Here is a 55,716-nt window from a genome sequence, read left to right on the forward strand (position 1 = left end):
AGCCGTTTCGAGTTTCGGGGCAAGAGATGGCTGTCGACGATCATCATCAGCGTGCAGGCGGTGCCGCCGATCACGCTGCTGATTCCCTACTTCGGGCTCGTGGTCTCACTCGGCCTCTACAACACCTACCCAGGGCTCATCTTGACCTACATGGTGTTCACCTTGCCGTACGCGATCATCATGATGACGGGCTACTTCAACACTCTTCCGCGAGAACTCGACGAGGCTGTTCGTGTCGACGGCGCGGGATCTATGACTGCGCTCTGGCGAGTGCTCGTCCCTGTCTCAGTACCCGGCATCGTCTCCGTCGGTGTGTACACCTTCATGATCGCGTGGAACGAGTACCTCTTCGCGCTCACCCTCACGCGCACAGAAGATATGCGCACCGTTCCGATCGGCATCCAGCTGCTCATGGGTCAGCACTCGTATCAGTGGAACGAAATGATGGCCATGAGCATTCTCGGGTCGATCCCCGTCCTCCTCCTCTTCCTCTTCTTCCAGCGCTACTTCATCGGGGGCCTCGCCTCCGGGGCTGTGAAGAGCTGAAGATCGTCCACCACCACGCACAACACCAGCTAGGAGAAATTCAGTGCTCATCACCGGCAAGCAGATCCTCGAGGTCGCCCATGCTCATGACTTCGCGGTTCCCGCGTTCAACATCAGCGACTACGCGATGTTCAAAGGCGTCGTCGAGATCTGTGAGAAGAAGCGTGCTCCACTCATCGTGGCGATCCACCCCGACGAACTCGCCCACATCGGCACCGAATTGGTCGCCGGCATCATCGCCCGAGCTCACAGCAGTTCTGTGCCCGTCACTGTTCACCTCGACCACGGTGCCACCCGCGACCAGGCGCTCATCGCGATTCAAGCGGGGTTCACCTCGCTCATGATCGATGGCTCGATGCTGCCCTTCGACGAGAACGTGGCGATCACTCGTGAGGTTGCAGAGATCGCGCATGCGGTCGGACTGTCGGTCGAGGGCGAACTCGGCACGATCGGGAAGGCAGACAACTTCGGCGAGACCGGAGCCGAGCACATCATCTACACCGACCCGCAAGACGCGGTTCGGTTCGTGGCCGAGACCGGTGTCGACAGCCTCGCGGTCGCGATCGGAACCTCACACGGCCTCTACCCGGCCGGAATGAAGCCCGAGCTCAGGCTCGATCTGCTCGCCGAGATCAAGGCTGCCGTCGCCATGCCCCTGGTCTTGCACGGTGGCTCGGGAAACCCCGACGACGAGATCGGGCAGGCGGCGCGCACGGGAATCAACAAGATCAACATCTCGAGTGACATCAAGGTGGCCTACCACGACGCCATGCGCGACGTGTTGAAAAATGCAGATCTTCGTGAGCCGCTCATCATTCAGCCTCCTGCGATCGCGGGAATGAACGTCGTGGCGGCGCACAAGATCGATCTCTTCGGTGCCGCAGGCAAGGCAGACTTGTACTAAGGCGGTGACAGCAGTGACACCACGGTCGGTGCTCGGGCTCGGCGGCACGGTTGACTTCGAACTCACGCTCGACGAACACGTGCTGGGCGAACTCGTGCGCGAGTACGACATTGTTGCCGGAGAGCTCAGCCGCTCGCGTGCAGTCGAGTCTGCGCGCGACGCGATCGTGGTGTTGCTTGCTCACATCGACGAGGCAGTGGGCAGCGAACGGTTTCTCGCCGACCCGGCCGTTGCTCACGAGCTTGCCGCGAAGTTTGAGCACCGTGTCACTCTCGGCGGAACCTGCACGCGTGCGGCGCTCGCGATGCACGTGCTCGGTGTGCCCAGCACTCTGCACCTTGTGAGCATCGACGACACCGTGCGCAGGCTCTTGCCGCCGGGCATTGAGTGGGTGTGCAGCGCGCAGAGTGATTCGCTTGACCCGCACCTGATCATTCAGTTTGCGAAGGGCTTCACTGTCGAGGTGGGTGATCGCACCATCACAGCACGACGCGCTGACCGGGTGATCTTCGCCAATGACCCACCGCATCGCGAACTGCGCATCGCCGACGAGCTCGGCGAGCTTTCGGCAGAGGCCGACGTCATCGTGCTCTCCAGCTTCAACGTCATTCAAGATGAGCACGTCTTGCGCGACCGACTTGCGACGGTATTGCGTCACGTGCAGAGGAGGCCAGCTGACTCGATTCTGTTCTTTGAAGACGCTGCATATCATCGCGCCGGGTTCTCGAGAGTTGTGCGTGATGCGCTCGTCGAGCGAGTGGATGTCTGGAGCATGAACGAGAGCGAGGCCGCGGAGTATCTTGGCTACCCCTTGCCGGTCGACGAGCCGTCGGAGGTGGCCGACGCGTTACGTTCCCTGCACGCCGCCGTGCCAGCTCGCACGCTCGTTCTTCACACGGCAGGCTGGGCAGCGGCGATCGGTCGTGAGCCCAGCAGATGGCGTGATGCTTTGGTGCTGGGCACGAGCGTGGCGGGGTGCCGTTTTGGTCGAGGAGACTCGATGACAGCGGCCGATGTTGTCGAGGTGCTTGACGGCCCCCGGCAGAAGGTTGGGCTCGATGTGGCTGCAGCTCTCAACACTCAGCACGACGTTGTGTGCGTCGCGGCACCGGCCATCACGACGCCGAGCCCGACCACGATCGGTCTCGGCGATGCCTTCGTCGGCGGCATGGTGGCAGCGCTCTCGGTGGGGCTGCCCGCTGTGCGCAGCCAGATCGAAACACGGTGAGGATAGGCGGCACGGCCGTGCGGGGGGCTTCGCACGAGACCGAACTCGTGCGGCTCTCATCGAACCGCGTGCCCGATCGGTTCTATCGAGGGGGCCCCGCACTCGGAGACTTTCGCGGCGAACGAGTGGAAGCCTCGCACGAGCCCGAAGACTGGGTCGCGTCGACGACGTGTGTTCACGGCGGCACACGTGCGGGGCTCACGACACTTCCCCATGGCCAATTGCTGCGTGACGCGATCGCGGCTGAACCCGAACAGTGGCTCGGCCCAGTTCACGTCGAACATTGTGGCGCTGACCCTCTGCTGCTCGTGAAGCTGCTACACGCCGGGCAACGGCTTCCGGTGCACGCCCACCCTTGCGCGGCAGATGCTGCACGGCTCTGTGGCGAGACGCACGGCAAGGCTGAAGCCTGGTACATCATTCGGGGTGGCGAGGTGCACCTCGGGCTGAGAGAAGAGCACGATCATGAGGGTCTTGCACGCTTGATGCGCAGCCGAGAAAGCGACCTGCTCGCGGCGCTGCACCGCGTTGCCGTGGCGCCAGGCGATGTCGTCTACGTGACGCCCGGCACCCTGCACTCGATCGGGGCGGGGGTTGTGCTGCTCGAAGTTCAAGAGCCGAGCGACCTGTCGATCATGCTTGAGCACGAGCCGTACGGTCTCGACCCCACGCGCGACGGGCATCTCGGAGTGGGGTACCCCGCCGTATTGTCAGCGGTGACCACCAGTCGCCTGCCGATGTCGAGACTCAAGTCACTGGTGTATCCCGCTGTGGCCTCGAAACAAGTGCTACCTGTCGAGGCAGATCGCTACTTCCGCCTCGAACGAGTCATCGTCGACCGTCCCCGCCGCCTCGAACGAGGCTATGCGGTTCTCGTGGTCACCGCTGGAACGGTCTCACTTCGTGCGGGAGGGCGAGTGCTCGAGGCAGTGAAGGGTTCTACTTTCGTGGCCCCTTTCAGTCTTGGCCCAATGGTCGCGACGGGTCGGGGAGAGATCATCGTCTGTCGACCTCCGCAACGAGGGCCCGTCGCGTAGCATCGGCGGCGTGAGTGCGCAGCAGTTCACGGCCGTGCAGGTCAACTTGTTCTGCGACGACGTCGAGCTCGTCGCGGGGTTCTTTCGTGCGCTCGGCTTCGCCGAGGTGTTCCGAACACCCGCGGAAGGGCATCCGGAACACCTCGAAGTCGACGCGGCTGGTACGCGCATCGGCCTCACCTCAGCCGGCGCCGCCAACCGCATCGCGCGCCTGGGCGTCGGCGCGCAACGCCACGCGAGCACCGAGGTCGTTTTCTGGTGCGCCGACGTCGACGCTGCGTTCACCGCTGCGATCGACGCAGGAGGCTCTGCTGTCTCGCCGCCGCAAGATTCACCCGATGGGCGTCTTCGCTATGGCTGGGTGCGCGACCCGGAAGGCCACCAGGTCAAGTTCGTGTCGTCTCGCTGACGGACGCGAGCGCGCGTGAGGGCACGCCGCGAAAGAGCAACGACAGCAGAATCGCGAACTCGCCCACGGTGGCCGGAATGGTCAAGATGCTCGCCAGGTCTGTGGCGTCGGGTGCGAGCGTGCCGACCACGATGCTCGCGATGTAGCCGATGCCACCGCCGATGAGCACCCAACCGATCCAGCGCCATGCGTAGGCAGACTGCAGCACGAGCATTCCCATGGGAATCAGCCAGGCGCCGAAGAAGACGACTCCGGCCGCCCAGAAACCGTTGGCGAGCAGCACGAGAAGGCTTACCTGCACGGCCGCGTCAGCGCTACCGCTGTCGGCGATCTGGATGGCGGTGCCCAGTGCGGCGGCACTGCCCAAGATCGCAGTCGCGTTCATGAGGCCGAGCGTGGCGAGGGTGCCGGCGGCGAAGGAGTTCACGCCGCGAAAGAGCTTGAAGAACCAGAGTGCGGTGAGCACCTGCGTGACCACGATGCCGAGCTCGAGCAGCAGCCCGAGGCGAGCGAGGGGCAGGTTGCTCGCGAGCGCGTCGAGCACGGCGCCGCTCTCGCCGGCGACGAAGACCTGCGGTCTGATGAGCAGAAAGCCGAGCATGCCGGTCACGGCAAGACCGAGGTAGAAGGTGCCCGTCAGGCGGGCGGTTCGGGTGAGGGGGTGCATGGATGCTCCGATCGAGTTGCGGTGCCCGTGACTCGTGCACCTTATGGCGTAAGGTTGCCATACGCTGTAAGGTAACGCAAGATGGAGAGCGTCGAAGGGATGCCGTGGCCACTGCTGAACGACCACCGGTCACGCGAGAGCGCATTCTCGACACCGCCCTCTCGCTCGCCGACGCCGAAGGGTTGTCGGCCGTGAGCATGCGGCGCGTGGCGACCGAGCTGGGGGTCGAAGCGATGTCGCTCTACCACCACGTGGCGAACAAGGATGCGCTGCTCGATGGTCTGGTCGAGCGAGTCGCCAGCGAGGCACTCGACGAGTCGATGGCGGCCGCGGCGCGACAGGGTGCGGCCTCTGACGACTGGCGAGCTGCCGTGCGCACCCGCAGCCTTGCCGCCAGACGTGTGATGCTGCGGCACCCGTGGGCGCCGGCCCTCATCACCTCGCGAAGCGTGATTCCGTTGCAGGTGCAGTCGATGTTCGAGGCAGTGCTCGGGGCGATGATCGAGGGCGGCGTGTCGTATCGCACGGCGCACCGCGGTCTGCACGCCCTCAGCAGCATGGTGCTCGGCTTCGTGCAAGAGCCCTTCAGCTCGCCCGAAGGCGGCCCTCAGATGGAAGGCGTCGAGATGAGTGACGACCTCGTCGCGCAGTTCGCCGAGCACTTTCCGTACACGGCCGCGATGGTCGGGGCAGAGCTGCACTCTGACGACGAGGCGACGCTCGGCTGGTGCGATTCGCAGACCGAGTTCGAATTCACGCTCGGGCTGCTGCTCGACGGGCTCGAGCGCGCCGCCAAGGCGGGGGAGTGACCGATGCCGATGCCGCGATGGTGGGCGCGCATGAACAAGTGGAGCTTCAACCCGAGCGAGTTGAAGAAGGGCAAGCGCCCTGTCATCATCCACAGAGGGCGCACCTCCGGCCGCGAGTATCAGACACCTCTCGACGCGCATGCCGTCGCGGGCGGCTACCTCTTTCTGCCGCTCTACGGGGCGAACTCTGACTGGGTTCGGAACACTCTTGCGGCGGGCGCTGCCCGACTGCGAATCGACGGCGCCGAGCTGCTGCTCACGGCGCCGCGGTTGATCGATGAGGATGAGGCGTTCGCACTGCTACCGGATGGCACGCCGAGGCCACCGGCATGGTTGAGGCTCGAGCAGTACTTGCTCACTGATTGCGACGCTCGTACGTGAGCTGCACCATGCCGTTCTCGAACCGCTTCTCGCGAGTGAGGTTGAGGTCGAGGCGAACGCCGTCGGGAAAGACGCGCAGACCGCCGCCGATGATGACGGGGCACACGAGCACCTCGACGACGTCGATGAGCCCGAGGCGGAAGGCCTCGGCCGCGAGCGTCGGCCCCTCGATCGTGAGGTCGCCCGTCGCCTCTGCGCGAGCGCGCTCGAGCGCCTCGACCGTGAACTCGGGCTCAAGCCGCGTGCGCTGCGTCGACACCTCTGTGAGCGTGCGCGAGAAGACGACCTTGTCGGCGCGCTGCCAGAGCTCGGCGAAGTTGGCCGATTCGGGCGACCCTTCGGCCCACGTCGGGTCGGTCTCCCACCCCGCCATCGTCTCGTACATGCGTCGGCCGTAGAGGTAGGTGCTCACCGACTGTGCGTCGGCGATGAGCGAAGCGACCACGGGCTCGGGCGGAAACGCCCACGAGAAATCGCCCTCGGCGTCAGTGTTGTAGCCGTCGAGCGACGACATCACCGAGTACACGATGCGCGACACGTCAGCGCTCCCCGGCGAGCAGTGCGCCGAGCGCCTCGAGCAGCGCGATGGTGCCGGCTTCGCGCTGCTCGCCCGTGTCGAAACCATCGAGATGGATGCCGTGCTCAGCGTGGGTGAGGCGCGTGCCGCCCGGCACGACCTCGAACTCGTACGACGCCACCGAGGTCGAGATGTGCGTGCCGTCTATCCACATGTTGTAGGTCGTGACGATGCGCTCGTGCTCGACGATCGACGTGTACTCGGCCTCGTAACGCGAGTGCGGGCCGTCGTGAAACGTGCCTTCGGCGACGTCGCGCCCGCCGACGCGGAAGTCGAAGCGCCACTCGCCGATCGCCCACGAGTCGTCTTCGCCGAACCACTTCTTCTTGAGCGACTCGATGGCGAAGGCCCGCCAGACGTCGGCGATGGGCGAGGGGTAGTCGCGGGTGAGCGTGAACCCGGCGTGGGCGAGACTGCGCTCGCGGTGAGCTGTCGTCATGAGCGTGCCTGGTCTCTCGTAAAGGTGACGTGGGTGACTCCACTCGGTGCTGTGACAGAGCTGACCTGGTAGTCGCGATCGAAGTGGCGGAGGGCATCCCACAATCGAATGCCGCGCCCGAGCACGATCGGTGTGATCGCGACGTGAAGTTCGTCCACGAGACCCGCCGTGAGAAACGGCACCAGGCTCGTCGGTCCACCGCCGATGCGCACGTCGGCGCCTCCGGCGGCTTCGGTGGCGATCGCGAGCGCTTCGGTGGGCGAGGCGCTGATGAAGGTGAACGTCGTGCCGCCCAGCATCTCGATCGACGGCAGTTCGCGATGGGTGAGCACGAAGACGGGGTAGCGGAATGGGGGAGTGTCGCCCCACCAACCGCGCCAGTCGGGGTCGTCGGGGTAGGCGTGCAGCCCGAACTTTCCGGCGCCCATGATCTCGGCACCGACCCCCTCGAAGTAGCGCTGATGGAAGTCGTCGTCGAGACCCGTCGTCCCCTCGCCGGAGGTGTCGCCGAAGACACGCTCGCGGAACGATCGCGTCGCCACGTAGTGCTCGGTGAGGCGGGCCCAGTCCTCCCCGAACGGCGACTCGGGAGTCGCGTCATCGGTCGCGGCAATGCCGTCGAGCGAGATCATGAGGTCGGCGCGAACGCGGGTCATGGTGCCTCCTGGGCGAGTTGGGTGCGGGCGAGGTGGATGCCCAGCCGATCAGCTTGGCGCTCTGCAGGTGTGCGCTGCTCACCGAGCCAGAGGTGCAGCGCGTCGAAGGCGCCGGGGCGCAGACTCGCCGTGCGCACGCGCCCGACCTTCTGCGTCGTAATGATGCCCGCTGCCTCGAGCACGCCGAGGTGCTGCAGCAACGAGGGCAACGCCATGTCGAACGGCTCGGCGAGTTCGGTGACCGTTCCGGGCGCTCTCGCGAGACGCTCGACAAGTTGCCGACGGGTCGGGTCGGCGAGGGCGCGAAGCACCGACGCAACATCGTCAGAATAGTTAGGCACAAGCCTAAGTATTGTGCCGTTTCGTGCGCCGTGTCAAGCGTTCACAGCAGTGCCGACGCACCGATGACCGAGAGCAACTGCAATCGTGCATGCGTTTCGCTGCCCGGCACGGCCGTGTACACGAGCAAGAAGTGCGATTGATCGGGGTCGACGAGCGTCTGACAGTGCAACTCGAGCGCGCCGACCTCGGGGTGCACGAATCGCTTCATCTCACCCATCGGCACCGACACCTGCTGGTCATCCCAGAGCTCCCGGAACTCCTCGCTCTCGGCGCGAAGCCGCTCGGCGAGCTGCGCGACCGCCGAGTCGGGCCCGCGACGCGTCGCGACGACTCGCGCGTTCGAGACGAATACTCGTGAGAGCCGCTCGTGATCGCGCGGGTCGTAGCGATCGCGGGCGGCAGGGTCGGTGAACCAGCGGTATGGCAGGCTGCGGGCGGGGCCGCGGAGGGCGGTCAGATCGCCGAGCATTGCGATGGCAAGCGGCGTCTGCTTGAGCGACTCCCCGATCTCGCTAACGATCTCGGCGGGAGTGTCGCCGAGCCGATCGAAGATGCGCAGCATGCCAGGGCTGATGTGCGCGCTCGACGGGCCGCGCTCGGGCGGGCGCTGGCCGGCGAGTCGGAAGAGGTGGTCACGCTCATCGAGCGTGAGGTGCAGGCCCTGGGCGATCGCAGCGATCATCTGCTCGGACGGTTGGGGGCCTCGCTCGCGCTCGAGCCGCGAGTAGTAGTCGGTCGACATGTGACACAGCGCCGCGACCTCTTCGCGGCGCAAGCCGTCGGTGCGGCGCCGCGGCCCGCGCGGCAGACCGACATCTTCCGGTTGCAGCGACTGGCGGCGGTGGCGCAGGAACGCGGCAAGGCCCGAACGGTCGATCTGCATGGCGCACTCCCTTCTGCCGGTACGACTCGTGTTTACAGTGTGGCCCGCTCGGGCATCCACGGCCTGTCGATCCCTTGATACGTGCGCCCTGGATGACTCGTGACCGAGCGCGGAAGGTGAGAACCACACCACGATTCAGAAAGGCTCATCATGCCTCGCACTCCGCTCGACATCACTCTGCCCGATCTCACCGGTCGCCTCGCCCTCGTCACGGGTGCAAGCGACGGCATGGGCGTCGTCATCGCCCGCAGGCTCGCCGCGGCGGGCGCCGAGCTCCTCCTGCCGGTGCGCAATCGCGCCAAGGGCGAAGTCGCCGCCGCGACGATCGCGGCCGCCGTGCCCAGCGCGACCGTGACGCTGCACGACCTCGACCTCTCGTCGCTCGACTCGGTGCGCGCGCTCGCTGCGACGCTGGTCGCAGAAGGTCGACCGATTCACCTCCTCATCAACAACGCAGGCGTCATGACCCCGCCCGAGCGTCAGACGACCGTCGATGGATTCGAACTGCAGTGGGGCTCGAACCACCTCGGGCACGTCGCCCTCGTCGCCCACCTGCTGCCGTTGCTGCGCGAGGGCCGCGCTCGCGTGACCTCGCAAGTGAGCGTCGCCGCGCGGTCGGGCTCGATCAACTGGGACGACCTGAACTGGGAAGAGAGCTACGACGGAATGCGCGCCTACGCTCAGTCGAAGATCGCGTTCGGCCTCTTCGGTCTCGAACTCAACCGTCAGAGCCGCGAGCGCGGCTGGGGCATCACGAGCAACCTCTCACACCCCGGTGTTGCACCGACGAGCCTGCTCGCCGCCCGACCCGAACTGGGGCGAGCGAAGCGCGCACGGGGGCGCGGGCTCATCGGCCTGCTCTCTCGCCTCGGTGTCGCCGGAACCGTCGAGTCGGCGGCGCTGCCCGCGCTCATGGCGGCGACGAGCGAAGGCGCGGATGGCACGTTCTTCGGCCCGCAAGGTGCGGGCAACGTCGGCGGAGCGCCGGGCGAGCAGAAGCTCTACGCACCCCTCGACAACCCCGACGAGGGGCGTCGAGTCTGGAACGTTTCGCAGCAGCTGACAGGCGCGGTATTCGCTGCCGCGTGACGGAGCGCCCGACTACGCTCGCCGCATGACGATCGATCAGAAGCTGCTCGACTGGATGCTCGACACCGACCCCGCCTTGCGCTGGCAGGTCGAGCGCGACCTCGCCGATGAGCCCGAGACCGTGTGGCAGGCGACGCGGGCGCGCGTGGCGACCGAGGGCATGGGTGCCGAGCTGCTCTCGCACCAAGACGCCGACGGGCTCTGGGCTGGTGGCGCATACTTTCCCGCCGACTTTGACTGGAACGGCGACGAGGCGAAGGTCGGTCAGCCATGGACGGCGACGACGTGGAGCCTCAACACGCTGCGAGAGTGGGGCCTCGAGGCCTCGGTGCTCGCCGGCACGGCCGAGAAACTCGAGGCCAACGCGCGGTGGGAGTACGACGATCTGCCCTACTGGGGCGGCGAGGTCGATGCGTGCATCAACGGCTTCACGCTCGCCAACGGAGCCTGGCTGGGCGCCGACGTCGATGCCATCGCCACCTGGTTCGCCGAGCACGCGATGACCGAGGGGGGCTGGAATTGCGAGTGGGTCGAGGGCTCGACCCGCTCGAGCTTCCACTCGACGCTCAACTCGCTCAAGGGCATCCTCGAGTGGGAGGAGCGCACGGGCGACACCCGACTGCGCGAGGTGCGTCACGCCGCTGAGGAGTACCTGCTGCGACGACGGATGCTCTACCGCGAGTCGACCGGCGAGCTCGTGGCGCCCTGGGCCACGCACTTCGCCTACCCCTTCCGCCACGTCTACAGCGCCCTCAACGCGCTCGACTACCTGCGCCGAGCGTCACTGCTCGAGGGCACGCCGCCCGATGAGCGAGCATCCGACGCGATCGCCGTCATTCGCGATGCCCAGCAGCCCGACGGAACCTGGGTGCAAGAACGCCGCCACCCGGGTCGCGTCTGGTTCGAGCTCGACGTGCCAGTCGGCGAGCCCTCGCCGTGGCTCACGTTGTTCGCGCTGCGAGTGCTGCGCTGGTGGGACGCCGCCGCCGTCTGATCAGCCCGAGTCGTCGGCGTAGGCGCTCAGGCGCTGCTCGATGAGGACGAGCGCCCGCTGTTGCGCGGGGTTGAGCATGTCGTCGGCGTGATCGGTGAGCAGCGTTGTGGCGGTGCTCAAGTCGAGGTCGGCGAGCTCGAGCCGCAGGTCACGCACGAGCGGCCCGAACGAGGTCACAAGATGCTCGACCAGCGCACTGATCTCGTCGTCTGACGCATCAGGCGGCAGAGCGGCGAAACGCTCGGTGAACTCACGCGAGACCTCGACGACCGAGGGGTCGGCGAACCGCGCGTAGAGCGCAGTGATCGCCTCGGCGCCACCAGGCCCTGCCAAGTGGCTCAGCAGGATGGTCTGCTCGCGGTCGAACCGCGCGATCTCGCGCGTCGAGGCGCTCGCGGCCAAGAGCGCCGCATAGGGGGCGAGCTCGCTCGGCAGATCGGGGGCGGCGTTCCACCGTCGAAGCTCAGCGATCGTCGCTCGTCGCGCCTCGAGCCGCTCGATCTGCGCGGCGACCTCGGCATCGAGCTCGTCGAGCAGGGCGCTCGAGTCGTCGCCCGGGGCGTCGAGAACCTCGGCGAGGCCCTGCAGCGGCAGGCCCAGACTCGCGAGACGAGTGATGCGCAGGATGCGCACGAGGTGGTGCACGGTGTACTCGCGATAGCCGTTGACCGAGCGGGGCGGTTCATCGAGAATTCCGAGCTGGTGGTAGTGCCGCAGCGCGCGCACGGTGACGCCCGCCAGTGCGGCCAACTCACTGCTGCGCATCGGGGGCGTCCTCTCCGGGGGTGCTCCGTTCCAGCGTACGGAGCGATCGCGAACCCAGCCCCACGACGAGCGCGATGAGCCAGAGCGAGGCGATGAGCGCCGAGGCGAGTGCGAGCGATGCGTACTCGATGAGCAGGGCCGCAGCCATGATGCCTGCGGGCGCAGCCAAGGTCATGATCGCGTTCTGCGAACTCAGCACGCGCCCGCGCAGCAGTTCTGGAATCCTCTCGATGAGCAGCACGCCGAGCACGCTGTTGAGCACACCGCTCGCCGCGCCGACCACCATGGCTCCCGCGAACACCGCCGCGGGCGACGGCAGCCAGGCGATGAGCGCGAAGCCCGCCGTCGTGCCCCCGAGCGCGACGACGAACCACACCCGTCGAGAACCTCGGTGGCCGACCGCCGCGTAGGTGCCGGCGCCGACGAGCATGCCAGCGGCGAGGGCGGTGAGCACGAAGCCCAGCAGCCCGGGCTGCTCGATGACGGTGAAGTAGACGGGAAGCACGAGAGACTGCATGGCTGCGAGCACCGTGACGGCGATGAGCGTGATGCTCGTGACGGCGACGAGAAACCGGCTGCTCGCGAGCGCGCGCCAACCGGTGCGCAACTGCTGCCAGCTCGAACCGGCGGACCCGCTGGGCTCGTCGTCGCCGAGGCGGCCGACACTGTGCGGAATGAGCAGCGTGATGAGGGCGGCCGCGAACGAGGTGCCAGCGGTGATCCAGAGCACCGTCGAGCCGTCGAGCGCTGTGATGAGCACGCCGGCGATCGCCGGGCCGATGAGCAGCGCGACGGCGCCGAGTGCTTCGCGCAGGCCGATGAGCCGCTCGGCCGAGACGCCGCTGTGCCGCACGACCGCGGGCAGCAGCGTCTCGCGCGCCGTCATGCCGGGAACATCGCCGAGCGAGCCGATGATGCCGAAGAGCACGAACCACCCGAGGCTGAGCCCGCTGATGAGGTCGACGAGCGGCAGCGCGGCGATCGCGGCGGCAGAGATCAGGTCGGTGACGACCGATGACGTGCGCCGGTTGATGCGGTCGATGACGACGCCCATGAGCAGGCCCGCGACGACCGCGGGAAGCGCGGTCGAGGCGGCGACGATGCCAGCACCGAGAGCACTGCCCGTGGTCTGCAGCACGATGAGCGGCAACGCCACTGCGGCGATCGAGTTGCCGAGCAGCGAGAGCAGGTATGACGACAGGTAGGCGAAGGGAGTGATGCGCATGACCTGATGAAAAACTATGACGTTACGTCGGGGTCAAGTGCAGCGCGGTTGCGCGAGCACATTCGGCGCAGAACGACTCGCAGAGCGCCCACGATGTCTGCAATCCCGGCCAAGATGTACAGATGACCGAAGTGCAGCACCACCCCGCCGACTCGCACGACCTCATCCGCGTGCAGGGCGCTCGAGAGAACAACCTCAAGAACGTCAGCGTCGACATTCCGAAGCGTCGGCTCACGGTCTTCACGGGCGTAAGCGGTTCTGGCAAGTCGAGTCTCGTGTTCGGCACGATCGCGGCCGAGTCGCAGCGCATGATCAACGAGACCTACAGCGCCTTCGTGCAGGGCTTCATGCCGAGCCTCGGTCGCCCCGACGTCGACGTGCTCGAAGGGCTGACGACAGCCATCATCGTCGACCAAGAGCGCATGGGCTCGAACTCGCGGTCGACGGTCGGCACCGCGACAGACGCCAACGCGATGCTGCGAGTGCTGTTCAGCCGCCTCGGCGAGCCGCAGATCGGCCCACCGAACGCGTTCTCGTTCAACGTGCCGACGACGCGCGTGAGCGGCGAGCGTTCGAGCTCGACAGGCGAGACGGTCACGATCGAGAACGAGATCTACCTCGGCGGCATGTGCCCGCGGTGCGAAGGCATGGGCAGCATCAACGACATCGACCTCGCGCAGCTCTACGACGACTCGAAGTCGCTCAACGAGGGGGCCATCACGGTGCCCGGGTACACGGCCGACGGCTGGATGGTGCGCATCTTCACCGAGTCGGGGCTCGTCGATGGCGACACCCCGATTCGAGACTTCAGCCCCGAGATGCTGCACGACTTTCTCTACAGAGAACCCACCAAGGTCAAGGTCACCGGAATCAACATGACCTACGAGGGGCTCGTGCCCCGCATCCAGAAATCGATGCTCAGCAAAGATGTCGACGCGATGCAACCCCACATCCGCGCCTTCGTCGAGCGCGCCGTGACGTTCTCACCGTGCCCAGAGTGCGAAGGCACGCGGTTGAGTGAGGCGGCACGCTCGTCGCGCATCGGCGGGGTGAATATCGCCGAAGCCTGCGCGATGCAGATCAGCGACCTCGCGGCCTGGGTGGGGGCGCTCGATGCCCCGCCGGTGGCGCCGCTGCTCGGCAATCTCAGGCGCACACTCGACTCGTTCGTCGAGATCGGTCTCGGCTATCTGAGCCTCGACCGCCCGGCGGGCACGCTCTCGGGCGGTGAGGCTCAGCGCACCAAGATGATTCGGCATCTCGGGTCGTCGCTCACCGACGTCACCTACGTCTTCGACGAGCCGACGGTCGGCCTGCACCCGCACGATATTCAGCGCATGAACGACCTGCTGCAGCGCTTGCGCGACAAGGGCAACACGGTGCTGGTCGTCGAGCACAAGCCCGAGGCGATCGCCATCGCCGACCACGTCGTCGACCTCGGCCCGCGCGCCGGTTCGGCCGGTGGTGAGATCGTGTTCGAGGGCACTGTCGAGCAGTTGCGCACGAGCGGCACCCTCACGGGTCGGCATCTCGATGATCGCGCCACGCTCAAGAGCTCGGTGCGCACGCCGTCGGGTGCGCTCGAGGTGCGAGGCGCGTCGAGCCATAACCTGCAGAGCGTCGATGTCGATGTGCCGCTCGGTGTGCTCGTCGTCGTCACGGGCGTTGCCGGCTCGGGCAAGAGCTCGCTCATCCACGGCTCGGTCGCCACGCGCGACGGCGTCGTCGCCGTCGATCAGGCAGCGATCAGAGGGTCGCGCCGCAGCAACCCCGCCACCTACACGGGCATGCTCGAACCGATTCGCAAGGCATTCGCGAAAGCCAACGGCGTCAAGCCCGCGCTCTTCAGCGCGAACTCTGAAGGCGCGTGCCCCACCTGCAACGGTGCCGGTGTCATCGACACCGATCTCGGGATGCTCGCCACCGTCTCGACCCCGTGCGAAGACTGCGGTGGTCGCCGTTTTCAGGCCTCGGTGCTCGAGTACCGCTTGGGCGGAGCCAACATCACCGACGTCTTGGCGATGCCCGTGAGTGATGCCGTCGACTTCTTCGCCCACAGCGAATCGCGCGTGCCAGCCGCGCACGCGATTCTGCAACGGCTCAACGATGTCGGCCTCGGCTACCTCACGATCGGCCAACCGCTCTCGACGCTCTCGGGCGGCGAGCGTCAGCGGCTCAAGCTTGCGATGTCGATGGCCGATACGGGTCGAGTGCTCGTGCTCGACGAGCCCACGACGGGCCTGCACCTCGCCGACGTCGAGCAGCTGCTCGGCCTGCTCGACCGCCTCGTCGACAACGGCACCTCGGTCATCGTCATCGAGCATCACCAGGCCGTGATGGCTCATGCAGACTGGATCATCGACCTCGGGCCGGGCGCGGGCCACGACGGCGGACGCGTCGTGTTCGAGGGCACGCCAGCCGACCTCGTCGCCGCTCGGTCGACCCTCACTGGCGAGCACTTGGCGCAGTACGTGGGCGCCTGACCGCTGTCGCGATGAGTGCTGCTCAGACCCGCGCCACGAGCGGCTCGCCGTCGACGGTCAGCAGCGTCAGCTCGGGCAGGGTTGTCGCGATCGAGCGGGCGCGCCACGGCGTCGAGATGAGCGCGAGCACGACGCCGTCTGATCGGCGCGCGACCTCGCACTCGCGCTGCCGGTCGAGTGCGGCGGCCGAGGAGTCGTCGGTGAGATACACCGTCTCGTAGCTCAGCCGTTCAAGAATGACGGGGCACGAGAACTCGAGCTCCATGCGCTGCGCGAACACTTCGAACTGCAGCGGACCGACCGCCCCGAGCACGGGGTGCTGCTCGCCCCGGCGCTCAGATCGCAGCACCTGCAGCACGCCCTCCTGCTCGAGCGACTCGACCCCCTTGCGAAACTGCTTGTACTTCGACAGGTCGGCGGCGCGAACGACGCTGAAGTGCTCGGGCACGAATCGCGGCAGCTCAGGAAAACGCACGGGGTTGCCCAGGTAGACGGTGTCTCCCGGTCGCAGCATGGTCGCGTTGACGAGGCCGACGACATCGCCCGGCCAGGCTTCTTCGACGGTCTCGCGCTCGCTGCCGAACAGCTGCTGCGCATACTTCGTCGTGACCGTGCGACCCGACCGCGCGTTGGTCACGGTCATGCCGCGCTCGAACCGGCCCGAGCACACGCGCAGGAAGGCGATGCGGTCGCGATGCGCCGAGTCGAGCCCCGCTTGCACCTTGAACACGTAGCCCGAGAAGTCGTCGTCGACCGATCGCGCAGAGTCATCGACAGCGCGGCGTGCCACCGCGCCGGGCGCCTCTGCGGCGATGAGGTCGAGCAGGGTATGGATTCCGATGTTGTGCACCGCGGCGCCGAAGACCAGGGGAGTGGTCTCGCGAGCTCGAAAGCGCTGGGTGTCGTGCACGTGGTCGTCGAGCGCGAGCAGTTCGACTTCTTCGCGCGAGGTCTGCCAGGCCGGCCCGTGATCGGCGGCGGCCTGCTCAGGCTCGAGCTCGGTCCAGTGGGCGACGGTGGCGCCTCCGCTCGAGCGCTCGAACCGCTGCATGCGACCGCTCGGCACGTCGAGCAGGCCTTCGAAGTAGCCCGCTTCGCCGACCGGCCACGTGATCGGCGTCGGCAGCAGGCCGGTGCGCTCGCGAATCTCGTCGACGAGGTCGAGGGCCGCTCTGCCGGGGCGATCCCACTTGTTCACCATCGTGATGATCGGAACATTCCAGCGCCGGCATACCTCGAACAGTTTCATGGTCTGCGCTTCGAGGCCTTTCGCGGCATCGATGAGCATGATCGCCGCGTCGACCGCCGAGAGCACGCGATAGGTGTCTTCAGAGAAGTCGGAGTGGCCGGGGGTGTCGACGAGGTTGATGACGACATCGCGATAGTCGAATTGAATGGATGCACTGCTGATCGAGATGCCACGCTGCTGCTCGATCTGCATGAAGTCTGAGACCGTCGTCGAGCGCCCGCGCTTGCCGTGCACGGCCCCGGCCCTGCCGATCGCCTGGGCGTGCAGCAGCAGGGCTTCAGTGAGCGTCGACTTGCCGGCGTCGGGGTGCGAGATGACGGCGATGGTGCGTCGTCGGGCAGCCTCGAGGGTGGCGTCGAGCTGCTCGGTCATCAACTCCTCCGGTCACCACGACGGCTGCGCAAAAGCTCAGTCTACTCGTCGCGCCTCGGCCTCCGAGTCGGCACAGGGGCCCTTGGGCCCTGCCGATCGTCACCGTCAGGCCATACGCTATGCGGTGACACAGCTCAGGAGGCTCTCATGGCAAGTGGCAAGGCAGTGCAGCAGGCGGCTCCGCTCGGGTTCTTCGGACTGCTCGCCTACATCGGCGCCGCGGTCTACTTCATCGGGCAGAGCGACGGCAGCTTCTGGGGAGTCATCCTCGGGCTGCTGCAGGCGATCGTGTGGCCCGCCTATGCCGTGTTCGGCGGGCTGACGGCACTGGCCGTCTGACTCGTTCGACTCGCGCGTCAGTGCGCGAACAGCACTTTCAGCACGACGACGATCGCGCAGGCGAGTGCGAGCCCGAGCCCGCCTGAGAGGGTGCGCCAGGTGGGGCGTCGACCGCTGAGCCGTTCGACGAGAAAGCCGATGAGCGCGAGGCGCCCGACGACCCACACCGCTGCGGTGAGCTGCGCGAACTGCGTCGGCACGACTGAGAAGGTCGCCACGAACAGAATGGCGGCCGGCACGACGCCCGAGACGAGAATCGGCAGGGCATCCTGAATCTCATGCACCATGTGCGGGCGATGCGCGTGGCGTTCACGACCCAGCTGCTGACCCACGTTGTGGGCGAGAATGTGGGCGACATAGGTCGTCAGGGCGGTCACCGAGACGAGCAGCGCGGCCTCGCCGCCGACAATCGACTTGCCCGTGGCGATGACGATGGCCGCGAGCACGAGAATGTTTCCGTAGACGTAGGCCGAGAGTCGAAGCCGCAGCCTCTCGATCGTGAGGTGCTCACCCGAGTGCGCGAGCATCCACCCTGGCATTCTCGGGGTGGTGACCTCGCTCACGACGCTACAGCGAGTAGTCGACGACCGCGCGGTCGCTGATCACTGACGAGATGTAGGCGAACACCTCTTTGTGGGCCGGGTGCACCTGGTAGGCCTCGAGGGCCGCGTTGTCGTCGTGCTCTGACACGAGCGCGAGATCCCAGTGCCCGTCGACGAGACCGAGATCGCGATCGACGCGAATGCTCTGGATGCCCGCGATCTGCGTCGCGAGAGCTTCGAGGCGCTCGGCGATGCCGTGAGCGTCTTCGCGGCGCTGGGTCTCGTCGTCGGCGGCGAGCTTGAACAGCACGATGTGGCGAATCATGTCTTCACTCTAGGGCGCGCACGGGGGCGGTGGAGGGCTAGATTCAGCCCATGGAGTCGCGTTTCGCCACACCCCTGCAGATGCGGGAGTCGGTCTTCTTCGACGGGCCGGAGGCCGCTGCCCGGCATTCGCGGTTCTGGCTGCTGCTGGTGCTCTCGGCGATCATCGCCTCGGCGGGAGTCGTCGCCGACTCGACGGCCGCGGTGATCGGCGCCATGATCGTCGCGCCGCTGCTCGGCCCGATTCAAGGAACGATGCTCGCGACCGTGCTCGGTGATCGCGCCAACCTGATGCGCTCGATGCTGCTCGTGATCGCGGGCGCCGCCGCCGCGGTCGCGATCGGATACCTCATCGGCTTGACGGTGACGGGCGATGTCGTCGCTGCGACGAATTCGCAGGTGGCGGGGCGCGTCAGCCCGCGACTCATCGACCTGCTGGCTGCACTCGGCACAGGAGTGGTTGGTTCGGTGGCGCTCGTGCGACGCGACATCTCTGACACCCTGCCGGGTGTCGCCATCGCGATCTCGCTCGTGCCTCCGCTGACGGTGGTCGGGCTCACGCTCGAATCAGGGGCGTGGGTCGAAGCGCTCGGAGCCCTGCTGCTGTTCGTCACGAACGTCGTCGCGATCATCGCGACGGGCATCGTCGTCATGTCGATCTACGGGGTCAATCGGCTTGCTGCCGTCACAGCGGCCGACGGCGCCGTCTCGGCGAGTCTGCGCAAGCCAGCCGCCCTGCTCGCCGCGATGCTCATCGTCATCGGGCTGCCGCTGACCTTCACGAGTGCAGACATCGCCTCGCGCTCGCTCACCGAGACCGCAGTGCACGACGAAGTGAATCGGTGGAGCGTCGATGCGGGATGGAGCTTGACGAATCTCATCTACTCGCGCGACGAGATCACGGTCTACCTCGAGGGCCCGCTGCCGTTGCCCGAGACTGAGTCGCTCGAGGCAGCGCTCACCGCCCGCGGAGTCGACGTCGAGACGGTGCGCCTCGTGCTGGTGCCCGTGTACGAAGTACGACTGGGCGACTAGAGGTGTCGACGACTCGATAGGTCTGCATCGCGCTCGCGTCAACCCCCCTGCGCACCGGCTCGTTGTCGATTACGGTGCCCCGCATGGTTCTTCAGCAGACGCACGCAGACAGCACTCTCGCCTTCTTGATGGAGGGCTACCGATTCGGCCAGCGGCGCTTCGACCGCTTCGAGGCCGACGCGTTCCGCACGCGCATCGCGCTCAGACCCGCAACGCTCATGCGGGGTCCGAGCGCGGCCCGATTCTTCTACAGCGATGACAACTTCACACGGGCGGGGGCCATGCCGCCGACCACGAAGCGGCTGCTGCAAGACGAGGGCAGTGTGCAGTCGCTCGATGGACACCATCACCGGCACCGCAAGACCCTGTTTCTTCCCCTGGCAGACGTGACCTCGGTCGAGACCGCGCGCGAGCTGCTGCGTGACGAGTGGCGACGCGCGGTGACCCTGTGGTCGACACGACCGAACGTGGTGCTCATGGACGAGCTGCCCCTGGTGTTCACTCGAGTCGCGTGCCGATGGGCAGGCATCGACGTTCCGGCCGCCAGAGTCGAATCTCTCGCTGACGAGTTGAGCAGCATGATCCACTACGCAGGCTCGACGGGGCCCGGCATGTGGGCCGCACTCGCGCGGCGACGGGCAACCGAGCAGTGGGCTGCAGAACTGATCTCAGAGGTGCGCAGGGGCACCATCACCCCACTCCCGCAGTCGATGCTCGAACGCATCGCCGACTTCGTCGATGCCGACGGAGAGCGACTCGATCTCGATGTCGCCGCGGTCGAGCTCATCAACGTGCTGCGCCCGACCGTCGCGGTGGCGAGATTCGTGGTCTGGGCTGCGTGGGCACTCGCGCACGCTCCCCAGTGGCGCCAGCGCGTGGTCGCCAGCGACGAGGTCAGTCGCGCCGTCGCGCAAGAAGTGCGTCGATTCGCACCGTTCTTTCCCGCCGTCGCGGGTCGAGCCACGCGCACCCTCGAGTGGCAAGGTCACACGTTCGAAGAAGGCGCGTGGGTGCTGCTCGACATCTTCGCCACCAACCGAGACCCGTCGGTGTGGGCGCGACCCGATTCGTTCGACCCTGGCCGGTTCATGGGTGACGAGCCCGACCCGAACGCCCTCATACCGCAAGGTGCGGGAGACGTGGCTGACGGTCATCGTTGCCCTGGCGAAGATGCAACCGTCGCACTGCTCGACGAGGCCATTCGTCTTCTCGAGCGCGACACCGACTACTCGGTGCCGCACCAAGATCTCGGCGTGCGGATGACCAGAATGCCGGCGGCCCCACGAAGCGGCATGGTCATCTGCGACGTGATGCCTGTCGCCGCCGATGCGCGACGCCCCGCATGAGCAGGTAGGCACCGATGCCCCCGAAGACGGCAGAACCGATCACGATCACGGTGTTCCAGAGAGCGAAGCCCTCTGCCTCGTCGCTCGGCGTGGGTCTCCCGAAGAAGAAGATGATTCCCGCGATACCGATGGCGAGCAGAATCGCGCCGATGATCGTGTGGCCCGCGCCACCGCTCGGCTCTGGTGCGACCGACTCGCTCGCGGACGACGGGTCGCGGCCAGGGTCGCTGTGAGTGAGGTCGTTGTCGTTCATGTCTGCGATGCAACGCGATACCCGACCGCCGTGTCGACCCCTTGACCGAGTGCGCCACTCGTGACATAGGGCCGCTTCACTGCCGCACCGCATACGCTGGAGGGGTGACTGCCGCGCCCTTGACCGATGCCGAGATCGAGCGTCTGCGCGCGCAGTTTCCGATTCTGTCTCGAGAGGTCAACGGGCATCCTCTCGCCTACCTCGATTCGGCTGCGACAGCGCAGAAGCCGACGCGAGTCATCGAGGCCGAGGCCGAGTACTACCGTTCGGCGAACGCGGCCGTGCACCGCGGAGCCCACACGCTCGCGGCCGAGGCCACCGAGCTCTACGAAGATGCTCGTCACACCGTCGCACGGTTTCTGGCCGTCGATGACGACGAGATCGTCTTCACCGGCAATGCGACCGACGGGCTCAATCTTGTCGCGGCGGCGATCGGTCACGCGAGCACTGGGCGAGGTGCGGGGGCCGATTTTCCACGATTCGCGCTCGGCGAGGGCGACGAGATTCTCACGACCGAGCTCGAGCACCACGCCAACCTGATTCCGTGGCAAGAGCTCGCCGCGCGCACCGGCGCGACGCTGCGGCACATTCCCGTGCGCGACGACGGCGTGCTCGACCTCGACGCCGCGGTGTCGCTCATCTCAGAACGCACGCGGGTGCTCGCACTCAGCCACGTCTCGAACGTCACGGGCATCGTCACGCCCCTCGCCGCTATCGTGCCGCACGCGAAGCGAGTCGGCGCTCTGGTCGTGCTCGACGCGTGTCAGTCGGCCGCGCACCTGAGTCTGCGCCCGCGCGATCTCGGCGTCGACCTTGCCGTGTTCAGCGGCCACAAGCTCTACGGCCCGACAGGCATCGGCGTGCTCTACGGTCGGTCAGAAGTGCTCGCCGCATTGCCGCCCCACGTGTTCGGAGGGTCGGCCATCACGACGGTGACGCTCGACAAGGCCGCGTTTCTGCCACCGCCGCAACGATTCGAACCCGGCACCCCGCGCATCGCCCAAGTGCTCGGTCTCGCCGAAGCGCTGCGGTTTCTCGACGACGTGGGCCTCGATCGCGTCGCGGCGACCGAGCATGCGCTGGCGGAGCGACTGCTGTCAGGGCTCGCGGCCGTGCCGGGAATCCGCCTGCTGGGCGACGCGGCGGTCGCGCCGGCCGACCGCATCGCGCTCGCGAGCTTCGTCGTCGACGGCGTGCACGCCCACGATGCCGGTCAGGTGCTCGACCAGGTCGGCATCGCAGTGAGGGTCGGGCACCATTGCGCGCAACCGCTGCATCGACGCTTGGGAGTCACGGCGAGCGTGCGCATCAGCGCAGGGGTGCACACGACCCCGGCAGAGCTTGATCGGGCCATCGACGTGGTGGCGAGCATCCGCCCCTTCTTCGGCCTGGGTGAGGAAGAGACGTCGTGAGCGGGCTCGAACAGCTGTACCAGCAGATCATCATGGACCACTCGAAGCGCCCATACGGCGTGGGTCTCGAGCCGGGGGAGGAGACGAGCCATCAGCTCAACCCCACGTGCGGCGACGAGATCACGCTGGCTCTGCGGTGGGATGCCGCGGGCGAGCGGCTGCAGTCAGTCGCCTGGGAGGGCGCCGGCTGCTCGATCTCGCAAGCGAGCGCCTCGTTGCTCGCGACGCTGGCGCAGGAAGCGGTCGATGAGGGCGCTGGCTTCACCTCCGACGACCTGACTGCGCTCATCGACGAGTTTCGCGAGGCTCTGCGCTCGCGCGGAACGATTCCGCTCGACGAAGAGCGCTTCGGCGACGCCGCGGCGCTCAGCGGAGTCTCGAAGTTCGTCGCGCGCGTGAAGTGCGCGATGCTCGCCTGGGTGGCGGCCGAAGACCTGCTGCAGCGGCGGTCTGAGGCGTCGTAGGGGTAGGGCAGAGCGCTAGACCGGTTCGAGCACCCACACGGGAATCACCCGCTCGGTCTTCAGCTGGTACTGCTCGTAGTCTGGCCACACGGCGCACGCCCGCTGCCACCACTCGGCGCGCTCGTCGCCCTCGAGCTCACGGGCGCGGTAGTCGCGCTTCACATCCATGTCGTGCAGTTCGCAGAGCGGGTGAGCAGTCAGGTTGTGGTGCCAGACCGGGTGCTTCGGCGCGCCCCCCATCGAGGCGACGACCGCGTAGTGCCCCTCGTGCTCGACGCGCATGAGGGCAGTCTTGCGCAGCTTGCGGGTCTTGGCGCCGAGAGTCGTGAGCACGATGATCTTTCTGCCCCGCAGATCGTTGCCCTCCTGGCCGTTCGTGCGCTCGTAGAGCTCGGCCTGCTCTCGAGCCCACTGCGATGTGCTGGGTGCGTATTCTCCTGTCAAAGGCATGATTCGAGGCTAACCCGCTTGCGGCGCCTGGCGTGTCGCGCCCGAGCGGCGTATCGTCGGCTCTCGAACGTATCTTCGAGTGCAAGACGTCACCACTGCGCCGGGCCGGAGCGCGCGTACCGCGAAAGTGAGACAGCCGTGCCGGCCCCCGCCCATCGATCAACCGACCATGACCACTGCGCCGAGCCCCCTGCGATCGTGTGGGCCGACGAGACCGGAACCCCGATTCGCCTCGTCTGGAGCGGGGTGCGATGGCGCGTGAGCGACCGGCCGACCGTCATCACCGAGCCAGTGCCATGGTGGGCGAGCCTCGACCCAGACGGCTCTGAGGTCGAGCATGCGCCGCGGCACTGCAGCGGCTGGCGGTTTCAGGCGACCGCCGAAGACGGGCGTAGCCACGTCTTCGACGTTCGCGACGACGCAGACGCGAATCGATGGATCGTCGTCAAGGTCTACGAGTAGGCCGCGTCACCCGCGTTCGATGAGGTGCGAGAGCTCAGCGATGAAGCGCGTGAAGTCGGTCGAATCGCGAACGAGCTCGGTGACGTCTCGTCGAGTGGCGAACACCTCGATGAACTGATCGAAGAGCGGCTGAAACCGTGCTCGTCCCTCTGCGCTGAACGCGATGAACGCGATCACCGACACCCGCGCTTCTCCCCACGCGATCGGCGACGCCGAGAGTGCGATGGCGATCGCCGTCTTCTCTGCCGTCAGCCCCATGGCGTGCGGCACGGCGAGCGCTTCAGTGAAGGCCGTCGACGACATGCGTTCGCGTTCGAGTGCCGCGGTCACGTAGGCATCATCGATGATGCCTGCGTCGACGAGAGCTGAGCCCATGCCGCGAATGATCGACTCGGGGTCGTCGCCAGGCGGAGTCGTGAAGAACAGTGCGGGGTCGAAGTACTCGACCAGCTCGTCGGCGATGCGCGCGCGTCGGCGCTGCCGCCGCACGCGAGAGACGGCGAGACGAATCGCGTCGATGTCGTCATCCGTGAGAAACGGCTGCACCACGACGACGCCGTCGCGCAGCGCCACTGTCGGAATCGTCGAGATGACGAGGTCGCTCGTGAGCTCGCGCGGGTCGACGTCGGTGCGTGTCACCACGAACTCGACGCTGACCTCTGACCCCAGTTCGCGCTCGACCCTGGTGCGCAGAATCGCATGCAGGTCGTAGTAGCTCGGGCAGACGATCGTGCACGACACCCGCTCTTCGCGCCGAGAGACCCGCTCGAGATGCGACCCCAGGTGCAGGGCGATGTACGAGATCTCGTCGTCGTCGACGGTGATGCCGCGCTCTCTCTGCACGATCGACGCGATGTAGACGGCGATGTCGAAGATGAGCGGGTATGAGCTCTTGATCGACCGTGTCAGCGGGTTTCGGGTGTGTGCGTTCTCTCGCGCGCGCGCCACCAGATTGCCCAAGTGGATCGCAAGTCGAGTGATGAAGGCCTCGTCGCGAAAGTCGACGACGTACTCCTCGAGCACGAGATCGACGATGCGCCTCACCGTGGCGACGTCGTCGCCGTCGACGGCGGTCTCGCCCGCGGGCCCGTTGCCGGGGGCGATCACTCGTGTGATGAGCAATCGGGCGAGGTAGTCGGTGTCGGCCTCGGTCAGCTCGACCTCGAACTGCTCACGCGTGAGACGGTCGAGAATGTCGACGATCGGCCGGTGACGCTCGGGCACCGTCGTCGTCTCAGAATCGGGCAGGTGCTGATCTCGCCGCGCGCGGTCGACAGCGATGGCGACGTGCAGAATGACCGCGTCGATGCCGTACTCATTGATGAAGAATCCGGCAGCGTCGAGTGCGTCGATGAGTTCAGTCTTGAACGAGCCGAGGCCGCCGAGGCCGAACTCGCTCTCGATCTGCTCAAGGTCGAGCATGCCTTGCGTGCTCTCGCTCTGCACGAGGGCGCTGAGCAGCCGCCGCCGAGCCCCTTCGCTGCCGGTCAAGCGAACCGTGCTGCCCCGCCGTTCGAGCGTGGCCCCAGCATCGTCGATGAGGGCCTTGGCCTTGCGCAGATCGGCCTCGATCGTCGACTCGCTCACGTAGAGGCTGTCGGCGAGCCCGTGCACGTCGATGCCGAGCTGAGACTCGGTCAAGCGTCGAATCAGGTGGTGCACGCGGTCTTGCGGAGTCTCGGCCGCGGCCCCCCGCTCACGACTCTCTGAGAGAAAGCTGGCGTACTGCTCGCGGTTGAGGCGATAGCCGGCGGTCGAGGCGGCAACGATCGCCCTGGGGTGCGCGGCCGACTTCGCCGCCGCGACATAGCTGCGCACCGAGCGCGTCGTCACACCGAGCTGCTCAGCCAGCTCGGTCGCGGTGACCCAGTCGTCTGCCTGAAACAAGAGTTCCAGCATCCGCTCATATTTGTCGGCCATGTCGCTTGTCACTGTAGACGAGGGCTTCACCGCATGGGTTCTTCCGCAGGGTGGGAAGCAGGTCTAGTGGTGGCGTCTCGCGTGCTGCACGAGAGTGGAATCCACCACCGCTCCACCGACGAACCACGGCTCGAGATGACCGCAAGGAGGCGATCATGACCCGCACTGCGGCGATCGTCTGCGGCGCCGGCGTGTCGAGCACATTTCTCGCGCGAGCGGTGCGCGAACTCGTGGCGCAGCACCGACTCGACTGGAACATCGAGCCTTTGGCCGAAGACCAGGTGGGCTCGCGTGCGGGCGAGCTCTCGATGGTGCTCGTCGGCCATCACCTCGCCCACCGGTTCGACGAGGTCAGCACGAGCCTCGCGCCGAGCGGCATCACTGTCATCTGCCTCGAGTCAGACGACCATGCGAGCGCCGCACGCCAGGCACTGACCGCTCTGCTCTCTGTCGACCGCAGCACGACCGTCTCGTAAAGGAAACCCTCATGGCTGAACGCACTCTCACCGTCGCGTCGACGCACGGTCTGCACGCCCGCCCCGCGGCGCTCTTCGTGAAGGCCGTCACCGACTCCGGCTGCACCGTCGAGCTGCAGAAGGGCGAGCGCAAGGTCAACGCCGCGAGCATTCTCGGCGTGGTCTCGCTCGGCATCGAGCACGGCGACGAGGTCGTCGTGCGCGTCGACGGCGACGATGCAGACGCCGTGCTCGACTCGCTCGCGGCCTTTCTCGAGAAAGACCACGACGCATGACCGAACTCGACACTGGCGCTGTCGTGATCCACGGCGTCGGCATCGGCCGGGCGACGACGGTCGGCCCCGTCGTGCGCATGCCTGAGCCCGTCGCCGACCCGGTCGACACTCCGAGCGAACGCGAGCCCGCCGATGAGCTGGCTCGCGCGATGACATCGCTCGCGGCCACTGCTGCGCAATTGCGTGAGCGCGGAGAGAAAGCGGGCGGCACCGCGGCCGAGGTTCTGGATGCTCTCGCGATGATGGCCGAAGACCCAGCCCTCGCGGCAGACGTGCAGCACCGCATCGACGACGGGGCCACGGCCGAGTACGCCATCCATGCCGCCATGGCGACCTTTCGCGACATGCTCGTGACGATGGGGGGCTATCTCGGCGAACGTGCGGGCGACCTCGACGACGTGTCGCGCCGAGCCATCGCTCACCTCAGCGGACTGCCCGCCCCCGGGGTTCCCGAATCGGCGACGCCGTTCGTGCTCGTCGCGCGCGACCTCGCCCCCGCTGACACCGCCACTCTCGATCTCGACCTGGTGCTTGCACTCGTGACGACCGACGGCGGGCCCACGTCGCACACGGCGATCCTCGCCCGCGAGAAGGGCATCACGGCCGTCGTCGGCGCTGCTGAGGCTGCGCGCTTGACCGACGGCGACGTGGTGCTCGTCGATGCCGAGAACGGCACCGTCGAGCTCGACCCCGCTCAAGAGCGCATCGATCTCGCCCTGCAGCGCACGGCGACCCTCGAGGCGATCCGTGCCCAAAGCTCGGGCCCCGGGCGGCTCGCCGACGGCCACTCGGTGCCACTGCTGGCCAACATCGGCTCGGTCGACTCGGCCCGCGAGGCCGTCGCGCGCGGAGCCGAGGGCGTCGGGCTCTTTCGCACAGAGGTGCTGTTTCTGGGCGCGGAGAAAGCCCCGAGCGTCGACCAGCAGCGGCAGACCTACGCAGAGGTGTTCGGGCACTTTCCTGGTCAGAAGGTCGTCGTGCGGGTGCTCGATGCCGGAGCCGACAAGCCGCTCGCCTTTCTCACCGACTCTGGCGAAGAGAACCCGGCCCTGGGCAGGCGCGGCCTGCGGGCGCTCGCCGCGCACGAGCACGTGCTGCGCGACCAGCTCACCGCGCTCGCGCTCGCGGCCTCTGAGACCGAGGCTCACGTGCAGGTGATGGCGCCCATGGTGTCGACTACCGCCGAGGCGCACTACTTCTGCGAGCTCGCTCATGAACTCGGCATCGAGGTGGCGGGTGTCATGGTCGAGGTGCCGTCGTGCGCGATCCTCGCCGATCACGTCGCACCGCGCGTCGACTTCATGAGCATCGGCACCAACGATCTCACTCAATACGTGTTCGCCGCCGACCGCCTGCTCGGCACGGTGGCGAACCTGCAGAACCCGTGGCACCCCGCCGTGCTGCGGCTCATCGAGACGGTCGGGCGAGCCGGCCACGAGCACGACGTGCCGGTCGGCATCTGCGGCGAAGCCGCAGCCGACCCGCTGCTGGCCGTCGTGCTCGTCGGCCTCGGCGCGACGAGCCTCTCGATGTCATCGTCTGCGATCGCCGACGTGCGGGCCGAGCTGGCCATGCACACTCTCGACGACGCCCGCACACTCGCCGCACTCGCCGTGTCGGCCGAGAGCGCCGAAACCGCCCGCCAGGCGGTCGTCAGCGCGAGACCGCATCAGTGATGCACCTCACTCAGCACCACCCCGCCCGTTACACCCCGACAACAAGGAGACACTCATGACGACGACGTCAGCACCCGCGCGATCTTCAGCGCGGGTCAGGGTGCAGAAGTTCGGCACCTTCTTGAGCGGCATGATCATGCCCAACATCGCGGCCTTCATCGCGTGGGGCTTCATCACCGCGTTCTTCATTCCGACCGGCTGGACTCCGAACGAGCAGCTTGCGAGCCTCGTCGGCCCGATGATCATCTACTTGCTGCCCCTGCTCATCGCCAACATGGGCGGTCGCATGATCTACGGCACGCGCGGTGGCGTGGTCGGCACGATCGCGACGATGGGTGTCATCGTCGGAACCGAGATTCCGATGTTCATCGGCGCCATGCTCATGGGCCCCCTCGCTGCTTGGCTCATGAAGAAGGTCGACAGCATCTGGGCGGGCAAGATCAAGGCCGGCTTCGAGATGCTCGTGGACAACTTCTCAGCAGGCATCCTGGGCTTCGCACTCGCCATCGGTGCGTTCTTCGGCATCGCGCCTGTGGTGACGGCCTTCAGCGCCGGGCTCGGAGCAGGAGTCGACTTCCTCATCGTGACGGGCCTGCTGCCCCTCGCCAGCATTCTGGTCGAACCGGCGAAGATCCTCTTCCTCAACAACGCCATCAACCACGGTGTCTTGACGCCGCTCGGCATCGAGCAGGCGGCCGCGAACGGCAAGTCGCTGCTCTTCCTCGTCGAAGCGAACCCCGGTCCGGGCCTCGGCCTGCTGCTGGCGTTCATGTTCTTCGGTGTCGGCATCGCGCGCGCGAGCGCTCCCGGAGCGATCATCATCCAGTTCTTCGGCGGAATCCACGAGATCTACTTCCCGTACGTGCTCATGAAGCCCATCATCGTGCTGTCGGTCATCGCCGGTGGTATGACGGGTGTCGCGACGAACCTGATCTTCGACTCGGGTCTTCGGGCTCCCGCATCACCGGGCAGCATCTTCGCAGTGCTCATTCAGACTGCGAGCGACAGCTACCTCGGCGTCATCCTCTCAGTCGTGCTGTCGGCCGCCGTGACGTTCGTCGTCGCCGCGGTGATCTTGCGGGCGCACCGCAAGCGCGACCTCGCGGCACTCGAGTCGGGTGCTGACGGGTTCGCGTCGGCTGTCGACAAGAACGCCACCCTCAAGGGCGGCGAGAGCCGCGTGGGCGACCTGCTCGGCGGCACGGCGACCACGTCGAAGATCTCGACCGTCGTGTTCGCGTGCGACGCGGGCATGGGCTCGAGCGCCATGGGAGCCACCGTGCTGCGCAAGATGCTGAAAGATGCCGGGGTGACGGGTGTTACCGTCACCAACAAGGCCATCGCCAACCTCGACGAGACGGCAGACTTGGTCATCACCCACCAAGACCTGACGGCTCGGGCGCAGAACCAGGCGCCCCACGCCGAGCACGTGTCGGTCGAGAACTTCATGAGCAGCCCGCAGTACGGGATGGTCGTGGAGCACATCAAGTCTCAGCAGAGCTGAGCGAGCCCGAACAAGAGAGGCCAGGGATTCGCGTGACTACCACCGTATTGACCACCGACCGCATCGTTCTGAACGGCTCAGCGCGCACGCGCGATGAGGCGATTGCCGAATCGGCTCGCCTTCTCGTCGAGGCTGGTGCCGTGAAGGCGGAGTATGAGGCGGCAATGCTCGAGCGCGAATCCCTGGTCTCGACCTTCATGGGCAACGGCCTCGCCATTCCCCATGGAACCAACGAGGCGAAAGAGGCCATCATCGCCTCGGCGATGACCGTCGTCAGATACGACGAGCCACTCGACTGGGACGGCAACCCCGTTCGCGTCGTGGCGGCCATCGCCGGCAAAGATGGCGGGCACATGGCCGTTCTCTCGGCATTGGCTCTCGTCTTCAGCGACGACTCGGCCGTCAAGCAGCTGCTCGCGGCCGAGTCGCCGCAGCAGGTGCTCGACCTGCTCGGCGACGTCAACGACGCCGCATGACCGCCGTGCACTTCGGCGCCGGCAACATCGGGCGCGGATTCATCGGCCTGCTGCTGCACGAGGCCGGGCACGATCTGGTGTTCGTCGATGTGAACGCCCCCCTCATCGCGGCGATCCAAGCGGCCGACAGCTACCGCGTGATCGAGATCGGCTCAGGAGGCCGCGAGCAGACCGTCACAGGGTTCACCGCCATCGACAGCGCGGCCGATCGAGACGCGGCGGTCGCTGCCGTCGCGACGGCAGACATTGCGACAACTGCCGTGGGCCCGAGCGTGCTGCGGTTCATCGCGCCGGTCATCGCCGACGCCCTGCGTCTTCGGGCGACGGATGCTGCACCGCTGATCGTCATGGCCTGCGAGAACGCCCTGCAGGCCACCGACCAGTTGCGCGCCGACATCGTCGCCCAGCTCGCCGATGCTCCCGAGGCGCTCGAGCGTGCGATCTTCGCGAACACGGCGGTCGACCGCATCGTGCCGACCGCCGATGCGGCCGGGGGCCTCGACGTGCGCGTCGAGCCGTTCTGCGAGTGGGCGATCGAGGTGGCACCGTTCGGCGAGGCTGTTCCGAGCATTCCGGGAGCGCACTTCGTCGACGACCTCGCAGCGTCGATCGAGCGCAAGCTCTTCACGGTGAACACGGGCCACGCCACGTGCGCCTACCTGGGTCGGGCCGCCGGTTACGAGTTCGTGCACGAGGCCGTCGCCGACGTGCAGGTTCGCGCGGCGGTCGAGGCGGCTCTGCGCGAGACCTCGCAGCTGCTCGTCACCCGCCACGGCTTCGACGCAGAGGTGCAAGACGCCTATCGCGAGACGGTTCTCAGCCGATTCGCCAACGCTGCACTCGTCGACCCGGTGACGCGCGTCGGTCGTCAGCCTCTGCGCAAGCTCTCGCGCCACGAACGCTTCATGTCGCCCGCAGCGGCGCTCGCCGAGCTCGGCACGACCCCGGTGGCCCTGCTGGCCGCCGTCGGCGCGGCCCTGCGCTTCAGAGTCGACGACGATACCGAGAGCATCGAGCTCGCCGACCTGCTGACGACGCAGAGCCCTGAGCAGGTGATCGGCCCGGTCATGGGCATCGAGCCGCAGCACCCGCTATTCGACGCGCTGCTCGCCGTCGTCAGCGCTGCCGCCGACGACGCTCGCGGCTGACGTCGATCGCGTGCGCCGTGCGCGACGCACGATGAGCAGAATCACGAGCCCCAGCACGCCGAGCAGCACGAGCCACGGCAGCAGCACGCCGAGCAGCACGAGCAGGCCCGAGCCGAAGGCGACCAACGACTCCCAGCCCGCGACGAGGCCGGTGACGAACGTGTCGGGCTCGGTCACCGGCGCCACCTTGCGCGAACCGAGCACGAGTGTGATCGTCGACAACCCGACCTGGTCTGACAGGTAGCGCTGCTGGGCCTCGAGGCTCTCGAGCTCGGCCTGCCGGTTGCTGATCGCCGTCTCGAGGGCGATGAGGTCTTCGACCGAGGCGGCCGCGTCTTGCAGCGCGAGCAGTCGAGTGATGGACGAGCGCAGGGCCGTCACGCGGGCATCGACGTCTTGCACCTCACGGGTGACGTCAGACGAGCTCAACTGCAGCTCTTCGACCTCGCCGAGCTCGCGCAGTCGATCGAGTGTGGCCGTGAGGCGATCGGCGGGAATCCGCAGGGTCAGTTGCGCCCCTCCGGCATCGCCGCGGTTGGGGGCGAACTCTTGTCGGGCGTCGACCCGGCCGCCGGCGGCCTCGGTGATCGCGACTGCTTCGGTCGCCGACTCGAGCGGAGCATCCACCGTCACATACAGGTACCCGGTAGTGATGACCGAGCGGTCGTCGGCGAGCTCGCGCGACGAATCTTCGCCCGCCTCGCTGAAGACGGGTGCTTGCGGCAGGCCGCCGCCGTCGCTGCTCATGTCGTAATCAGGCATGCTCTCGGTGCTGCCAGAGGCGGCGCAGCCGCTCAGCAGCAGGCCTGCGAGGGCGAGGGCGGGCAGTGCGTAACGAGGGCGCAGTGTGGTCATGGCGCTCACGCTAGACCGCTGATCGCGCGTGCCACCACCCAACGTTTTCGGCCGAAATGTGATCGTGACCTGAGATGTGGCCGTGAGAAGCCAGAGTTCTGGGCGGGAATGCCCCCGCGGCCCCCACCGGTCTCGATAGGTTCGTGGAAGTTCCTGAGCGACTAGGGGTGGACGCGAAGGGATGGGGGGCCGGCATCGCTGGCCCCCCTTTCTCAACTCTGCAATCTCCAGTGGTCGCCGAGGAGCATCCGTCATAATCGGGCCATGGGCGTGCTCGACTGGCTGAAACGGGATGCCCCGCTCTTGCATGTCGCCGGCGACACCGGCAGCGGCCCCGTCGTCGTCATGATCCACGGCATCGCGTCGTCGTCGGTGACCTTTCAGAACCTCGTGCCCCTGCTCGAGCCGAACCACCGGTGCATCACCATCGACATACTCGGCTTCGGCGAATCGCCAGCACCTGAGGGGGCCACCTACACCCTCGACGAGCATGCGGCCGCGCTGCACCGCACCATCAAGAGCCTGAAGCTGCCTGAGCCGTTCGTGCTCGTCGGCCACTCGCTCGGCAGTCTCATCGCGGCGCGCTACGCGGCGACCCACCGACGAGAACTGTCGCGGCTCGTGCTCGTCAGCTCACCCATCTACCTGCCGCCCAGCCTCATGGGCGACCGCGTCGACCGCGCCAGCATGGGGGCATACTTCAGCGCGTACGAGTTTCTGCGCAGCAACCGCGACTTCACGGTGCGCAGCGCAGCGGCGCTCGCCGCTCTCGCCCCCATCAAAGGCGTGCTCGATCTCACCGACACCAACTGGAATCCATTCATGCTGTCGCTGCAGAACGCCATCGAGTCGCAGACCACGCTCACCGACCTGGCCCGCGTGCGCGTGCCGGTCGACCTCGTCTACGGGGCGCTCGACCCGTTTCTCGCCCCCGGCGGCATCGCCATCGTCGAGCAGCTGCGGCACGTCACCTCGCACCGCGTGCCCGGCAACGCCCACGTGCTGCGCTCGAAGCTCGCCGACGCCGTCGCGCGCGTCATCGACGACCCCTCAGCGTCAGAGAGCTGAGGGTCACCGCACGGGGCTCCGACCGCGCGGCTCTAGGGTTGAGAGCATGAAGACTGCACAACTCGGCCGCACCGGCGCCACCGTCTCGACACTCGGCCTCGGAACCTGGCAGCTCGGCGCCGACTGGGGCGACGTGAGCGAGAAAGATGCCCACGCGGTGCTCGACGCGGCCGTCGAGTCAGGCGTCACCATCTTCGACACGGCAGACGTCTATGGCGATGGCCGTAGCGAGTCGATCATCGGCTCGTACCTGCGCGAGCATCCTGATGCCGGCATTTTCGTCGCCACCAAGATGGGCCGCCGACTGCCGCAAGAGCCTGAGAACTACTCGACCGAGAACTTTCGCGCCTGGAACGAGCGCAGCCTGCGCAACCTCGGCGTCGACACGCTCGACCTCGTGCAGCTGCACTGCCCGCCGACCGCCGTCTACTCGATCGATCGCGTCTACGACGACCTCGACCAGCTCGTCGCCGAGGGCAAGATTCGTCACTACGGTGTGAGCGTCGAGACATCGGCCCAGGCGCTCACCGCCATCGCTCGACCGAATGTGGCGACCGTGCAGATCGTGCTCAACGCGTTTCGGCTCAAGCCGCTCGACGAGGTGCTGCCCGCCGCGCAGGCCGCCGGCGTCGGCATCATCGCTCGAGTGCCCCTCGCATCAGGGCTGCTGAGCGGCCGGTACACGAGCGACACCGTCTTCGCCGCCAACGACCACCGCACCTACAACCGCGATGGCTCGAAGTTCGACATCGGCGAGACCTTCGCAGGCGTTGACTTCGAGACCGGGGTCGAGGCGGCGAGAGAGTTCTCGGCGCTCGCCGCCGAGCACGATCTTGCCCCCGCGACGGCCGCGCTCGCCTGGCTGGCACAGCTGCCCGGGGTGAGCACCGTGATTCCCGGTGCACGCACGCCCGAGCAGGCGCGAGACAACGCTGCCGCCGGTGACGTGGCAGACCTGGGCGCAGAGTTTCACGCTCGCGTGGTCGACCTCTACGACCGCTACTTCAGGGCTGCGGTGCACGAGCGCTGGTAGCTTCTCGCCTATGAACGACGGCGCCTCAGCCCCGACTGCGCGGCGCGGCCTCGGCCGCACATTCGCGAATGTCTTCACCGCGAATCTGGCCTCGAGCCTCGGCGACGGCATCGCTCGAACAGCCTCCCCGCTGCTGGCCGCTCGCCTGACCGATGACCCCGTGCTCATCGCGGGCGTCGGGGCCATCGCCATGCTGCCGTGGCTCTTCTTCGCCCTGCCCTCAGGAATCGTCATCGACCGCATCGACCGGCGGCTCGCACTCGCGCTCGCCGCCGGGGTGCGCACGGTGCTCGCAGTCGTGCTCGTCGTGCTCGTCGCGTCGAACACGCTCACGATCTGGTGGCTCTTTCTCGTCATCTTCATCTACGGCGCGTGCGAGACGCTCTACGACGGCGCTATTCGTGCCGTCGTGCCGAGCGTCGTGCCCAAGGCGCAGCTCTCGCGGGCGAACGCCCGCATCGAGGGCGCCGAGCTCGTGGTGCAGAACTTCGCCGCAGCGCCCCTCACCTCTGCGCTGTTCGCGATCGCCGTGCTCATTCCGCTCGGCGGGCTCGTGGCGATCTTCGGCATCGCGGTCATTCTCGCCGCCCTCCTGCCGTCGCTCGCATCGGGAAAGCAGTTTCGAACGGCCGATGCGCACGAAGCGGTGCCGTTTCGCCGACAGCTCGTCGACGGCTGGAACTTCATCATGGGCAATCGCATGCTGCGCACCCTGTGGTTCTTCAGCATTCCGGTCGCGCTGCTGTTCTCGGCCTCGAGCGCCACACTCGTGCTCTTCGTGCTGCAGACGCTCGAGATTCCCGAGGCGGGGTTCGGGCTGTTTCTCGTCTCCGGTGCCGTCGGCGGGCTGCTGGGCACGCTCGTGGCGTCTCGACTCGCAGGGCGCTTCAGGCTCGGGCCGGTCATGGCGGCGATGAACCTGCTCTCGGGCATCTTTCTGCTCTTCGTCGGGGTGTTTCCCGTGCCATACATCGCCGTCGTGCTCTTCGCGCTCGGTGCGGCGACCACGACGGTGTGGAACATCTTGATGATGTCGTTGCGCCAATCGATCATTCCGGGTCGACTGCTCGGGCGCGTGCACGGAACCTGGCGAACGCTCTTGTGGGGCAGCATTCCGATCGGCACGATGCTCGGCGGTCTGCTCTCGATCATCGATCTCACCGTGCCGTGGATCGTCGGAGGCGCCGGCATCATCGTTCTCGCTCTCATCTTCTACCGGTTTCTCATGTCTCTGCCCAACCCCGAAGAAGTCGACAACGGCGACGCGCCGCCCGCGACGACCGGCGCTGTGCCGATCGTGCCGACGGCCTGATGGCGGCGACCATGCCATACACCCTCACCCGATATCCCTTTCCGCCCGCGGTGCGGCACTTGCGACTGGCCGCTCGCACGACGCTCGCGCCCGGCTATGTTCGGTTGCGCATGGTCGAAGCGCAGCCCGGCGAGCTCGAAGGGTTCGTCGCCCCTGGCGGCGGCGACCACGTGCGCGTCGTCGTCGGAAGCCCCGAAGGCGGTGCCGTCGACCTCGACAGCGACGGAATCCCGCTCGGTGCATCTCGCACCGAGACGGTGGTCGACCACGACGTCGAGCTGGGCTACCTCGACCTCGATGTGCTCGTGCACGGAGACCCCGGCGCTGAACTCGGCGTCATCGGAGCATGGGCGGCGCGGGCTCCGCTCGGGTCTGCGGCCGTCGTGATGGGACCCAAGGGCTCGGTCGTGCTGGCGGGCGAACCGGGGCACGTCGTGCTCGCCGCAGACGACAGCGCTCTGCCCGCCGTGCGCCGCTACTTGGCCATGCTCGGCCCCGGCATCACCGGAGACCTGCTGCTCGAGACACGGCACGACCCCGCATCGCTCGGCATCGAGCCCGCGCCGGGGCTGCGCGTGAGCATCCTGACCCCCGATGCAGACCGACCGAGCGCGGCGCTCGTCGCCGCACTCGCATCGTTGCCCGCACCCGATGACGCTGCCGAGCGCTTCGTCTTCGCGTGCGGCGAGCAGTCGATCGTCGCACCGGTCCGAGCACTGCTCGGGCGCTGGGGCATCGACGTCGAGCGGGCCGTCGTCAAGGGCTATTGGAGGCGCACGGCCGACTGAGCAGGCTCAGGTTCGGGCGAGCCAGTCGTCGAGCGCCGCGATCGTCGCCTGAGGAGCATCGCGATGCACACTGTGCCCCGCGCCATCGATGACCACCTGCTCGACGAGGCTGTTCGACGCGCGCACCTGCTCGGCGAAGTCGCCGCGGAAGAAGTCGCTCATGGTCGGGTCGGCCGCGATGACGAGCGTGGGGCACGCGAGCTCGGCAACGCGAGCCGCAACATCCCAGTCGGGGTTGTCGAGCACCGCGTGCTGCAACGCGTGCAGCGACGCCGCCCTCGTCGCACGCACCCGCAGCTCGACGTCGAGCGGGTGCCACGACGGATTCTCGGCGCGAGTCGACTCGACCGTCGCGTGCAGGTGAGCGTTGGTCTGGCCGTCAAGAGTGCGGGCGCGCTGGGCGGCGTCCACGGTCAGCGCGGGGTCGAGCAGCACGAGTCGGCCGGCCCACGCAGCGTCATCGGCTGCGGCAACCACGGCCGCGGCAGCGCCGATCGAATGCCCCACGACGAGGTGCCAGCCGGGGGCTGCATCGGGAAGCGTCGCCGACAGGTCGGCGGCGAAGTCGGCGATGCGATAGCGGGATGCTCGCGGAGCCTCACCGTGACCCCGCAGGTCGACGGCCGTCGCCGACCAGCCGCGCTCGGCCAGCGCTTCGCCGAGGCGCCACGTCGTGTGCGCGGACGAGCCGAGGCCGTGCACGAGCAGTGCGCGTCGGTGAGACTCGGGGTCGCCCCAGAGCAGTCTGGGCAGGGTGACGGTCGTCATGCGCCGAGGGTATCGAGATTCAGATCTCGTTCCCACCCAGAACATGCGCCTGAATAGCGATCGCAGCCGCTCCTCGGCACCACACGGTGTCGTCTCCGTCAGTCAATGCCAGCCGCACCTCCCCGGCTCGTGGGTCTCGATGTTCGAGAACGCCGGCTCTGAGTTCGTCTGTTGCATGCGAGATCACATCGATTCCTTCGCCGCCCAGAACGATGACCTCTGCCATCGTCAGGTTGGCGACAGCAGCCACGAGATGACCGAGCATGCGCGCCGTGTAGGCAGCGACACTGCGAAGCCCAGTGTGCTCGTTGCACTGCTCAAGAAACTCCTCGAGCGTCGACGGTCGCCCCAGAACCTCCGAAGCGCGTTGCTCAAGCGCGTACCGCGTCAGGATGCTCATTGCGCAACCACGGTGACCCGAAGGGCACAACGGGCCGAGGGGGTCGAGCGGCCAATGCCCGACGAGTCCAACCGACGAGTCTCGCGTCACGATGACGCGTCGATCCATCACCAGGCCGTAGCCCACGCCTGCACCGATGGTGATGGCGGCGAACTGCGATGTTCCCGCACCTTCTCCGAACCAGTTTTGGTACTCCATGAACGCGGTCACATCGTTCTCGACGAGCGTAGGGGTGTTCGTGTGCGCTTCGACAGCACTCGCGAGATCAACTCCGGTCCACCCCAGGAATGGTGCCGAACTCACCATTCTGTTGTCTGGACTCGTGCCCCCGAGGCCGATGCCGATTCTCACGGGAGTGCTACCCGTGTCATCCACCAGGTCTCGCACGCACTGCGAAATTGTCTCCGCAGCGTCGTCTGCGGCATGCGACGGCAATTCGCGCACGCACGATGCAATGATCTCGGCCCGAAGGTCAGTGAGCACTGCAGAGACTCTGCGGTCGGTCAGCTTGACGCCCACGAAGTACTGATTGCCCGTCGCGACATCGAGAAGCCGAGCCGGCCTGCCAGTTTGCCCGGCGATATGCTCTCCGGTTTCGACGAGCACCCCTTGTTCGATGAGCGGTTGCACCTGACGAGTGAGTGTTGCGGGTGAAAGTTGCAGGGTGCGCGACAGATCAATGCGCGACACAGGGCCATGGAGAAGCACTTCAAGTGCAACTCTGCGCGAGACCCCTCCGGTCGACAGCCAACTCGGTTGATCGTTCGACACCAGCACCTTCTCCTTCCTTCTTTACGCAAGTCAATCAAACTGCGCCGCAGATCGCATCCCGCGGGGGTATTGACGGCTACTTATTTGCACGGCACAATAAACCAACCGCACCAACAGGGTGTGAAACGTGAACAAAGAAGTTCCGACGAAAGGCAATCACGATGAAGTCAGTTATGCGGGCAGGGGTAGCGGTTGTCGCCGTTTCCGTGCTCACGCTCGGTGCGTGCAGCGCCGACAATGCGCCTCAGGCGCCCGATGGAGAGATGTCGGGCACTATCTCTTTCTGGCACGCCTATGCCACCGACTCGCCCGAGGTGAAGACGATCGACGAGATCGTCATTCCCGCGTTCAACGAGCAGTACCCCGACATCGAGGTGCAGGCTCTCGCGGTTCCCTATGACGAGCTTCGGCAGAAGCTGGTCACGGCCGCTGCTGGCGACCAACTTCCTGATCTCGTGCGCGCCGACATCGGCTGGGTCGCCGAACTCGCCAACTTGGGTGTGCTCGTGCCCCTGAGTGCCGAGATGCAGCAGTTCGACGAGTTGGCCTCGACGGTGTACCCGGGCCCGCTCGAGACGAACCGATGGGCAGGTGAGTACTACGGGCTTCCGCTGAGCACGAACACACGAGTCATGCTCTACAGCTCGAGCTTGCTCGGCGAATATGGACTCACGGCGCCTTCCACTATGGACGACATGAACGCCATGGCGGCCACGCTCGCCGAAGACGACATCTTCGTGTTCGCCGACAACGGTGCGGGCGGGTGGAACATTCTTCCGTGGATCTGGAGTGCCGGAGGAGACATCACCGATGCCGATGTGAGTGTTGCAAGCGGCTATATCAACAGCGCTGCGTCGGTGAGGGGCGTCGAAGCACTCGCTTCGCTCTATCAGGCAGGGAACGTGCCGAACGTCATCCTCGGCGATAGTGGCGGACTCGGCCCATGGGAGGGCCTGGAGCAACGCGTGTACGCGACGATCTACGACGGCCCGTGGACCTTCGCATACTTCGGCAACCAGTACCCAGACTTCGATCTGACCAGTGCACCTCTGCCGAGCGGTGCAGGTGGGAGCATTTCGGTCGTCGGCGGCGAAAGCATCGTCATGACGCAGAGCAGTGGCAACAAGCCTGCAGCAGCCGCATTCCTCTCTCACTTGCTCTCAGAAGAGGTGCAACTTGAGATGGCAAGAGTGGGCCAGATTCCTGTGCTCGAGTCACTCGGGGCATCGCTCGTCGATATCAACCCGTACTACGAGCACTTCGTCGAGCAGCTGCAGACCGCACGCGCGCGGCCTGCGACTCCGGCGTGGGCGCAGATCGACGCACTGCTGCAAGCGGAGGTATGGAAGGCGATACGCGGCGAGCTCACCGCTCAAGAAGCGCTCGACCGGGTCGCAGAGGGCGCCGACGCTCTTCTGGCCGAGTACCGCTAGAACTGACGTTGTGGCCACAATGACGTCGCATTCGACACTCCACCCCGCGACGACATCTCGCGTCGCCCGGCTGACGCCTTCTGCCTCAGCCGGGCGGCGCTGGCGATCAGCGATTGGCGCGTATGCCTTCGTCATGCCCGGGTTCGCGCTGTTCGTGCTCATCATGGTGTATCCGACAGTGCAGGCCGCGCTGATCAGTCTGCAGAAGTGGGCACCCGTACCGGGCGGGCGCAGCGAGTGGATCGGCCTCGACAACTACCTCAAGGCCTTCTCTGACCCGGTGTTTCTTGACGCACTCGTCAACGCCGGTGCCTATACCGTCGTCACGGTTCCGTTACAGATGTCCATCGGCCTGGGGCTCGCACTGCTGCTCGACGGGGCAATGCCCGGAAGAACCGTCTACCGGGTCTTGCTGTACTTGCCCGTTGTGACGAGCTGGGTCGTCGTGTCGCTCCTATTCCAGTACATGTTCCAATCGGGGCCCGGAGTGGCCAATCTCATCGTTGTCGATGTGCTTGGACTCGTCGATGCCCCGGTTCCCTGGTTTCTCGAGCGCTGGACAGCGTTCATTGCGATCGGCGCCCTCGGAGTGTGGAAAGGCGTGGGGTGGGCGATGATCGTCTACCTCGCCGCACTCACGGCAGTTCCTCGAGATCAGCACGAAGCGGCAGCGCTCGACGGCGCCGGTCGGTGGGGTCGATTCGTACACGTCGCGCTACCGGCGCTGCGGCCCGCGAGCATCGTGATCTCGATACTGCTCATCATCGGCGGCTTCAATGTCTTTATCTCGGTGCTGCTGATGACCGGAGGGGGGCCGGCGAATGCCACACAGGTGCCCCTGACGTACATGTACCAGCAAGCGTTCGAGTTTCTGAATTTCGGCTATGGCAGTGCGATCGCATTCAGCCTGACACTCGTGATTCTCGCCATCTCTGCAGTGCAGTACTTGGCAACTCGCGAGCGGAAGGGTGGTTGACATGGTCGAGTCACCTCAGATACGACGTTGGGTCTTGGCGACCAGATACATCTTGTTGACCGTGATCGCAGCGATCATGGTGTACCCGTTCGCGTACATGATCTCAACGTCGCTCAAGACGAGATCGCTGGCGCTCGGTTCGCCACTCGACATCATTCCCACAGAGCCGACGCTGCAGAACTATGTCGATGTCTTCCGACTCGCCGACCTCGGGCGGTACATCGCCAACTCCGCGTTCGTCAGCGTGACATCGACGTTGCTCATCGTCTTCCTCGCCTCGCTCATGGCCTTTGCCTTCAGCAGGTTGAGGTTTCCTGGGCGAAGGCTGCTGTTCATTTCTCTCGTGATCGGGCTCGCGCTCCCGACCATGATGCTGATCATTCCGCAGTTCATCCTCGCCAGAGACCTAGGCCTGCTCAACTCGACCGCGGGCCTCATTCCGTTCTACGTGGGCACGGCGCTCGCATTTCACACCTTTCTCCTCACGGGCTTCTTCTCGACAGTGCCTCGAGAACTCGAAGAAGCCATGATTGTCGATGGGGCTGGCTTATGGCGTCGCTACTGGAACCTCATCGTTCCCCTCTCGCGACCCGCCATTGCCACATGCATCATCTTCGCGTTCTTGGGCACGTGGGATGAGTTCGCCTGGGCTCTGACAACTCTCAACGACGAGTCTCAAAGAACTCTTCCTGTCGCCATCGCACTGTTCCGCGGTCAATACAGCACTGATTGGGGCATGGTCTTTGCCGCCTCCATCATCGCCGTGCTGCCCGTCATCGTCGTCTACATCATCTTCCAGCGGCAGTTCGTCGCCGGGCTCACCACAGGAGGACTCAAGCAGTGACCGTTTCAACACAACAACTCGCACCTGCCGATTTGATCACCACAAGCATCCGAACAATTCAGCAGGGGCAGTCAGCGAGTGGTGCATACATCGCGAGCCCAACCTTCGAGCAGTATGCATACGGCTGGCTGCGCGATGGCGCATACTGCGCGATGGCGATGGACGTAGTCGGTCACTCGAGTTCTTCTGCAGACTTCCACCAGTGGGTCATCTCGGTGCTGCATCGGCATGAAGAGCACATCACGGCACTCACCCAGCTCGCCGCCAATGATGAGTCAATAGACGAGGGCCTGTTGTTGCCCACTCGCTTTCACTTGAATGGTCGTACCGAGCTTGAGCACGGGGCCGACGAGTGGCCGAACTTTCAGCTCGACGGGTATGGAACATGGCTGTTCGCGTTCCGAGAGCACATCGTTCATCGCGATACTCCCTTGTCATTGCGTGAGGCGGGTGCAGTTCGACTTGCGGCCGAGTACCTCGCGTCGACCTGGCAACTGCCGTGCTACGACTACTGGGAAGAGTTTGGCGATCGGCGCCACACTTCGACCCTCGCCTCGATAGCGGCCGGCCTGCGCGCCGCGTCTGACCTTGTGAACGAGAAGGCGTGGAGGTTGAAAGCCCAGCGCGTTCTTCGTGACATCGAAGAACTGTGCACTGACGGAGAACGGTTCACCAAAGGTCCCGACGATGATCGAGTAGACGCCAGTCTGCTCTCCCTGGCGACTCCATTCAACCTGGTTGCGCTCGATGACCGGAGGATGGTTGCTACGGTGCGCGCGATCGATGAGCAGTTGACGACGTCTAGCGGGGGAGTTCGACGCTATGTCGGAGATGAGTACTACGGAGGCAGCCCGTGGCTCCTGTTGACGGCGTGGCGCGGATGGCATGCTCGGAGACAAGGCGACGAACAGGCCCATGCGCGAGCACGCGACTGGGTGAGACTGTCTGCCGGGCACGACGGACTCATGCCTGAGCAGCGTGTCGATGAACCTCAGCTTCCGGAGATGGTGGCTGTGTGGGAGGCTCGCTGGGGCACAGCGGCGGACCCGCTTCTCTGGTCTCACGCTAAGTATCTGCTCATGGAGACGAAGTCAGAGCTTGATGGTCGAGGCGTGGTTGCGCGATGAGTTCTGCAATCGAGCGATCCGCAACGGCTGACGCGCCACTCATCCTCATTCCCGACCGAGGCGCATATCGTGTCGATGAGGTCGTCGAGATTGACATTCTTGGTGACCACAGCGGAGGCCTGATGTCAGTCACCCGTCTCGGTGTGGCAGTGCGATCAATGCCTGTGGCTCGACGCGCCCGGCGCGTCAGCCTTGGTGCACTCGACAAGGGAGGTTATGCGGTTGAATTCGCCGGAGCCCGCACCGCAGTCGACGTCACGTCTCATGAGTTCGAGCGAATTAGGTACGCGTTCGTTGCATCATTAGGCCCCGATGCGCGGGCAGAGCCTGTTGTGGACTTCTTGCGTCGAATCCACGCGACTCACGTGCAGTTCTACGACTGGGCATATCGTCACGATGACCTCGTCTCACCGACCGAGGAGTACGTTGACCCGCTCGGGCTCGAGAGATCGCTGTCTGTGGTTCGCCGGCATGCTCAGTCACTGCGCTCCGCCGGAATGTCGTCGATGGGCTATGCGGCGGTCTACGCCATTCCGGCGACCGAAGAAGACCGATGGGCGCATGCTCTCATGCTCAACCACGATGGCATGCCCTACCGATTGGGGGAAGGCTTTCTCTCCTTGACAGATCCCAGTGACGAGAGTTGGAAGTCGCACTTCTATGGGCAGCTCCGCCACGCGAAAGCGGAAGTGGATCTCGACGGCTTCCACCTCGACGCCTACGGGTGGCCAAAATTCGCCCTTCGTCAAGACGGCAGCGTTATTGATCTCGCGAGCGCTCTCGCCGGTATCGTCGACGGCGTCGCTGATGCGGTGCCCCATGCTGTGTACATGTTCAATAACGTCAATGACTTCCCAACAGAGGCGACGGCGACGTCACGACAGCACGCGACCTACATCGAAGTGTGGTCTCCTCACGACAGTTATGGCGATCTGGCGATGCTCATTGATCGTGCTCGCCGCGGTGCACCACGACGTCCCGTCGTGCTGGCTGCCTACTTGTCGACATTCGACACGGGCGAGCCCGAGGAGTCGTTGGAATCTGCCCGACTCCTCATGGCCGTCGCCGGCTCGAGCGGCGGGTCGACACTGTTGCTCGGCGAAGACGGTCACCTTCTCACCGGCCCCTACTATGCGAACAATCACGAGTTGAGCGACCAGCATCGAGAAGAGTTCGTGCGGTGGTACGACTTCATCGTGAGCATGTCTGACGTCTTGTATGACCCCCAAGCCGTGGAGGTGACTGAGCAGTTCGCAGGAGGCATCAACCATGACGTCATCGTCGTGCTCGCCGATGGCTCGCGCGCCTCTACAAAGCCGCAGGCTGGCGACCTGTGGCTGCGCGTCGTTCGTACTGGAGAAGGTCTTGTTGTGCATCTCATCGACTTGACGCGTCAACACGAGACTGACTGGGATGCACCCAAGCTGGTCGGCGACGCTGTGGTTGGCGCCCGGCTCATCCTCACCGGGCTGCGAGCCGACGCCACCGTCGTGATGAGCTCGCCCAACTTTCCGCCGATGAGCATTGTCTCGGCAGGCGAGAGTGTGTCGTTCGAGCAGTCTGACGCTCTGAGTGCTGCCGAGGATGGGATGGTCTTTGAGCTTCCTCCGCTCGACTCGTGGACCGTGATTCTCATCCCTTGGGATCGTTGGGTGAGGACTGACCTCAACGCGAAGATGCAGTCGGTGGCAATCCGCTGAGAACGGGAATCGACGACGGTCTCACGTCGTTGCCGCCAGCATGACTCGACTCATGATCATCGTTGGCTCTGTTCGCCCCGGCCGCATCGGCCTGCCGATCGCCCGGTGGGCGGCCTCGCACGCCGAGCAGGCCGGTTTCGAGATCGATCTCGTCGACCTTGCCGAGCTCGCGCTGCCGTTCATGGACGAACCAGCGCACCCCGGCAAGCGCGCGTACACGAAACCGCACACCTTCGCGTGGAGCGAGCGCGTCGAGCAGGCAGATGCCGTGCTGCTCGTGAGCCCCGAGTACAACCACAGCTACAGCCCAGCGCTCAAGAACGCGCTCGACTACCTCATGCAGGAATGGCAGGGCAAGCCCGTGGGCATCGTCGCCTACGGGGGAGCATCCGGTGGTCTGCGCGCCGCCGCCGCTCTCGATCAGGTGCTCGCGACGCTGGGGCTCGTGAGGGTTCCCGTCGACGTCGCCATCAACGGCGCGGGGTCGCTCGTCGCCGATGGCGTGTTCGCCGCCGAGTCGAAGCACGACGCCACGCTCGGCAGGTTGCTCGCGGCGCTCGAGCGCTATGCCTCGACCCTTCGGCCGCTGCGGAAAGTCTAGCTGACCACCTGCACCGGCTCGGTGTCGGGAATCGGGCTCGCGTCGCGCCCCCGCAGGTCGGGGTGCCAGCGGTGGAACACCGAGGCGACGAGCAGGCCGGCCGCGGCGAAGGCGATCGCGGCGTAGAAGCCTCCGATCGGCCCGAGGTCATCGATGAGAAAGCCGGCGATGGCCGAGCCGAGGGCGGCGCCGATGAGCTGGCCCGTGCCGAGCCAGCCGTAGGCCTCGGCGGTGTCGCTGAACTTCACGCTCGCCGACACGATGGCGAACATGACGGCGAGCACGGGCGCGAGCCCGATGCCGGCGACGACGAGGGCGAAGGCGAGCCACCAGAACTCGAGCGCGAAGGGGGCCATGGCCATGCCGACGAGCACGATCGCGAAGCGGCGCGCGAGCGCCCACGGCCCGATCGGCAAGTGCCCCATCGAGAGGCCGCCGATGAGCGAGGCGATGGCCCAGATGCCGAACAGAATGCCAGCTTCGGCCCCGCCCTCGCCGAACACCGCGACGACTCCGACTTCGATCGACGCCGCGGCGCCGACGAGCAGGAATCCGCTCGCGGTCGCCAGCAGCACTGCCCGGTTCTTGAGCACGACCCCGATGCGGCGTCGACTGCGCGGAATGCGCACTTTGCCGACTTCGGGGCTCGCGATGAACCAGATGCCGCCGCCGACGAGAAACAGCCCGGCGACGGTGATCGCCGCGACGCTCGACACCTGTGTGGCGAGCACGACGGTGATGACCGGCCCCATCACCCAGATGATCTCTTGGGCGGAGGCGTCGAGCGAGAACAGGGGGGTCAGCTGCCTTCCGGTGACCATCTTGGGGTAGATGGTGCGCACGGCGGGCTGAATCGGGGGAGTCGAGATGCCGACGACGAAGCCGACGACCATGAACAGCCACAGCGGCATGATGACGAAGGCGATGAGCGCGATTCCGGCAGTGCACACGATCAGAGTGGTGATGAGCACCGGGCGCATGCCGAGCCGCCCCATCCACCGGCTGGTGAGCGGCCCCGCGATGGCCTGACCGACGCTCGTCGCCGCGAGCACGAGGCCGGCGGCGCCGTACGAGTCGAAGATCTTCTCGATGTGGATGAGAAAGGCGAGCGAGATCATGCCCGACGGAATCCGCGCGGTCAGCTGCGCGGCGATGATGCGCGCCACGCCGCGCGTTCTCAACAGGTCGGTGTATCCACTCACAAGATCACCAGCCTAGGGCGTTTCTTTCGGGATGCTCGCTCGCGCATTTTCGGCGCCAGAACGGGCCTGAGCGGTGATGTCGGAGGGCCATGACAGCCTGGGGATAACTGCGCGAAGTTATGCACAACTGTGGACGACACGCCCACTACATATTGGGTGTGAACTTTGTCAGACCCCCGATATATAGTGATGGAACCGCTCGAGGGGAATCGAGCGGTCGGCCCGGAAATCCGGGCCTTTTCCGACCGATCGAGCGTGAGAACGCACCGATCGCAGGGCATGAGCCACCGACATCGCACGAATCACAGAGAACGCGCCGGCCGACGGTGCACGAGGGAGCAGGCACACGTGAGCATCACCGTTGTCAAGCGAGATGGAACCCGCGAACCGTACGACGCCAACAAGATCAATCTGGCGATCGAACGCGCGGCCGAAGGCCTCGACGACCAGGTCGCCTGGGTCACCCAGATCGCGAGCGAGCTCGAGCTCACGCTTTTCGACGGCATCACGACGCAGCAGCTCGACGAGGCGGTCATCCAGGTCGCCCTGCAGAACGTCAAAGACGACCCGGCGTTCGATGTCGTCGCGGCACGCCTGCTGCTCAAGACCATCTACAAGCGAGTGCTCGGCGACTACGAGAATGCGGCCGAGCTGCGTGAGCTGCACCGCGCGCACTTCGCCGACTACATTCGCCGTGGAGTCGACGAGGCTCTCCTCGACCCCCGCTTTCCCGACCTCTTCGACCTCGACGCGCTCGCCGAGGTGCTCGAGCCCGCGAGCGACGGCCTGCTGAAGTACATCGGTGTCGTCACCCTCAACAACCGCTACGGCATCAAGGCGCGCAACAACGAACCGCTCGAGACGCCGCAGTACTTCTGGATGCGCGTGGCCATGGGCCTCTCGCTCAACGAGGCAGACCCGACCACGCACGCCATCGCGTTCTACAAGAAGATGTCGACGCTCGAATACCTCGCCGCGGGCTCCACGCTCGTCAACGCAGGCACGAGCTACCCGCAGCTGTCGAACTGCTTCGTGATGGAGATGCAAGACGACATCGAGCACATCGCGAAGAGCGTGCGCGACGTCATGTGGCTCACCAAGGGCACGGGGGGCATCGGGCTCGCCGTGACGAAGCTGCGCGCCCAGGGCTCGCCCATCCGCTCGAACAACACGACGTCGACCGGCCCGATTCCGTTCATGCACACGATCGACTCGGTGCTGCGTGCGGTGAGCCGAGGCGGCAAGAAGTTCGGTGCCCTGTGCTTCTACATGGAGAACTGGCACATGGACTTCCCCGAGTTTCTCGACCTGCGTCAGAACTCGGGCGACCCCTACCGTCGCACGCGCACGGCGAACACCGCCGTGTGGATCAGCGACGAGTTCATGAAGCGCGTGCAGAACGACGACGACTGGTACCTCTTCGACCCGCTCGAGGTCGCCGACCTCAACGAGCTGTACGGCAAAGACTTCTCGAAGCGCTACGCCGAGTACGTGACGATGGCCGAGCGCGGTGAACTGAACATGTTCAAGAAGATCGGTGCGCGCGAGCAGTTCAAGCAGATCCTCATCTCGCTGCAGTCGACCAGCCACCCGTGGTTGACCTGGAAAGACACGATCAACAACCGTGCCATCAACAACAACACGGGCACGATCCACCTGTCGAATCTCTGCACCGAGATCTGCCTGCCGCAAGACCGCGACAACATCTCGGTCTGCAACCTGGCGTCGATCAACCTCTCGCAGCACTTCGTCGACGGTGGCCTCGACTGGGCCAAGATCGACGAGAGCGCGCGCCTCGCGGTGCGCCAGCTCGACAACCTCATCGACATCACCGTCTCGAGCGTCGACGAGGCAGACCACGCGAACACCACCAACCGCGCCATCGGCCTCGGCGTCATGGGCTTCACCGACGTCGTCGAGAAGCTCGGCTTCTCGTACGACTCTGAAGAGGCCTTCGACCTCATCGACGAGATCATGGAGCACGTCTCGTACGCGGCCATCGACGAGTCGGCCGAACTGGCGAAAGAGCGCGGCTCGTACGCGAACTTCGCAGGTTCGCGCTGGTCGCAGGGCATCGTTCCGATCGACACGATCGACCTCACCGAGGCAGACCGCGGCGTCGAGGTGCAGGTGAACCGCACCACCCGCCTCGACTGGGATGCCCTGCGCGAGAAGGTCAAGGGCGGCATGCGCAACGCGACCCTCATGGCCATCGCACCCACGGCGTCCATCGGGCTCGTCGCCGGAACGACGCCGGGGCTCGACCCGCAGTTCTCGCAGATCTTCAGCCGGTCGACGAGCTCGGGCAAGTTTCTCGAGGTCAACCGCAACCTGGTCACCGCGCTGCAGTCGCACGGGCTGTGGGAGAAGGTGCGCGAAGACATCTTGCGCAGCCAGGGCGACATTCAGGGCATCGCCGCGATTCCTGACGAGATCAAGGCCGCCTACAAGACGAGCTTCCAGCTCTCGCCCTACGCCTTCCTCGAAGTGGCGGCGCGTGCACAGAAGTGGATCGACCAGGCCATCAGCCGCAACATGTACCTCGAGACGCGCGACGTCGACGACATGATCGACATCTACACCTCTGCGTGGAAGAAGGGCGTCAAGACCACCTACTACCTGCACATGAAGCCGCGGCACACCGCCGAGCAGTCGACCGTCAAGGTGAACAAGGCCGAGGCGATCAATGCCAGCTCGACGTCGGCACCGGCCACGACAGGCGCCGCGCCCGCGCGCAAGGGCTTCGGCTTCGGCGGCGCCGCGAAGGCAGCGGAGTGACACTGATGAACCCCACGCAGACGAGCACCACCATCGCCCAGTACGAGGTTCCGATCGACCCCATGGACGAGTTGCACTGCGAGAGCTGCCAGTAGGCAGCGCTCGCCATCCACCCCACTTCCCCTATCCCGCACCACCCACGAGAAAGACGCACAACGACAATGGGAATCCTCGGAACCGGAATTCAAGAGGGCCTGCTCCTCAAGCCGGTCACCTACAAGTGGGCCATGGACCTCTACGACCAGGCTGTCGCGAACACCTGGTTTCCGAATGAGATCCAGCTCGGCGAAGACATCGCCGACTTCAAGAAGATGACCGACGAAGAGCGTCACGCCATCACCTTCTTGATGAGCTACTTCAACCCGAATGAGCTGCTCGTCAACAAGGCGCTCGCTTTCGGCGTCTACCCCTACATCAATGCTCCCGAGGCGCACCTCTACCTCGCGAAGCAGATGTGGGAAGAAGCGAACCACTGCATGAGCTTCGAGTACGTGCTCGAGACCTTTCCGATCGACCGCGCCGCGGCCTACGACAGCCACGTCACCGTGCCGTCGATGGCGCGCAAAGAGGAGTTCGAGGTCAAGTTCATCACGCGCATGACGCAAGACACCCTCGACATCACGACCACCGAGGGCAAGCAAGACTTCATCCGCAACCTCGTGGCCTACAACGTGATTCTCGAGGGCATCTGGTTCTACAGCGGCTTCATGGTCGCCCTGTCGTTCCGCCAGCGCAATCTGCTGCGCAACTTCGGTTCGCTCGTCGACTGGATCGTGCGCGACGAGAGCCTGCACCTCAAGTTCGGTATCAACCTGATTCTGACGGTGCTCGAAGAGAACCCTGACCTGCAGACGCCGGAGTTCGCCGCCGAGATTCGCCAGATGATTCTTGACGCCGTCGAGATGGAAGAGCAGTACAACCACGACTTGCTGCCCAACGGCATCTTGGGGTTGAACGCCAACTACATCAACCAGTACGTCAAGTACCTGGCTGACCGCCGCCTCGAAGAGCTCGGCTTCGACACCGAGTACAACGTGTCGAACCCGGCCAAGTGGATGGCGACCGCCAACGACACCCTGCAGCTCGTCAACTTCTTTGAGTCGACGAACACCTCCTACGAGGTCAACGCCAAGCAGGGCTAGGTCGTACGATCGCTCGTGTGACTCAGATCTCGCGCCCCGAGCCCCCCGCCGACACCCTCTTCACCGGAGGAGTCGTCTACCGGGGGCCGGGGCGCGACGCTGTTCCTTCTGCCCTGCAGGTCGCCGTCGTTGACGGCCGCATCGCGGCAGTGGATGCTGACCTCGGTGCATGGCGCGGGCCGGCCACCGAGGTGGTTGATCTGGCGGGCGGGATGCTGCACGCGGGTTTCATCGACGCGCACCTCCACCCCATCCAGGGCGGGCTCGAACGGCTCGGGTGTGATCTGAGCGAGGGCGCTTCGGCGCAGGACTACGCCAGGCTTATTGCCGACTACGCGCAGCTCAACCCGCCCCGGGGTTGCGACGCCTCGCGTGCGTGGATCACCGGCGGCGGCTGGTCGATGAGCGCGTTCGCTGGCGGCACGCCGAGCGCCGCCGAGCTCGACGCGATCGAGGCCATCCGCCCCGTCTTCCTCTACAACCGCGACCACCACGGCGCCTGGGCCAACTCGGCCGCGCTCGCCCTCGCGGGTATCACGGCCGCGACCCCCGACCCGGCCGACGGCCGCATTGAGCGACTACCCGACGGTTCACCGCAGGGAACGCTGCACGAGGGCGCTACCGCGCTCGTGGCTGCCGTCGCACCGTCACCGACGCCTGACCACGAATACGCCGCCCTGCTCGAAGCCCAGAGCTACGCCCACAGTCTCGGCATCACGGCATGGCAAGACGCGATCGTGGGCGATTACTTCGGCGCGAGTGACACCGCACTGGTCTACCGCCGCGCGCTCGCCGAGGGGCGCTTGACGGCCGATGTCGTCGGTGCGCTGTGGTGGGACCGCAACCGTGGCATCGAGCAGGTGCCCGACCTCGTGGCGAAGCGAGATAAGCACGCGAGTGAGCTCGGCGCAGCATCCCGCTTTCGCCTCACAGCGGTGAAGATCATGGCCGACGGCGTGCCCGAGAACGGCACCGCCTCGATGCTGAAGCCGTACCTCGGCGCTTTCGCAGAGGGCGAGCACCCGCTCGGCATCCCGTTCGTGGGCGGCCGGGCGCTCATCGATGCGATCGTCGCCCTCGACGCCGCGGGGTTCTCGGCGCACGTGCACGCCATCGGAGATCGTGCGGTGCGCGACACTCTCGACGGTTTCGCGGCGGCGCGCGAGGCGAACGGGTGGTCGACGCCGGGGCGTCACCACATCGCGCACGTGCAGTTCGTGCACCCCGACGACGTGGCGCGCTTCGCGGCGCTCGGTGTGACGGCCAACATCCAGGCGCTGTGGGCCTGCTACGAGCCCCAGTTGCGTGAACTCACCGCGCCCGTGGTCGGCCCCGAGCGGGTGGGGCACCAGTACCCCTTCGCGAGCATCCACCGCACTGCGCCGACGGATGTTCGCCCGCGGCTGTGCGCCGGCAGCGACTGGCCCGTCTCGACGCCCGACCCGTGGGCGGCGATTCATGTCGCGGTCAATCGGCAGTTGCCCGCCGACGACCCCGAGCACGACCCCGAACCGTTGCTCGCGCACGAGGCGCTCACCCTCGCCGAGGCGCTCGACGCTTACACCGCGGGTTCGGCGTTCATCAACGGGCGGGGGCCGGGTGACTCCGAGGTCTCCGGCGTGATCGAGGTTGGGGCCGTCGCCGACCTGGCCGCGACCGACCGCGACCCGTTCGCGGGGCTCGCAGCGAGCATCCACGCGACCAAGAATGTCGGCACCTGGGTGGCCGGGCGGCGAGTGTTCGGGTGAATGGCAAGGCAACCGGTGCGCGCAAGACGACTCGTCTCTGCGGGCAGTGAAGTAATCGCGCTTATTCTGGTCGGGCCATTGAGCCTTACCTCGATGCGCCCGAGGCTCAACGGAACGCAAGTGCGGCCCCGTTTCTGTTGCGCTATTGAGCCGTTTCCTGCGCGGCGGTGCCGGTGTGTAAGTAGGCGGAAGTCGGCACGCGGCTGAGGCTCACAAGTCGTGTCTCACTGCTCGGAGATTTGAGAGTGCCTTCTGAGACTCGACGCCCGGGCGTGTCGTCGCCTCAGCGGGCGGTCTCAGTAGACGATCGTTTTCGAGACAACTTGACTTTGGCTTCGTGAGCCCGGCTATTGGGCACGATTCTTCAGGGTCTGAACGGCGATGTCCATATCAGAGGCCACAAGGGGGGTCCCGAAAGCGCGTGCGAAAATGGGGAATGTTGCCCGCGGTGAGAATCCGCACATTCGATGCCGGCCTCACGAGTAGCGCCGATTTCTGCCGAGTCGTGTATTCGCGAGAAATCGTTAGCTTTGTCACTTGCTGGTCGAGCGATAATTGATCAGCGGGTGCTGTATAGTTCAGTGCATGCTGACTATTGCTTCACGCCTCAACGTCATGAACCGGCTCGGCCGGGCAATGGCGGATCCGACTCGTTCCCGGATCCTGATGGCGCTACTCGGAGGACCGAGCTACCCAGCTGTGCTCTCGCGCGAGCTGGAGCTGACACGCTCGAACGTTTCGAACCATCTGACCTGCCTCCGTGATTGCGGGATAGTGGTCGCTGAGCCGGAGGGCCGGCAGACGCGGTACGAGATCGCTGACCCGCATCTTGCGGCTGCGCTCGTCGCGCTCGTGGATGTGACGCTGGCGGTCGATGAGCACGCGCCGTGTGTGGACTCGTCGTGCACGGTGCCGGGCTGCTGCGGTACAGGGGCGGACGCGTGAGCGCGGCGTGTAGCTGCGAGCACGAGCCTGCCACTGCGGCGGAGGATGAGACCGAAGAGGTGGAGCGGCCCTGGTGGAGGGACCGTCGGATCATGGTGCCGGTCTTCTCCGGTGTCGCGTTCCTGGCTGGTCTGATCCTTGAATGGTCCGGGCTCGAGATCCCGGCGCTCGTACTGTTCTGGATCGGCCTGCTGCTGGGCGCGTCGACGTTCACTCCTGGCGCGATTCGGAAGCTGTTCAAGGGCAAGCTCGGGATCGGGCTGCTGATGACGATCAGCGCGATCGGCGCGGTCATCCTCGGCTATGTGGAGGAGGCCGCTGCTCTGGCGTTCTTGTACTCGATTGCTGAGGCGCTTGAGGACAAGGCGATGGACCGTGCCCGTGGCGGCCTGCGGGCGCTGCTGAAGCTCGTGCCGGAGACGGCGACCGTGCTGCAGAGCGGCGTCTCTGCGCAGGTGCCGGCGAGGGAGTTGACGGTCGGCCAGGTCATGGTGGTCCGCCCGGGCGAACGGATCGCAACCGACGGGATCGTCCGCTCTGGCCGCTCAAGCCTGGACACCTCGGCGATCACCGGGGAGTCGATCCCCGTCGAGGTCGAGCCCGGGGACGCGGTGTCGGCCGGCGCGATTAACAGCTCCGGCGTGCTGGAGGTCGAGGCGACCGCGGCCGGTACCGATAACTCGCTTACGACGATCGTGGAGTTGGTCGAGAAAGCGCAGACGGAGAAGGGCGAGCGTGCGCGTCTCGCGGACCGGATCGCCCGCCCGCTCGTACCCGGTGTGCTGATTCTCGCAGCGCTCGTCGCGATCATTGGGTCACTGCTGGGCGACCCGGAGGTATGGATCACTCGTGCGCTCGTCGTGCTGGTAGCGGCCTCTCCGTGCGCGCTGGCGATCTCGGTGCCGTTGACCGTCGTTGCCGCGATCGGCGCGGCGAGCAAGTTCGGCGTGATCATCAAGTCCGGCGCGGTCTTCGAGCGCTTCGGCACGGTCCGGCACGTCGCGGTCGACAAGACCGGCACCCTGACCCGTAACGAGCCCGCGGTCACCGCGGTCCTCACTGCGAACGGCATTGCCGAGGAGCAGGCGCTGGCTTGGGCGGCGGCTCTGGAGCAGCACAGCACGCATCCCCTTGCGGCGGCGATCACCGCTGCAGCCCCGGGTGTTCCCGTGGCCGCGGATGTGACCGAGCAGGCCGGGCACGGCATCGACGGCACCGTCGATGGCGCTCGTATCACGGTCGGCAGCCCCCGCTGGCTCGACGCCGGCGAGCTCGGCGACCGGGTTGCAGGGCTTGAGGAGCAGGGCATGACTGTCGTGATCGTGCACCGCGACGAGGCACCGGTCGCGGCGATCGGCGTCCGCGACGAGCTGCGTCCGGAAGTCCCCGAGGTGGTCCGCACGCTTGCGGATCAGGGCGTCGGCATGACGATGCTCACCGGGGACAACGCCCGCACCGCTCGTGCGCTGGCTGCGCAGGCCGGGATCGCTGATGTGCGCGCGGAGCTGCGCCCTGAGGACAAGGCGACCGCGATCGGCGAGTTGTCGAAGGCGGGATCGGTCGCGATGATCGGTGACGGCATCAACGACGCCCCGGCCCTGGCGTCCGCGGACATCGGCATCGCGATGGGAGCGACCGGCTCCGATGCGGCGATCGAGTCTGCGGACGTGGCCTTCACGGGTCATGATCTGCGGCTCATCCCGCGGGCGTTCGATCACGCGCGGCGGGGCCGGCGGATCATCAACCAGAACATCATCCTGTCCCTGCTGATCATCACCGCACTGCTCCCGCTCGCGCTCTTCGGGGTCCTGGGGCTCGCGGCTGTCGTCCTGGTCCACGAGGTCGCGGAGGTCATCGTGATCCTCAACGGCCTGCGCGCCGCACGCACCCGCACACCACGAATGGAAAGCTGATGCTCGCAACCATCGGGTCGGCGATCGGCCTGTTCGCGGCGACCAACATCGACGACATCGTCGTGCTCACCGTGCTGTTCCTCGCCTCCAGCCGGGGAAAGCCGCGACCGTGGCAGATCGTCGCAGGCCAGTACCTCGGGTTCATCACACTCGTCGTGATCAGCGTGATCGCCGCGCTCGGTCTCACGATCGTCCCGGACGAATGGGTCGGCTTCCTGGGTCTGATCCCGCTCGGCATCGGCATCTGGACGCTCATTCGCGGCCTGCGCCGTAACGGCGACGACGATGATGACGACTCCAAGATCACCGCGGTCGGACTATGGGGGGTCGCCGGGATCACGATCGCCAACGGGGCCGACAACATCTCCCTCTACACGCCGATCTTCCGCACCAGCTCGCCCGGCGACGTCGCGGTCATGATCGTCGTGTTCCTGATCCTCGTCGCCGTCTGGTGCGCTGCCGGGCGACTGATCGGCACCCACAAGGCCGTCACCGAAACGCTCGAACGTGTCGAGCACTGGCTCGTCCCCGTCGTGTTCATCGGCCTGGGCCTGTTCATCCTCATTGAATCCGGCGTTATCGTCCGTCTCTTCGAGGCCCTCGCATGACCCCGGACACGAATACCGACGTTGAGTCGGCATCGGCGTCGGGAGAGCGTCCGCAGAGAGGACGCTGGCGGCTCACTGCCTGGGCGCTTCTGATCGCCGTGGTCGTCGTCGTGATCGATCAGGGAACGAAAGTGTGGGCCGAGGCCACCCTGTCGGAGCACGAGCGCATCCCGCTGATCGGCGACCTGTTGGGCCTGCAGCTCGCGTACAACCCCGGCGCGGCGTTCTCCTTCGGGGAGAGCTTCACCTGGGTGTTCGCTCTCATCGCCGTCGCGGCCACGGCCACCGCGATCGTGTTCGCGTTCCGGGTCCGACGCCCCGGGTGGGCGATCGTGATCGGTGCGCTCGGCGGGGCCGCTGCTTCGCACGCCGGCGACCGGCTTTTCCGCCAACCAGGATTCGCCCGGGGGCACGTCGTCGACTTCCTCGCCTACGGCAACTGGTTCATCGGGAACCTCGCCGACATCGTGATCGTCACCGCTACGATTGCCGGAGCGCTCCTGATGCTCCGCGGCACCGAGAACTGAGAGGGCCAACCATGGAGATC

The 55,716-nt window shown here is 66.1% G+C and carries 59 protein-coding genes (2 of these 59 running past the window's edge); 41 read left to right on the top strand and 18 right to left on the bottom strand.

Features of this window, described 5'->3' with window-relative positions; translation table 11 throughout:
* The 5 genes from KIT89_RS12805 to KIT89_RS12825 all read left to right on the top strand — a co-directional run.
* Positions 1-546, top strand: the 3' portion of a protein-coding gene (locus tag KIT89_RS12805) for a carbohydrate ABC transporter permease (RefSeq protein ID WP_297602217.1). 297 nt of this gene lie to the left of the window's left edge; only the last 546 of its 843 coding nucleotides appear in the window; its start codon lies beyond the left edge, outside the window; the stop codon is at positions 544-546.
* A 43-nt stretch (positions 547-589) separates the two neighbouring features.
* On the top strand, positions 590-1,450 hold the full coding sequence (locus KIT89_RS12810; protein WP_297602218.1) for a ketose-bisphosphate aldolase: 861 nt from the start codon (positions 590-592) through the stop codon (positions 1,448-1,450).
* Between the two features lie 13 nt (positions 1,451-1,463).
* Positions 1,464-2,678 (top strand): ADP-dependent glucokinase/phosphofructokinase, encoded by a 1,215-nt coding sequence (locus KIT89_RS12815; protein ID WP_297602220.1) that lies wholly within the window; start codon positions 1,464-1,466, stop codon positions 2,676-2,678.
* Between the two features lie 308 nt (positions 2,679-2,986).
* Positions 2,987-3,715: a carbohydrate kinase gene (locus tag KIT89_RS12820; protein WP_297602222.1), complete on the top strand. Its 729-nt coding sequence runs from the start codon at positions 2,987-2,989 to the stop codon at positions 3,713-3,715.
* A 10-nt stretch (positions 3,716-3,725) separates the two neighbouring features.
* A complete protein-coding gene (locus KIT89_RS12825) occupies positions 3,726-4,124 on the top strand; it encodes a glyoxalase/bleomycin resistance/extradiol dioxygenase family protein (RefSeq protein ID WP_297602224.1) in 399 nt (132 codons plus the stop codon).
* Here the strand turns inward: KIT89_RS12825 and KIT89_RS12830 are convergent.
* Complete coding sequence (locus tag KIT89_RS12830; RefSeq protein ID WP_297602226.1) at positions 4,102-4,791, bottom strand: DUF4386 domain-containing protein; 690 nt, start codon at positions 4,789-4,791, stop codon at positions 4,102-4,104. The genes KIT89_RS12825 and KIT89_RS12830 overlap by 23 nt on opposite strands.
* A gap of 104 nt (positions 4,792-4,895) precedes the next feature.
* Here KIT89_RS12830 and KIT89_RS12835 point away from each other — a divergent pair, with 104 nt between their 5' ends.
* On the top strand, positions 4,896-5,600 hold the full coding sequence (locus KIT89_RS12835) for a TetR/AcrR family transcriptional regulator C-terminal domain-containing protein (protein WP_297602228.1): 705 nt from the start codon (positions 4,896-4,898) through the stop codon (positions 5,598-5,600).
* Between the two features lie 3 nt (positions 5,601-5,603).
* Positions 5,604-5,981 (top strand): nitroreductase/quinone reductase family protein, encoded by a 378-nt coding sequence (locus tag KIT89_RS12840; RefSeq protein WP_297602229.1) that lies wholly within the window; start codon positions 5,604-5,606, stop codon positions 5,979-5,981.
* Here KIT89_RS12840 and KIT89_RS12845 read toward each other — a convergent pair.
* Genes KIT89_RS12845 through KIT89_RS12865 form a run of 5 tightly spaced genes read right to left on the bottom strand, consistent with a single transcriptional unit; the run spans position 5,956 to position 8,878 of the window.
* Positions 5,956-6,519, bottom strand: coding sequence for a dihydrofolate reductase family protein (locus tag KIT89_RS12845; RefSeq protein ID WP_297602231.1), 564 nt, complete (start codon positions 6,517-6,519; stop codon positions 5,956-5,958). The genes KIT89_RS12840 and KIT89_RS12845 overlap by 26 nt on opposite strands.
* 1 nt (position 6,520) lies before the next feature.
* The gene (locus KIT89_RS12850) at positions 6,521-6,997 is read right to left on the bottom strand and encodes an SRPBCC domain-containing protein (RefSeq protein WP_297602233.1); all 477 of its coding nucleotides are present in this window, start codon (positions 6,995-6,997) and stop codon (positions 6,521-6,523) included.
* The gene (locus KIT89_RS12855) at positions 6,994-7,653 is read right to left on the bottom strand and encodes a dihydrofolate reductase family protein (protein WP_297602235.1); all 660 of its coding nucleotides are present in this window, start codon (positions 7,651-7,653) and stop codon (positions 6,994-6,996) included. The genes KIT89_RS12850 and KIT89_RS12855 overlap by 4 nt, the downstream gene beginning before the upstream one ends.
* Positions 7,650-7,994, bottom strand: coding sequence for a helix-turn-helix transcriptional regulator (locus KIT89_RS12860; protein WP_297602237.1), 345 nt, complete (start codon positions 7,992-7,994; stop codon positions 7,650-7,652). The genes KIT89_RS12855 and KIT89_RS12860 overlap by 4 nt, the downstream gene beginning before the upstream one ends.
* A gap of 41 nt (positions 7,995-8,035) precedes the next feature.
* A complete protein-coding gene (locus KIT89_RS12865; RefSeq protein WP_297602239.1) occupies positions 8,036-8,878 on the bottom strand; it encodes a helix-turn-helix transcriptional regulator in 843 nt (280 codons plus the stop codon).
* Positions 8,879-9,028: 150 nt separating this feature from the next.
* Here KIT89_RS12865 and KIT89_RS12870 point away from each other — a divergent pair, with 150 nt between their 5' ends.
* Entirely contained in the window at positions 9,029-9,967 is a 939-nt protein-coding gene (locus tag KIT89_RS12870) for an SDR family oxidoreductase (protein ID WP_297602241.1), read from the top strand.
* A gap of 25 nt (positions 9,968-9,992) precedes the next feature.
* The gene (locus KIT89_RS12875) at positions 9,993-10,961 is read left to right on the top strand and encodes a squalene cyclase (RefSeq protein ID WP_297602243.1); all 969 of its coding nucleotides are present in this window, start codon (positions 9,993-9,995) and stop codon (positions 10,959-10,961) included.
* On the opposite strand, the gene KIT89_RS12880 is transcribed toward KIT89_RS12875, so the two are convergent.
* Both KIT89_RS12880 and KIT89_RS12885 read right to left on the bottom strand, forming a co-directional pair.
* Positions 10,962-11,726: a MerR family transcriptional regulator gene (locus tag KIT89_RS12880; RefSeq protein WP_297602246.1), complete on the bottom strand. Its 765-nt coding sequence runs from the start codon at positions 11,724-11,726 to the stop codon at positions 10,962-10,964.
* The gene (locus KIT89_RS12885; protein ID WP_297602248.1) at positions 11,713-12,951 is read right to left on the bottom strand and encodes an MFS transporter; all 1,239 of its coding nucleotides are present in this window, start codon (positions 12,949-12,951) and stop codon (positions 11,713-11,715) included. The genes KIT89_RS12880 and KIT89_RS12885 overlap by 14 nt, the downstream gene beginning before the upstream one ends.
* 122 nt (positions 12,952-13,073) lie before the next feature.
* Here KIT89_RS12885 and KIT89_RS12890 point away from each other — a divergent pair, with 122 nt between their 5' ends.
* The gene (locus tag KIT89_RS12890) at positions 13,074-15,434 is read left to right on the top strand and encodes an excinuclease ABC subunit UvrA (protein WP_297602250.1); all 2,361 of its coding nucleotides are present in this window, start codon (positions 13,074-13,076) and stop codon (positions 15,432-15,434) included.
* Positions 15,435-15,456: 22 nt separating this feature from the next.
* Here KIT89_RS12890 and KIT89_RS12895 read toward each other — a convergent pair whose 3' ends face one another.
* Positions 15,457-17,055: a peptide chain release factor 3 gene (locus tag KIT89_RS12895; protein WP_297602252.1), complete on the bottom strand. Its 1,599-nt coding sequence runs from the start codon at positions 17,053-17,055 to the stop codon at positions 15,457-15,459.
* A gap of 147 nt (positions 17,056-17,202) precedes the next feature.
* On the opposite strand from KIT89_RS12895, the gene KIT89_RS12900 reads away from it, so the two are divergent.
* Complete coding sequence (locus KIT89_RS12900; RefSeq protein ID WP_297602254.1) at positions 17,203-17,394, top strand: hypothetical protein; 192 nt, start codon at positions 17,203-17,205, stop codon at positions 17,392-17,394.
* A 17-nt stretch (positions 17,395-17,411) separates the two neighbouring features.
* On the opposite strand, the gene KIT89_RS12905 is transcribed toward KIT89_RS12900, so the two are convergent.
* Together KIT89_RS12905 and KIT89_RS12910 are read right to left on the bottom strand one after the other, a co-directional pair.
* Complete coding sequence (locus tag KIT89_RS12905) at positions 17,412-17,957, bottom strand: hypothetical protein (RefSeq protein WP_297602255.1); 546 nt, start codon at positions 17,955-17,957, stop codon at positions 17,412-17,414.
* Positions 17,958-17,961: 4 nt separating this feature from the next.
* Positions 17,962-18,261: a Dabb family protein gene (locus KIT89_RS12910; RefSeq protein ID WP_297602257.1), complete on the bottom strand. Its 300-nt coding sequence runs from the start codon at positions 18,259-18,261 to the stop codon at positions 17,962-17,964.
* A gap of 50 nt (positions 18,262-18,311) precedes the next feature.
* On the opposite strand from KIT89_RS12910, the gene KIT89_RS12915 reads away from it, so the two are divergent.
* Both KIT89_RS12915 and KIT89_RS12920 read left to right on the top strand, forming a co-directional pair.
* On the top strand, positions 18,312-19,295 hold the full coding sequence (locus tag KIT89_RS12915; protein WP_297602259.1) for a DUF389 domain-containing protein: 984 nt from the start codon (positions 18,312-18,314) through the stop codon (positions 19,293-19,295).
* An 83-nt stretch (positions 19,296-19,378) separates the two neighbouring features.
* Positions 19,379-20,641: a cytochrome P450 gene (locus KIT89_RS12920; RefSeq protein ID WP_297602261.1), complete on the top strand. Its 1,263-nt coding sequence runs from the start codon at positions 19,379-19,381 to the stop codon at positions 20,639-20,641.
* On the opposite strand, the gene KIT89_RS12925 is transcribed toward KIT89_RS12920, so the two are convergent.
* Entirely contained in the window at positions 20,592-20,894 is a 303-nt protein-coding gene (locus KIT89_RS12925) for a hypothetical protein (protein WP_297602263.1), read from the bottom strand. The two genes, KIT89_RS12920 and KIT89_RS12925, sit on opposite strands and share 50 nt — an antisense overlap.
* A 104-nt stretch (positions 20,895-20,998) precedes the next feature.
* Here KIT89_RS12925 and KIT89_RS12930 point away from each other — a divergent pair, with 104 nt between their 5' ends.
* A complete protein-coding gene (locus KIT89_RS12930; protein WP_297602265.1) occupies positions 20,999-22,306 on the top strand; it encodes a SufS family cysteine desulfurase in 1,308 nt (435 codons plus the stop codon).
* Positions 22,303-22,770 carry a Fe-S cluster assembly sulfur transfer protein SufU gene (gene sufU, locus KIT89_RS12935; RefSeq protein WP_297602267.1) on the top strand — a complete coding sequence of 156 codons (468 nt, stop codon included), beginning with the start codon at positions 22,303-22,305 and terminating at the stop codon, positions 22,768-22,770. Before KIT89_RS12930 ends, sufU begins: the two co-directional genes overlap by 4 nt.
* A 15-nt stretch (positions 22,771-22,785) precedes the next feature.
* Here sufU and KIT89_RS12940 read toward each other — a convergent pair whose 3' ends face one another.
* A complete protein-coding gene (locus KIT89_RS12940) occupies positions 22,786-23,220 on the bottom strand; it encodes a nitroreductase family deazaflavin-dependent oxidoreductase (protein WP_297602269.1) in 435 nt (144 codons plus the stop codon).
* 138 nt (positions 23,221-23,358) lie between these two features.
* Between KIT89_RS12940 and KIT89_RS12945 the strand changes: the two genes are divergently transcribed.
* Positions 23,359-23,682 (top strand): hypothetical protein, encoded by a 324-nt coding sequence (locus KIT89_RS12945; protein WP_297602271.1) that lies wholly within the window; start codon positions 23,359-23,361, stop codon positions 23,680-23,682.
* 6 nt (positions 23,683-23,688) lie between these two features.
* Here the strand turns inward: KIT89_RS12945 and KIT89_RS12950 are convergent, their stop codons facing one another.
* Positions 23,689-25,602 (bottom strand): BglG family transcription antiterminator, encoded by a 1,914-nt coding sequence (locus KIT89_RS12950; RefSeq protein ID WP_297602273.1) that lies wholly within the window; start codon positions 25,600-25,602, stop codon positions 23,689-23,691.
* Positions 25,603-25,757: 155 nt separating this feature from the next.
* Here KIT89_RS12950 and KIT89_RS12955 point away from each other — a divergent pair, with 155 nt between their 5' ends.
* Genes KIT89_RS12955 through KIT89_RS12980 form a run of 6 tightly spaced genes read left to right on the top strand, consistent with a single transcriptional unit; the run spans position 25,758 to position 31,157 of the window.
* Complete coding sequence (locus KIT89_RS12955; RefSeq protein ID WP_297602275.1) at positions 25,758-26,078, top strand: hypothetical protein; 321 nt, start codon at positions 25,758-25,760, stop codon at positions 26,076-26,078.
* An 11-nt stretch (positions 26,079-26,089) separates the two neighbouring features.
* Complete coding sequence (locus KIT89_RS12960) at positions 26,090-26,353, top strand: HPr family phosphocarrier protein (protein ID WP_297602277.1); 264 nt, start codon at positions 26,090-26,092, stop codon at positions 26,351-26,353.
* Positions 26,350-28,029, top strand: a complete 1,680-nt coding sequence (gene ptsP / locus KIT89_RS12965) for a phosphoenolpyruvate--protein phosphotransferase (protein ID WP_297602279.1) — start codon at positions 26,350-26,352, stop codon at positions 28,027-28,029. Before KIT89_RS12960 ends, ptsP begins: the two co-directional genes overlap by 4 nt.
* Before the next feature lie 55 nt (positions 28,030-28,084).
* Positions 28,085-29,533, top strand: a complete 1,449-nt coding sequence (locus KIT89_RS12970) for a PTS mannitol transporter subunit IICB (protein WP_297602281.1) — start codon at positions 28,085-28,087, stop codon at positions 29,531-29,533.
* A gap of 32 nt (positions 29,534-29,565) precedes the next feature.
* Positions 29,566-30,009, top strand: coding sequence for a PTS sugar transporter subunit IIA (locus KIT89_RS12975; protein WP_297602283.1), 444 nt, complete (start codon positions 29,566-29,568; stop codon positions 30,007-30,009).
* Positions 30,006-31,157 (top strand): mannitol-1-phosphate 5-dehydrogenase, encoded by a 1,152-nt coding sequence (locus KIT89_RS12980; protein ID WP_297602285.1) that lies wholly within the window; start codon positions 30,006-30,008, stop codon positions 31,155-31,157. Before KIT89_RS12975 ends, KIT89_RS12980 begins: the two co-directional genes overlap by 4 nt.
* Here KIT89_RS12980 and KIT89_RS12985 read toward each other — a convergent pair.
* Entirely contained in the window at positions 31,101-32,012 is a 912-nt protein-coding gene (locus KIT89_RS12985) for a DUF4349 domain-containing protein (protein WP_297602287.1), read from the bottom strand. The two genes, KIT89_RS12980 and KIT89_RS12985, sit on opposite strands and share 57 nt — an antisense overlap.
* Positions 32,013-32,276: 264 nt before the next feature.
* Here KIT89_RS12985 and KIT89_RS12990 point away from each other — a divergent pair, with 264 nt between their 5' ends.
* The 4 genes from KIT89_RS12990 to KIT89_RS13005 are packed head-to-tail and all read left to right on the top strand — an operon-like array spanning position 32,277 to position 36,213.
* Entirely contained in the window at positions 32,277-33,080 is an 804-nt protein-coding gene (locus KIT89_RS12990) for an alpha/beta fold hydrolase (protein ID WP_297602289.1), read from the top strand.
* 46 nt (positions 33,081-33,126) lie between these two features.
* Positions 33,127-34,113: an aldo/keto reductase gene (locus KIT89_RS12995; protein WP_297602291.1), complete on the top strand. Its 987-nt coding sequence runs from the start codon at positions 33,127-33,129 to the stop codon at positions 34,111-34,113.
* Positions 34,114-34,123: 10 nt separating this feature from the next.
* The gene (locus KIT89_RS13000; RefSeq protein WP_297602293.1) at positions 34,124-35,425 is read left to right on the top strand and encodes an MFS transporter; all 1,302 of its coding nucleotides are present in this window, start codon (positions 34,124-34,126) and stop codon (positions 35,423-35,425) included.
* A gap of 11 nt (positions 35,426-35,436) precedes the next feature.
* Positions 35,437-36,213, top strand: coding sequence for a siderophore-interacting protein (locus KIT89_RS13005; protein WP_297602295.1), 777 nt, complete (start codon positions 35,437-35,439; stop codon positions 36,211-36,213).
* 6 nt (positions 36,214-36,219) lie between these two features.
* Here KIT89_RS13005 and KIT89_RS13010 read toward each other — a convergent pair whose 3' ends face one another.
* Both KIT89_RS13010 and KIT89_RS13015 read right to left on the bottom strand, forming a co-directional pair.
* Complete coding sequence (locus KIT89_RS13010; RefSeq protein WP_297602297.1) at positions 36,220-36,981, bottom strand: alpha/beta hydrolase; 762 nt, start codon at positions 36,979-36,981, stop codon at positions 36,220-36,222.
* Between the two features lie 19 nt (positions 36,982-37,000).
* Positions 37,001-38,071 (bottom strand): ROK family protein, encoded by a 1,071-nt coding sequence (locus KIT89_RS13015; RefSeq protein ID WP_297602299.1) that lies wholly within the window; start codon positions 38,069-38,071, stop codon positions 37,001-37,003.
* Between the two features lie 344 nt (positions 38,072-38,415).
* On the opposite strand from KIT89_RS13015, the gene KIT89_RS13020 reads away from it, so the two are divergent.
* From KIT89_RS13020 to KIT89_RS13045, 6 genes are all read left to right on the top strand, one after another.
* Positions 38,416-39,585 (top strand): extracellular solute-binding protein, encoded by a 1,170-nt coding sequence (locus tag KIT89_RS13020; RefSeq protein ID WP_297602301.1) that lies wholly within the window; start codon positions 38,416-38,418, stop codon positions 39,583-39,585.
* A gap of 133 nt (positions 39,586-39,718) precedes the next feature.
* A complete protein-coding gene (locus KIT89_RS13025; RefSeq protein WP_297602303.1) occupies positions 39,719-40,561 on the top strand; it encodes a carbohydrate ABC transporter permease in 843 nt (280 codons plus the stop codon).
* A 1-nt stretch (position 40,562) separates the two neighbouring features.
* The gene (locus tag KIT89_RS13030; RefSeq protein ID WP_297602305.1) at positions 40,563-41,405 is read left to right on the top strand and encodes a carbohydrate ABC transporter permease; all 843 of its coding nucleotides are present in this window, start codon (positions 40,563-40,565) and stop codon (positions 41,403-41,405) included.
* Positions 41,402-42,532 carry a glycoside hydrolase family 15 protein gene (locus tag KIT89_RS13035; RefSeq protein ID WP_297602307.1) on the top strand — a complete coding sequence of 377 codons (1,131 nt, stop codon included), beginning with the start codon at positions 41,402-41,404 and terminating at the stop codon, positions 42,530-42,532. Before KIT89_RS13030 ends, KIT89_RS13035 begins: the two co-directional genes overlap by 4 nt.
* 158 nt (positions 42,533-42,690) lie before the next feature.
* Complete coding sequence (locus KIT89_RS13040; RefSeq protein WP_297603969.1) at positions 42,691-44,232, top strand: glycoside hydrolase family 66 protein; 1,542 nt, start codon at positions 42,691-42,693, stop codon at positions 44,230-44,232.
* Positions 44,233-44,284: 52 nt separating this feature from the next.
* Positions 44,285-44,833: an NADPH-dependent FMN reductase gene (locus KIT89_RS13045; protein ID WP_297602309.1), complete on the top strand. Its 549-nt coding sequence runs from the start codon at positions 44,285-44,287 to the stop codon at positions 44,831-44,833.
* Here KIT89_RS13045 and KIT89_RS13050 read toward each other — a convergent pair.
* Entirely contained in the window at positions 44,830-46,035 is a 1,206-nt protein-coding gene (locus KIT89_RS13050; RefSeq protein WP_297602310.1) for an MFS transporter, read from the bottom strand. The genes KIT89_RS13045 and KIT89_RS13050 overlap by 4 nt on opposite strands.
* A 348-nt stretch (positions 46,036-46,383) precedes the next feature.
* On the opposite strand from KIT89_RS13050, the gene KIT89_RS13055 reads away from it, so the two are divergent.
* The 9 genes from KIT89_RS13055 to KIT89_RS13095 all read left to right on the top strand — a co-directional run.
* Positions 46,384-48,813: a ribonucleoside-diphosphate reductase subunit alpha gene (locus tag KIT89_RS13055; RefSeq protein ID WP_297602311.1), complete on the top strand. Its 2,430-nt coding sequence runs from the start codon at positions 46,384-46,386 to the stop codon at positions 48,811-48,813.
* Between the two features lie 5 nt (positions 48,814-48,818).
* Positions 48,819-48,908 carry a ribonucleotide-diphosphate reductase subunit beta gene (locus KIT89_RS13060; RefSeq protein ID WP_297602312.1) on the top strand — a complete coding sequence of 30 codons (90 nt, stop codon included), beginning with the start codon at positions 48,819-48,821 and terminating at the stop codon, positions 48,906-48,908.
* 66 nt (positions 48,909-48,974) lie between these two features.
* Positions 48,975-49,955: a ribonucleotide-diphosphate reductase subunit beta gene (locus tag KIT89_RS13065; RefSeq protein ID WP_297602313.1), complete on the top strand. Its 981-nt coding sequence runs from the start codon at positions 48,975-48,977 to the stop codon at positions 49,953-49,955.
* 17 nt (positions 49,956-49,972) lie between these two features.
* Positions 49,973-51,703, top strand: a complete 1,731-nt coding sequence (locus tag KIT89_RS13070) for an amidohydrolase (protein ID WP_297602314.1) — start codon at positions 49,973-49,975, stop codon at positions 51,701-51,703.
* A gap of 585 nt (positions 51,704-52,288) precedes the next feature.
* A complete protein-coding gene (locus KIT89_RS13075; protein ID WP_297602315.1) occupies positions 52,289-52,648 on the top strand; it encodes a helix-turn-helix transcriptional regulator in 360 nt (119 codons plus the stop codon).
* A 92-nt stretch (positions 52,649-52,740) separates the two neighbouring features.
* Positions 52,741-54,561, top strand: coding sequence for a cation-translocating P-type ATPase (locus KIT89_RS13080; RefSeq protein WP_231868264.1), 1,821 nt, complete (start codon positions 52,741-52,743; stop codon positions 54,559-54,561).
* A complete protein-coding gene (locus KIT89_RS13085) occupies positions 54,561-55,169 on the top strand; it encodes a cadmium resistance transporter (protein WP_036297875.1) in 609 nt (202 codons plus the stop codon). Before KIT89_RS13080 ends, KIT89_RS13085 begins: the two co-directional genes overlap by 1 nt.
* A complete protein-coding gene (locus KIT89_RS13090; RefSeq protein ID WP_036297873.1) occupies positions 55,166-55,696 on the top strand; it encodes a signal peptidase II in 531 nt (176 codons plus the stop codon). The genes KIT89_RS13085 and KIT89_RS13090 overlap by 4 nt, the downstream gene beginning before the upstream one ends.
* An 11-nt stretch (positions 55,697-55,707) precedes the next feature.
* Positions 55,708-55,716: the 5' end (the start) of a thioredoxin family protein gene (locus tag KIT89_RS13095; protein WP_297602316.1), read on the top strand. The gene runs 309 nt beyond the window's last position; only the first 9 of its 318 coding nucleotides appear in the window; it begins with the start codon at positions 55,708-55,710; the stop codon falls past the right edge of the window.

Origin of the sequence: Microcella sp. (assembly GCF_025808395.1) — a bacterium.
GTDB lineage: Bacteria > Actinomycetota > Actinomycetes > Actinomycetales > Microbacteriaceae > Microcella.

Excerpts from the sequence above, each read along its gene's own strand:
- KIT89_RS12830 (WP_297602226.1), bottom strand. The coding sequence starts at position 4,791 with ATGCACCCCCTCACCCGAACCGCCCGCCTGACGGGCACCTTCTACCTC.
- KIT89_RS12840 (WP_297602229.1), top strand. The coding sequence starts at position 5,604 with ATGCCGATGCCGCGATGGTGGGCGCGCATGAACAAGTGGAGCTTCAAC.
- KIT89_RS12850 (WP_297602233.1), bottom strand. The coding sequence starts at position 6,997 with ATGACGACAGCTCACCGCGAGCGCAGTCTCGCCCACGCCGGGTTCACG.
- KIT89_RS12855 (WP_297602235.1), bottom strand. The coding sequence starts at position 7,653 with ATGACCCGCGTTCGCGCCGACCTCATGATCTCGCTCGACGGCATTGCC.
- KIT89_RS12865 (WP_297602239.1), bottom strand. The coding sequence starts at position 8,878 with ATGCAGATCGACCGTTCGGGCCTTGCCGCGTTCCTGCGCCACCGCCGC.
- KIT89_RS12870 (WP_297602241.1), top strand. The coding sequence starts at position 9,029 with ATGCCTCGCACTCCGCTCGACATCACTCTGCCCGATCTCACCGGTCGC.
- KIT89_RS12875 (WP_297602243.1), top strand. The coding sequence starts at position 9,993 with ATGACGATCGATCAGAAGCTGCTCGACTGGATGCTCGACACCGACCCC.
- KIT89_RS12880 (WP_297602246.1), bottom strand. The coding sequence starts at position 11,726 with ATGCGCAGCAGTGAGTTGGCCGCACTGGCGGGCGTCACCGTGCGCGCG.
- KIT89_RS12885 (WP_297602248.1), bottom strand. The coding sequence starts at position 12,951 with ATGCGCATCACTCCCTTCGCCTACCTGTCGTCATACCTGCTCTCGCTG.
- KIT89_RS12890 (WP_297602250.1), top strand. The coding sequence starts at position 13,074 with ATGACCGAAGTGCAGCACCACCCCGCCGACTCGCACGACCTCATCCGC.
- KIT89_RS12895 (WP_297602252.1), bottom strand. The coding sequence starts at position 17,055 with ATGACCGAGCAGCTCGACGCCACCCTCGAGGCTGCCCGACGACGCACC.
- KIT89_RS12900 (WP_297602254.1), top strand. The coding sequence starts at position 17,203 with ATGGCAAGTGGCAAGGCAGTGCAGCAGGCGGCTCCGCTCGGGTTCTTC.
- KIT89_RS12910 (WP_297602257.1), bottom strand. The coding sequence starts at position 18,261 with ATGATTCGCCACATCGTGCTGTTCAAGCTCGCCGCCGACGACGAGACC.
- KIT89_RS12915 (WP_297602259.1), top strand. The coding sequence starts at position 18,312 with ATGGAGTCGCGTTTCGCCACACCCCTGCAGATGCGGGAGTCGGTCTTC.
- KIT89_RS12920 (WP_297602261.1), top strand. The coding sequence starts at position 19,379 with ATGGTTCTTCAGCAGACGCACGCAGACAGCACTCTCGCCTTCTTGATG.
- KIT89_RS12925 (WP_297602263.1), bottom strand. The coding sequence starts at position 20,894 with ATGAACGACAACGACCTCACTCACAGCGACCCTGGCCGCGACCCGTCG.
- KIT89_RS12940 (WP_297602269.1), bottom strand. The coding sequence starts at position 23,220 with ATGCCTTTGACAGGAGAATACGCACCCAGCACATCGCAGTGGGCTCGA.
- KIT89_RS12950 (WP_297602273.1), bottom strand. The coding sequence starts at position 25,602 with ATGGCCGACAAATATGAGCGGATGCTGGAACTCTTGTTTCAGGCAGAC.
- KIT89_RS12955 (WP_297602275.1), top strand. The coding sequence starts at position 25,758 with ATGACCCGCACTGCGGCGATCGTCTGCGGCGCCGGCGTGTCGAGCACA.
- KIT89_RS12960 (WP_297602277.1), top strand. The coding sequence starts at position 26,090 with ATGGCTGAACGCACTCTCACCGTCGCGTCGACGCACGGTCTGCACGCC.
- ptsP (WP_297602279.1), top strand. The coding sequence starts at position 26,350 with ATGACCGAACTCGACACTGGCGCTGTCGTGATCCACGGCGTCGGCATC.
- KIT89_RS12970 (WP_297602281.1), top strand. The coding sequence starts at position 28,085 with ATGACGACGACGTCAGCACCCGCGCGATCTTCAGCGCGGGTCAGGGTG.
- KIT89_RS12980 (WP_297602285.1), top strand. The coding sequence starts at position 30,006 with ATGACCGCCGTGCACTTCGGCGCCGGCAACATCGGGCGCGGATTCATC.
- KIT89_RS12985 (WP_297602287.1), bottom strand. The coding sequence starts at position 32,012 with ATGACCACACTGCGCCCTCGTTACGCACTGCCCGCCCTCGCCCTCGCA.
- KIT89_RS12990 (WP_297602289.1), top strand. The coding sequence starts at position 32,277 with ATGGGCGTGCTCGACTGGCTGAAACGGGATGCCCCGCTCTTGCATGTC.
- KIT89_RS12995 (WP_297602291.1), top strand. The coding sequence starts at position 33,127 with ATGAAGACTGCACAACTCGGCCGCACCGGCGCCACCGTCTCGACACTC.
- KIT89_RS13000 (WP_297602293.1), top strand. The coding sequence starts at position 34,124 with ATGAACGACGGCGCCTCAGCCCCGACTGCGCGGCGCGGCCTCGGCCGC.
- KIT89_RS13005 (WP_297602295.1), top strand. The coding sequence starts at position 35,437 with ATGCCATACACCCTCACCCGATATCCCTTTCCGCCCGCGGTGCGGCAC.
- KIT89_RS13010 (WP_297602297.1), bottom strand. The coding sequence starts at position 36,981 with ATGACGACCGTCACCCTGCCCAGACTGCTCTGGGGCGACCCCGAGTCT.
- KIT89_RS13020 (WP_297602301.1), top strand. The coding sequence starts at position 38,416 with ATGTCGGGCACTATCTCTTTCTGGCACGCCTATGCCACCGACTCGCCC.
- KIT89_RS13025 (WP_297602303.1), top strand. The coding sequence starts at position 39,719 with ATGCCCGGGTTCGCGCTGTTCGTGCTCATCATGGTGTATCCGACAGTG.
- KIT89_RS13030 (WP_297602305.1), top strand. The coding sequence starts at position 40,563 with ATGGTCGAGTCACCTCAGATACGACGTTGGGTCTTGGCGACCAGATAC.
- KIT89_RS13040 (WP_297603969.1), top strand. The coding sequence starts at position 42,691 with ATGCCTGTGGCTCGACGCGCCCGGCGCGTCAGCCTTGGTGCACTCGAC.
- KIT89_RS13045 (WP_297602309.1), top strand. The coding sequence starts at position 44,285 with ATGATCATCGTTGGCTCTGTTCGCCCCGGCCGCATCGGCCTGCCGATC.
- KIT89_RS13060 (WP_297602312.1), top strand. The coding sequence starts at position 48,819 with ATGAACCCCACGCAGACGAGCACCACCATCGCCCAGTACGAGGTTCCG.
- KIT89_RS13065 (WP_297602313.1), top strand. The coding sequence starts at position 48,975 with ATGGGAATCCTCGGAACCGGAATTCAAGAGGGCCTGCTCCTCAAGCCG.
- KIT89_RS13075 (WP_297602315.1), top strand. The coding sequence starts at position 52,289 with ATGCTGACTATTGCTTCACGCCTCAACGTCATGAACCGGCTCGGCCGG.
- KIT89_RS13080 (WP_231868264.1), top strand. The coding sequence starts at position 52,741 with ATGGTGCCGGTCTTCTCCGGTGTCGCGTTCCTGGCTGGTCTGATCCTT.
- KIT89_RS13085 (WP_036297875.1), top strand. The coding sequence starts at position 54,561 with ATGCTCGCAACCATCGGGTCGGCGATCGGCCTGTTCGCGGCGACCAAC.
- KIT89_RS13090 (WP_036297873.1), top strand. The coding sequence starts at position 55,166 with ATGACCCCGGACACGAATACCGACGTTGAGTCGGCATCGGCGTCGGGA.